Origin of the sequence: Klebsiella sp. CN_Kp113, from assembly GCF_040064585.1 — a bacterium.
Taxonomy (GTDB): Bacteria; Pseudomonadota; Gammaproteobacteria; order Enterobacterales; family Enterobacteriaceae; genus Klebsiella; species Klebsiella michiganensis.
This window is the reverse complement of record NZ_JBEAID010000027.1, coordinates 1-56,682: the sequence shown is the minus strand read 5'-3', so window position 1 is coordinate 56,682 and position 56,682 is coordinate 1. Positions and strand designations below refer to the sequence as shown.

Sequence of the window (56,682 nt, the reverse complement as noted above, 5' to 3'; positions counted from 1 at the left end):
AGTATGGTGCCCCATGTGGTATCACCGCTCCAGTACAGCCAGATAATTGACGGTACCAGAACCAGCAAAGGACCCAGCTGCACAAGGCAGGTAAAGATCATCACCACGGTGAGCAGCGCGGCGTAAGGCACGCCGCTGACCGCAAGGCCAATACCGCCAAGCACCGCCTGGGCCAGGGCGGTGACGACCACCCCCAGCGCCACGGCGCGAATCGCCTGGCCGGCGAGGATCACCGCCGCATCGCCGCGTTTGGCCGCCAGACGGGTGGCAAAGTGGCGGAACCCATACGCAACCTGTTCGCCTCGCCAGTACAGCAGGGCGCTAAACAGCAGCATGAGTCCGCAGTAGACCAGCAGCTTGCCGATGTGCGCCGCCTGGCCAACAAACCATGTGGTGGTGGTGCCGAGATAGGGGCGAATTTTGACCATAATCGCCGTTCCCCCCATCTCCAGTAAATTGTGCCAGCCGGTATACAGCTTATCGCCAATCAGCGGAACGCTATTTAGCCACGCCAGATCCGGCGGCGTAAAGTTACCGCTGGTAATCACTTTTATTAATGGCGTGCTGTTATCCACCAGGCTGTTGACCAGCAGCGCAATAGGGATAACGAACAGTAAAAAGAGCAGCAGCGTCATCACCAGCACCGCCAGCGCGCGCTTGCCGAACAGCAGGCGCTGCAGGCGCAAAAGCACCGGCCAGGTGGCGATAACCACGGTACCGGCCCAGGCAAATGACAGGATAAATGGCTGAACGACCCACAGGCAGGAAATAATAATCAGGGACAAAAACAGCACCGACAGCAGAACTTGCGGTATGTCCCGGGGCTGATTGGGGTTAATCATGATAAAGTTTTACCTTTGCAGTCGCGTCACAAGGCTGACGCAGCGTAATTCCATGTACTGATAATAATATCAATATCTTCGCGCGCCTGATTTTGCCCTTAATTCTGGCGGGCGCATATGAAAAAAATGTGATAAAAAGTTGTGTGCACTACGCAAACGTTTAATCACTTACAACACAACATAGTCAGGCAGGGTCGAGCGTCATGATCCCACAGATTTCTCAAGCGCCAGGTGTCGTTCAGCTGGTGCTGAATTTTTTGCAGGTACTGGAGCAACAAGGTTTTACCGGCGATACCGCCACCAGCTACGCCGACAGGCTAACGATGGCGACTGATAACAGTGTATATCAACTGTTGCCGGATGCGATTTTATTCCCCCGCTCCACGGCAGACGTCGCTCTGCTGGCAAGACTGGCGGCGGAAGAACGTTTTAAATCACTGATCTTTACCCCGCGCGGGGGCGGTACCGGCACCAACGGTCAGGCGCTCAACGCCGGGATCATCGTCGATATGTCCCGCTATATGAACCGCATTATTGAAATCAACCCCGAAGAAGGGTGGGTGCGGGTGGAAGCCGGGGTCATTAAAGATCAGCTCAATCAGTTCCTTAAACCGTACGGCTACTTTTTTGCGCCGGAACTGTCGACCAGCAACCGCGCCACGCTTGGCGGGATGATCAACACCGATGCTTCCGGGCAGGGCTCGCTGGTCTACGGGAAAACCTCCGATCACGTGCTCGGCGTGCGCTCGGTGCTGATCGGCGGCGACATTCTGGATACGCAGCCGATTCCGGCGGCGCTGGCGGAAACGCTGGGCGCAGAACAGTCGGCGATCGGGCGTATTTACCGCACGGTCTATCAGCGCTGCAAAGCGCAGCGGCAGCTGGTTATCGATAAATTCCCCAAACTTAACCGCTTCCTGACGGGCTACGATTTACGCCACGTCTTTAATGACGAGATGAGCGAATTCGATCTGACCCGCATACTGACCGGTTCAGAAGGGACGCTGGCGTTTATTACCGAAGCGCGGCTGGATATTACCCGCTTACCGAAAGTACGCCGCCTGGTTAACGTTAAGTACGATTCCTTTAACTCCGCGCTGCGCAACGCGCCGTTTATGGTCGAAGCGAAGGCGCTGTCGGTCGAGACCGTCGACTCAAAAGTGCTTAATCTGGCGCGGGAAGATATTGTCTGGCATTCGGTCAGCGAGCTCATTACCGACGTTGCGGATAAAGAGATGCTGGGGCTGAATATCGTTGAGTTCGCCGGTGATGACGCCGAACTGATCGACGGCCAGGTGACAACCCTGTGCCAGCGCCTGGATGAGCTGATGGCGCGCGGCGAAGCGGGCGTTATCGGCTGGCAGGTTTGCCACGATCTGGACGGCGTTGAGCGCATCTACGCGATGCGGAAAAAAGCCGTCGGCCTGCTGGGGAATGCCAAAGGGGCCGCTAAACCGATACCCTTTGCCGAAGATACCTGCGTGCCGCCGGAGCATCTGGCCGACTATATTGTGGAATTTCGCGCGCTGCTTGACGGTCATGGCCTGAGCTACGGCATGTTTGGCCATGTGGATGCCGGCGTGCTGCACGTGCGGCCGGCGCTGGATATGTGCGATCCGCAGCAAGAGATGCTGATGAAGCGCATCTCCGATGACGTCGTAGCCTTAACCGCCAAGTATGGCGGCCTTCTGTGGGGGGAACACGGGAAAGGCTTCCGCGCCGAATATAGCCCGGCGTTCTTTGGGGCAGAACTGTTTGGCGAGCTGCGCAAGATTAAAGCCGCGTTTGACCCGGATAACCGTCTGAACCCCGGTAAAATATGCCCGCCGGAAGGCGTGGATGCGCCGATGATGAAGGTGGATGCGGTTAAGCGCGGGACCTTCGATCGGCAGATCCCCATTGCCGTGCGCAGCTCGTGGCGCGGCGCGATGGAGTGTAATGGCAACGGTCTGTGCTTCAACTTTGATGCCAAAAGCCCGATGTGTCCGTCGATGAAGGTCAGCAACCACCGTATTCACTCGCCGAAGGGGCGGGCCACGCTGGTGCGAGAATGGCTGCGCCTGCTGGCGGATCGCGGCGTCGACCCCAATCAGCTGGAAAAAGATCTGCCGGAAAAACGCGCCAGCCTGCGTACCCTGGTGGAGCGCACCCGCAATAGCTGGCACGCGCGTAAGGGAGAGTACGATTTCTCGCATGAGGTCAAGGAGGCGATGTCCGGCTGTCTGGCCTGTAAAGCCTGCTCGACCCAGTGCCCGATTAAGATCGACGTTCCGGAGTTCCGGTCGCGTTTCCTCCAGCTTTACCACAGCCGCTACCTGCGGCCGGTCCGCGATCATCTAGTGGCGGCGGTCGAATCCTACGCGCCGCTGATGGCGCATGCGCCGAAGACGTTCAACTTCTTTATTAATCAGCCGTGGATGCGCAAGCTATCGGAAAAGCATATCGGTATGGTCGATCTCCCGCTGCTCTCCGTCCCGTCGCTGAAGCAGCAGATGGTCGGCCATCGTTCGGCAAATACCACGCTGGAGCAGCTGGAAGCGCTGAGCGCAGAGCAGAAAGCGAAAAGGGTGCTGGTGGTTCAGGATCCGTTTACCAGCTATTACGATGCGCAGGTGGTTGCCGATTTTGTTCAACTGGTCGAAAAGCTAGGCTACCAGCCGGTGCTGCTGCCGTTTTCGCCAAACGGTAAAGCCCAGCATATTAAGGGCTTCCTGACGCGATTCGCGCGCACCGCGCAGAAAACCGCCGATTTCCTGAACCGGGTGGCCCAGCTCGGCATGCCGATGGTGGGGGTCGATCCGGCGCTGGTGCTCTGCTATCGCGATGAATACAACCAGGTGCTCGGCGACAAGCGCGGCGATTTCCGCGTGATGCTGGTGCATGAGTGGCTGCCGCAGGCGCTGTCGGCAACCGCTGCGCAGGAGCAGGGCGGCGAGTCGTGGTATCTGTTTGGCCACTGTACCGAGGTCACGGCGCTTCCCGCTTCCACCAAACAGTGGGCGGATATCTTCGCGCGTTTTGGCGCGAAGCTGGAAAACGTTAACGTGGGCTGCTGCGGCATGGCCGGTACCTACGGTCATGAAGTGAAGAACCACGCCAACTCGCTGGCTATCTACGCGCTCTCCTGGCAGCAGGCGATGCAGCGCCTGCCGCGTAATCGTTGTCTGGTCACCGGCTACTCCTGTCGTAGCCAGGTGAAGCGTATTGAAGGCAGCGGCGTACGCCATCCGCTGCAGGCGCTACTGGAGATTATGGGATGATTTGGAAACGTCAGAGCACCCTGGAACAGCTGAACGCCATGGGCGACGGGAATATGGTCGGCCTGCTGGATATTCGCTTCGAGGCCCTTACCGATGACGCCATCGAGGCCACCATGCCGGTAGATAGCCGCACCCATCAGCCGTTTGGGCTGCTGCACGGCGGCGCGTCGGTGGTATTAGCGGAAACTTTAGGCTCGGTGGCCGGCTATCTGTGCAGCGAAGGCGAGCAGAAGGTGGTGGGGCTGGAGGTCAATGCTAACCATATCCGTTCGGTTCGCAGCGGAAGGGTTCGCGGCGTGTGCCGCGCGCTGCACGTCGGCTCCCGTCATCAGGTGTGGCAAATCGACATCTCTGATGAACAAGGGCGCCTTTGCTGTTCGTCGCGGCTGACAACCGCAGTCATCTAAGTTAGCAAGGGGGAAATGTCCCCCTTGCTGCTTTTGTATTCCGCTTCCAGTTTCACTTTTAATAAGAAAAATCCTGGCTTATTGCTGCCTCTCCCGAGGTTTTAATTATTCACGATGCGATACTTCCGCTTGCTGATTATTTGCCCGGTACGCGTTCAGGGCGTAGACCATTATCCCCGTGCTGACAAGTCTATGTATGCTAAATATAATTTTATGAAACATCATTAATATTTATGCTAATCTTTCTATACCAGATATTTACAAGGTAACAAGAGGACGGAGTTAGCTATGGGTATCATTTCATGGATCATTTTTGGGCTTATTGCCGGTATTTTAGCCAAGTGGATTATGCCGGGGAAAGACGGCGGCGGATTTATCGTTACCGTAATTCTGGGTGTCATCGGTGCAGTTGTCGGGGGTTGGATTAGTACTTTCTTCGGCTTTGGCCGTGTAGATGGTTTTAATTTCGGCAGCTTTGTCGTGGCGGTGATTGGTGCGCTGGTTGTCCTGTTTATCTACAGGAAGATCAGGAGCTAATTCGCTCTTCGTATCAGTAACGCCATAAAGTGAAGAGGCTGCCACCATCGTTGGCAGCCTTTTTAATATTTGCACCATGCCCGACAGGGCAATATCCCCTCTCTGAACGCTTATCCCGGAATACGCCGGCAGGTCAGGCCGCGCGGGGGAACGGTACGATTTCGATTTGGATCGGGTTCGTAGCGAATAGACTGGCCTGTCCGGCGACGGCGAGTCGTACTGATTTTACGGGGGGGAAGAGGTTAATCGAGCAACACGCTAATAATTAACAACACGACCATACACATCGACATGACATCTGTTTCTATATCCATAATTCAGTACTACACAGGTTCCCGAACGGTCGCCAGGGCGACATTGCGTAAAAGATGAAGGAAATTTAGCAGCGCATTCTACATGAGCCAGTCAGCAGTGAATAAATCTTTATTTCTGTGAAATGACAATACTTATAATGAAAACGAATAGAATTTGTTGCATGAATGCATTTCGGCGCGCAGGCCGGATCGCGAGAGGGCAGAAAGCCCAATCCGCATAATCAGTACTTAGCAGGAAGTTTGTTGATTTTTATGAGTTTCCCCTCTTCCATTTCGATAAAACCACCGGTTTTCAGCGCCGCCAGAATGCGCATTACGCCGCTGCGGGAAAGCCGGGTTTTCTCTCTGATATATCTTTCAGCCGTCACGCTGTAGCGATAACCCTCCTCTTCCTCCATGAGCTTGATCAGCTGCTGGCGAATCATCTCGTACGCCGTTGGCGTGCCCTGGGGCATAACGTTATGATAGAGGCGGTTATAGACAAACATCAGCTGTTTAGAGAGCAGTCCCCATAGCGCCTTCTCTCTAATGATTTCCTCGACGCGACGGGTTGTGAGTACGCCAATCTGGCACGGCGTGACGGTTTTAAAATAGTCATCAAAGTAAATGTCCGTCAGGTTAGCGAGGCCGAAAAGGGCGGGACTGAGCGCCGTGGAAAGCATCATATTGTCACTTCTTCGGTATATCGCTATCGTCCCCTCCAGAAGGAGATAACACATCCCCTGACCGTTAACCTGAAGATCAAACTGCTCGCCGCGGCCCGTTCGGTACGTCGTGCAGTAGGGCTGCAAATGAGAAATAAATTCCTGTGCGTAAGGGGAGCCGCGGAAGGGTTGATTTGCAGATGGCATAGTCAGAAAATCCTGAAGGAGATCGGACTTATTATAACCTCGCGCGTATCTCTTGCCACTCCGAAGATACATGAACAATCAATACTTTCGCGGCAGGTGGTGGATGTCAATCAGCACTCCGCGCTCCATGGTAATGTATTTACCCGTTCGTAGCTCTGCGAGGATGCGCATAACGCCGCTGCGGGAAAGATAGGTTCGACTTTTGATATAGGCCGCCGCGGTGATACTTTGCCGGATAGCTTCGGGCTCTTGCATTAATTCAACAAGTTGAAAACGAATGATGTCATAGGCTGACATTTGCGATATTTGCGCGCAGTGCTCATAAACCCGCGATGCGGTATAGATCAGCAGCTTTGAAAAATGCTCCCATAAGTTCTGTTGCGCCACTACGCGATTAAACGTTTCCAGCGAAACGGCCGCAATTTCCGATGTTTCCAGTACCCTGACGTAAAGTCGTTCAGAGGAAAACTGGCTACACACGCCGAGAAGAAATGGCGATGACTCAGAATTTAAAACAATCCCGTCTCCGCGACGATGCAGCGCGACGCTGCCCTGGATAAGTAAAAAACACTGACGAACGTTATTATCGTAATAATGGACGATCTCCCCTTTCGAGACTATTCGTCTCTCGGCGTACGGCAGGACATTATCAATTAATTTCTCAATGTGCTTAAAGGGTTTTATCTCAAGTACTTCCGCTGGTTCGTTGCCGAATTCAGGAATAATTCTCGTGTTCATAAGATACCTCACTAACTTATGCGATCGTTTTTTGATCGATGTTGGGAATTATCTTAAAAAACAGCATCTCAGGGAATATTGGCGCCGGGTCTAATAATAGACTTGGGTGGATTATGGTTATAATTAATTGATTTTATTGATTTTGTCTCGCCAGTCCAAAAGTAGACCGGGGTCAGTGTGATTAAGTAATTTCTTAATTTGAATGTTTTATTTTTGTTAATTTCGAGTCTACATTTAGACCGCGAAATAGATTGTGCGCTGAAAAAATGTTGTATAAATTTTGTCTCGTCGGCAGGGGTAATCCGGTTTTAATAAAATGAAATAGTGGTGTGATATATACCACTGTTTCCCGGCAATATATTAAAGCAATGGCAAAATGCGTTTATTAAATATTTTGCCTGAATGTAAATAAAGTAAAACAGGATGTGTCGTTATGAAAAAGAAAATTGTTATTGCGATACTTGCAGCAGGTTCTGCATTATCAATGACTCAGGCTTTCGCAGCAACGGGTACCGTTAATTTTAATGGCAATATTTTGGATGCCGCCTGCGACATCGATGTCGCGTCAAAGGACCAGGTGGTTGTTTTGGGCGATTATTATAAAACTGAATTTCCGGTAGCCGGTTCGAGAACCGCCGCGACGAAATTCGATATTATTTTGAAGAACTGTCCGGTGACGGTTAACAATGCCAAAGTCCGCTTTGATGGCACGCCTGATTTAAGTAACTCCAGCCTGCTGGCTATTGACTCGTCGGTCGCTGGCGCAGCCTCCGGTGTCGCGATTAATCTGATGACGGCGGATAAAGCCGATCTGCCTCTGCACGGCAGCAACGGTTACTCCTACCCGCTCACCAGCACCGCTGATAATACGCTGAATTTCTATGCTCAGTATGTGTCGACCACTGCGACGGTGGTTGCCGGCCCAGCTAACTCGGTCGCGAACTTCTCAGTGGTTTACAACTAAGTTTCTGCAGTAATCAGTAGGGGGCCGGCCCGGCCCCTTTGTTTTAAGAGGTATTAAATGCGTTTTATCAGAACAATTGGCCTGGCGATAACAATGTTAACGCTGGTGCAGGCAACCGCCACTGCCGGGGTAATTATTGGCGGCACGCGGATCATTTTCGATGGTGCAAAAAAAGAAGCGTCAATCAGCGTTAATAATCCTGATGCGACGCCTTATTTAATTCAGTCATGGATAGATGAGCAGGAAGGTGGTTCTGGTAAAGCGCCTTTTATTATTACACCGCCGATGTATCGCCTCGACAGCGGACAAAAAAATATTGAGCGAATTGTCGCGACAGGTTCACTGCCTCAGGCCAAAGAAAGTTTATTCTGGATAAATATTAAAGCGATTCCCTCGGCATCAAAGCAGATGAACTCCCTGCAAATTGCCGTAAAAACGCGTATCAAGCTGATTTATCGTCCCGTTACGCTTCGCGCCTCAACGCCGGAGGAACAGGCAAATAAACTCACCTGGCAAAGAAGCGGCAATGAACTTCAGGTTAATAACCCAACGCCTTACGTCATTAATTTCAATGAAATTACCGTGGGCGGAAAAATGCTTGCCCAGGTGACCTACGTCATGCCGGGTTCGACCACCCGGTTCCGCTTGCCGGACGGGGCCTCCGGCAATGCCCTGACATTTAAAGTTATTAATGACTACGGCAGCCCCGGTCCGTCACATCAAGCCAGTTTGTAATCCCTGAACAAATGGCAAGCCCAGCGTTAAATAGGTAATTGCGATGACAATAAAAAATAATAAGTTGCGACCTGCTCGTCTTGCTACGCTTATCGCCATAGTGTTGAGCGGTTTCTCTCCGGAACTGTATGCCAGTGATTCGTTTAATACGGCCCTGGTAGAGCTGGATAATCCCGGCGTGGGCAAAGCGGATTTATCGGCTTTTGAATCGGGCTCTCAGGCGCCGGGAACATACCATGTGGATATTATTCTTGATGACCAGTTAATGGACACCCGGGATATTCCTTTTTCGATGGCAAAGACCGGGGGCGGTAATGAGGTATTGCAGCCCTGTCTGAGCGTGGAACAATTAAAACAGTGGGGAGTGAAAACCGAACTTTTTCCCCAGCTGTCGGTAGAAAATAGTGATTGCGCCAATCTCCAGGCTATTCCGCAAGCCAGCGCTGATTTTCAGTTTGGCGCCCAGCGGCTGGTTATCAGCATTCCCCAGGCGGCGATCGACCTGCCGGCCAGGGGCTATGTACCGCCGGAAATGTGGGATGAGGGGATTACTGCGGCATTGCTCAATTACAGCCTGAGCGGAGCGAACACTCGGGCGAAAACGGGCCAGGGCGGCAGAAGCGACAGCCAGTATGCGAACCTGCGTCCGGGGATCAATATAGGGCCGTGGCGTTTTCGCAACTATACCACCTGGTCACGGGAGTCCTCCGGCCAGGATAAATGGGATACCGTTTATACCTACGCGCAGCGGGCCATTATTCCTCTGAAAGCCCAGCTTACCGTTGGTGACAGCTCCGCGCCTGCCGACGTGTTCGACAGTATGCCGTTTCGCGGCGGCCAGCTGGCATCCGATGACGACATGCTGCCGGATTCTCTTAAGGGCTATGCGCCCGTAGTACGCGGCATCGCCCGAACCAATGCGCAGGTCGTGGTGCGCCAGAACGGCTACCAGATCTACCAAAGCTACGTTGCGCCGGGCGCCTTTGAAATCACGGATATGTATCCTACCGGCGGGGCAGGCGATCTCGACGTGACGATTAAGGAAGCCGATGGCAGCGAACAGCACTTCACGCTGCCCTACGCCTCGCTGCCGGTACTGCAGCGGGAAGGCCGGTTCAAATACGCCATCACCAGCGGGCAGTATCGTTCATATAACAGCAGCGTGGATAAAACCCCTTTCGGGCAGGCAACGGCAATTTATGGCCTGCAGCATGGCTTTACCCTCTATGGCGGCCTGCAGGAGTCAAGCAAATATCAGTCGCTGGCATTCGGCGTGGGTAAAAATATGGGGGCGTTAGGCGCTATCTCCACGGATGTCACGCAGGCCTGGTCAACGCCGGATAAAACGGATAAATCGCGCGGCCAATCCTGGCGAGCGCGATACAGCAAAAACTTCATCGATACCGGGACCAACTTTTCCATTGCGGGATACCGCTATTCCACCAGCGGCTATTACGGGATGCAGGAAGTTCTGGATTCATATGGAGACAGCAGCGCGCTGCAGGACCGCAGGCGTAACCGCGCGGAGCTGACGATGAGCCAGACGCTGAGCCGCGAACTGGGCTCGCTAACCCTCAGCGCGGCGAGGGAAGATTACTGGAACTCCGCCAGGTCGATGGCTTCGTGGAGCGTCGGATACAACAACTACTGGCGCAATATCAGCTACGGCCTGACCTGGACATACAGCAAAAATGGCAGCGCGACGTCAAACGACAGCGCGAATAACAGCGCCCACGACCAGCTGCTGGCGTTTAACGTCAGCGTACCGTTGGATAAATTCCTCCCGCAAACGTGGGCCAGCTATGGCATGAACGCCAGCAAGAATGGTGGAACGACGCATAATATCGGCATGAACGGGGTCGCGCTGGAGAACAACTCGCTGAACTGGAACGTCCAGCAGGGTTACGGTACGGATGGCGTGGGTTACACCGGCAATATGAACGGTGACTATAAAGGGACGTACGGCGAAGTGACGGCGGGGTATAGCTACGACAAAAACAGCGAGCGGCTTAATTATGGTCTGCAGGGGGGCGTTATCGCCCACGCCGATGGCATCACGCTTTCCCAACCGCTCGGTGAAACCAATGCCCTGATAAAAGCCCCCGGCGCACACGGCGTGAATATTCGCAACCAACCCGGCGCGCGCACGGACTACCGGGGATATACGGTAGTCAGCAATATTTCCGTCTATCGAAAAAACGACCTGACGCTCGATCCGCAAAATATGCCTGAGGATGTAGAGCTGGAGATAAACACCGACACGGTTACCCCGACGCGAGGCGCGGTGGTGCGCGCCGATTATCTTTCCAAAGTGGGGCGCAGGGTCCTGATGACCTTAACCGACAATAACCGCTTCGTGCCGTTCGGGGCGGTGGTGACGCTTGCGGATGATAATAAGAGCAGCTTTATCGTTGGCGATCGCGGCCAGGTTTTTTTAAGCGGAATGCGCGAGCAGGGGGCGATCTTCGTCACGTGGGGCCGCCAGTCCAGCCAACAGTGCCGTGCTGATTTCAGCCTGCCGAAACAATCAACCTACGCTGGAATAACAGAAGTTAGCGCCAGTTGCCACCAGGAACGTTAAACATGAGATTGATTTACTCTGTTATTTTGCTCGGCTTGATAGCCGGATGGAATAGCGCGCGTGCCGGAACCTGCACCACCATTACCCCGCAGATCTCCACTCTGTCCGTGGGAACGATTACCGTACCGCGTGATGCGCCGGTCGGGACCGTTATTTTTTCGGGGGGCGGGACATATACGGGCTCTTACCTTTCCGGCTGTACTAACCCACTCATGCTGGGTTTCAGCATGCGATATAATAATGCGACGCTGAGCAGCTACGGTAATCACGTTTACAACACTAATATTAGCGGTATTGGTATTCGTTTTTCATCAAACGCTTATTTTGAAAATCCAAGTAATACATTCTCCTATAACGCACAGACCTCTTATGTCGACTGGTACGGCGGCAACATACAGCTGGTGGTGACCGGGCAGGTATCATCGGGCGCATTAACGCCGGGAACGATCGGGGTGGTGACGCTCCAGGGCAGCGACGGCGTCTACCGTGATGGCCTGACCGCAACGCTGACCGATGGGACAATCAACGCCCTGGCCTGCAGTATCACTACGCCTCAGTTGAACTTCATCATTGGCGATATTCCCGCTTCAACGTTCGGCTCGACGGTAGGCACCACGCCCGCTGGCGCGCAGAATACGCAAAATCTGGGGTTAAGCTGCAGCGCCGGCACCAATATCACCGTTTCGCTGAGCGGCGTACAAAATCCCGATAGCGCCAACCCCAGCGTAATGGCATTAACGGGGCAGGGCAGCGCCGGGACGGCAAAAGGCGTCGGCGTGCAGCTTTTATATAATGGCGCGCCGCTGTCCATCAATAGCCCGCTGTTATTAAAACGGTCATCGGGCGGGCAAGAAACGCTGCCGCTGACGGCCCGTTATTATCAGACCTTAACTTCCGTTGAGTCCGGCTCGGCAAATGCGACCGCCACGCTTAATTTGACGTACCAGTAACGGGTGAAAAAATGAAAATACGCCATAAAAAATTGCTTATTCTGACGCTGCTGTGCTGGAACGTTTTTTCTGCCGACAGCGTGACGATGGGGGTGACGGGAAATATTGTCGCCTCGCCCTGTATATTCAATGGGGGAAACAGCAACCTCGATGTCAATCTGGGCGATATTCAGGCAACCAACATGGCCACGCCCGGGTCATCCTCCGACCCTGTGGCCTTTAATTTACTGTTTACCAACTGTCCGACGGGAACGCGCAGCGTAACGGCCTCCTTCACCGGCACTCCCGATCCGCTTGCCGGTCCTGACTATTATCTGAATAGCGGTACGGCAACCAACGTGGCGGTAGCGATGAGTGAAGCGGGCAGCGGCGCGCTAAAGGGAACGGGTTCCAGCATCACCCACAATATCGCGGCTGACAGAACCGCAACCCTGGCTATGCAGGCCTCGGTAAAATCGGTGTCAGGCGGGGCGACGCCCGGAAGCGTCAGTGCCGTTGTGGTCATGACGCTGCAGTACAATTAAACGGGCATCCGTTTAGCGATACGCGGTAGCGCCTTGATCGCCGCCATGGCGCTGCCCTTTTAATTTCCGTGGTTATCGCGGTCTTTTTGCCTCATGACCGGGAAAGATAACGTCCGCCATTTCTCCTTTTTACCCGCAGGACGTGATTGTGACTCTTTTGCCCTTCACGGCGGGTTCTGTGCAACGCAAATTCGCTATCTCAAAAATAGGTATTTCCGATGCATATTTTAACTTTCCTGCAATTTCTACCTTTCTGTCACTGAAATGCATTATTAATCAATGCATTGAACAATTTATTCCATCTCCGATATCTCTTCTGTCAGGGTCTATGCTTATAAAAAGCACTGAATGGGGAAATACCCCTTCTCTGCATGGGTTGAAGTGATAATCATTATCACTAACATAGCGATATGGCCCGATGGCGTCAACCTATGAGGTAGAGCGATGAATTCACATGCAGGAACTTTCAATCCCGAAGATTTTAGCTGGCGTGGGCTGGCCATGACCCCAGCCGCCGCCGCCCATATTCGCGATCTGGTCCGCAAACAGCCGGATATGCAGGGGCTGCGGCTTGGCGTTAAAACCAGCGGCTGCGCCGGTTTTGGCTACGTTCTCGAGCTAATTGCTGAACCGGCGAAAGACGATCTGTTATTTGAGCGCGATGGCGCGAAGCTGTGGGCGCCGCTTCAGGCGATGCCGTTTATCGACGGCACCGAGCTCGATTACGTTCGCGAAGGCTTAAATCAAATCTTCAAATTTCATAACCCTAAAGCCCAGCACGAATGCGGCTGCGGCGAAAGTTTTGGCGTTCAGGCGGAGTAACTATGTCTCGTAATACTGAAGCAACTGACGATGTCAAAACCTGGAGCGGCGGGCCACTCAACTATAAAGAGGGCTTTTTCACTCAGCTACGGACCGATGAGCTGGCGAAAGGCATAAATGAAGAGGTGGTCAGGGCGATTTCTGCGCGCCGCAATGAGCCAGAATGGATGCTGGAGTTTCGTCTGAACGCGTTTAAGGCCTGGCAGGCGATGGAAGAGCCGCACTGGCTGAAGGCGCACTACGACAAGCTGAACTATCAGGATTACAGCTATTATTCAGCCCCCTCCTGCGGCAACTGCGATGACGCCTGCGCCTCTGAGCCCGGCGCGCTGCAGCAAACGGGGTCCAGCGCGTTTCTGACCAGCGAAGTCGAAGAGGCGTTTAACCTTCTCGGCGTGCCGGTGCGGGAAGGACGAGAAGTGGCCGTCGACGCCATTTTTGACTCGGTTTCGGTGGCGACCACCTATCGCGAAAAGCTGGCGGAACAGGGGATTATTTTCTGTTCCTTCGGCGAAGCGATCCACGATCACCCGGAACTGGTGAAGAAATACCTCGGCACCGTGGTGCCGGGCAACGACAACTTCTTTGCCGCCCTCAACGCGGCGGTGGCGTCCGACGGCACCTTTATCTATGTGCCCAAAGGCGTACGCTGCCCGATGGAGCTGTCGACCTATTTCCGCATCAACGCGGAAAAAACCGGCCAGTTCGAACGCACCATTCTGGTGGCCGACGAAGGCAGCTACGTGAGCTATATCGAAGGCTGTTCGGCGCCGGTACGCGATAGCTACCAGCTGCACGCGGCGGTGGTCGAGGTGATTATTCATAAAGACGCCGAGGTGAAGTACTCCACGGTGCAAAACTGGTTCCCCGGCGACAACAATACCGGCGGGATCCTCAACTTCGTCACCAAGCGCGCCCTGTGCGAAGGCGAGAACAGCAAAATGTCGTGGACCCAGTCGGAAACCGGCTCGGCGATCACCTGGAAGTATCCGAGCTGCATTCTGCGCGGGGATAACTCCATCGGCGAGTTCTTCTCGGTGGCGCTGACCAGCGGCCATCAGCAGGCGGACACCGGCACCAAGATGATCCATATCGGCAAAAACACCCGTTCGACGATTATCTCGAAGGGCATTTCCGCCGGCCACAGCCAGAACAGCTATCGCGGTCTGGTCAAAATCATGCCGACGGCGACCAACGCGCGCAACTTCACCCAGTGTGACTCCATGCTGATTGGCCCGGACAGCGGGGCGCATACCTTCCCGTACGTGGAATGCCGCAACAACAGCGCGCAGCTGGAGCACGAAGCGACCACCTCCCGTATCGGCGAAGATCAGCTGTTCTACTGCCTGCAGCGCGGAATCAGCGAAGACGATGCGATTTCGATGATCGTCAACGGTTTCTGTAAAGACGTCTTCTCAGAGCTGCCGCTGGAGTTTGCCGTAGAAGCGCAAAAATTACTGGCAATTAGCCTTGAACACAGCGTCGGCTGATAACAAAGGAAATAAGATGTTAAGTATAAAAAATTTGCAGGTCGCCGTTGAAGACAAAGCGATCCTGCGCGGGCTGGATCTGGAGGTTCGCCCCGGCGAAGTGCACGCCATTATGGGCCCGAACGGCTCCGGGAAAAGTACGCTCTCCGCTACGCTGGCCGGGCGTGAAGACTATGAAGTGACCGGCGGCAGCGTGGCGTTTAAAGGCAAAGATTTACTGGAACTCTCCCCTGAAGATCGCGCCGGTGAAGGCATCTTCATGGCCTTCCAGTATCCGGTGGAAATTCCCGGCGTCAGCAATCAGTTTTTCCTGCAAACCGCGCTCAACGCCGTGCGCAGCTATCGTGGCCAGGAGCAGCTTGACCGTTTTGACTTCCAGGACCTGATGGAAGACAAAATAAAGCTGCTGAAGATGCCGGAGGATCTGCTGACCCGCTCGGTTAACGTCGGCTTCTCCGGCGGCGAGAAAAAGCGCAACGATATCCTGCAGATGGCGGTGCTGGAACCGGAGCTGTGCATCCTGGACGAGTCCGATTCCGGGCTGGATATCGACGCGCTGAAGATTGTCTCTGACGGCGTCAACTCCCTGCGCGACGGCAAGCGCTCTTTTATTATCGTCACCCACTATCAGCGCATTCTCGATTATATCAAGCCGGATTACGTCCACGTGCTGTACCAGGGGCGAATCGTCAAATCCGGCGATTTTACTCTGGTCAAACAACTGGAGGAGCAGGGCTATGGCTGGCTTACCGAACAGCAGTAACGCGCTGCAGCAGTGGCACCATCTGTTTGAGTCCCAAAGCGGGCAGCGCAGCCCGCAGGCGCATCAGCACCTGCAACAGCTGCTGCGCCTGGGGTTGCCAACGCGTAAACACGAAAACTGGAAATATACCCCGCTGGACGCGCTACTGAATCAGACCTTTGTCGCCGCTCAGCCGCAGACGCTGACGGCGGCCCGGCGCGACGAACTGGCGCTAACGGTAGAGGCATGGCGGCTGGTGTTTGTCGACGGTCAGTTTAGCGCGAGCCTGAGCGACGATCTGGCCGCCAGCGGCTATGAAGTGCAGGTGGATAACGAGCGTCAGCAGCTGCCTGACGCCGTTCAGCCCGAAGTGTTTCTGCATTTGACCGAAAGCCTGGCGACCACCGTTACCCATATTCGGGTCAGGCGCAACCAGCGCCCGGATAAACCGCTGCTGATTATGCACCTGACGCGCGGGCTGGCGAGCGATGAAATGAACACCGCCCACTATCGCCACCATCTGGCGCTGGAGAGCGGCGCGCAGGCGACCATCATCGAACACTATCTGAGCCTTAACGATGAGCGCCACTTTACCGGCGCAAGGCTGACGATGACCGTGGCGGATAACGCCCACCTGCAGCATATCAAGCTGGCGTTTGAGAACGCGCAAAGCTACCACTTTGCCCATAACGACCTGGCGCTCGGGCGCGACGCCTCCGCTTTCAGCAGCAGTTTTCTGCTCGGTAGTTCGGTGCTGCGCCACCACACCAGCACGCAGTTGAAGGGGGAAAACAGCACCCTGCGGATTAACTCGCTGGCGATGCCGGTCAACGGCGAAGTCTGCGACAGTCGCACCTGGCTCGATCATCAGGTCGGGTACTGTAACAGCCGCCAGCTGCATAAAACCATCGTCAACGATAAAGGGCGGGCGGTGTTTAATGGCCTGATTAACGTCGCGCAGCATGCGATCAAAACCGACGGCCAGATGACTAACAACAACCTGCTGCTGGGCCGCTTATCCGAAGTGGATACCAAGCCGCAGCTGGAGATTTACGCTGACGACGTGAAGTGCAGCCACGGGGCGACCATCGGGCGTATTGATGACGAACAGCTGTTTTATCTGCGCTCGCGCGGCATTACGCAGCAGGCGGCGCAGCAGATGATTCTTTACGCCTTTGCCGCGGAGCTCACGGAAGCGATCGACGATGAGGCGCTCAGGCAGCAGATACTGGCGCGTATTGGCCAGCGTTTGCCGGGAGGTAAGGCATGACATTTTCTGTGGAACGCGTGCGCGCGGATTTCCCGCTTCTCAATCGCGAGGTTAATGGCCAGCCGCTGGCCTACCTCGACAGCGCCGCCAGCGCGCAGAAGCCGGAGGCGGTGATTAACGCCGAGGCGGAATTTTACCGCCACGGCTATGCGGCGGTGCATCGCGGCATTCATACCCTCAGCGCGGAAGCTACGGCGAGCATGGAGCAGGTGCGCCAGCGGGCGGCGACGTTCCTCAACGCCCGCTCGGCGGAGGAACTGGTGTTTGTTCGCGGCACCACGGAAGGCATTAACCTCGTGGCGAACAGCTGGGGAAACGCCAACGTCGGCGCGGGCGACAACATCATCGTCAGCGCGATGGAGCATCACGCCAATATCGTGCCGTGGCAGATGCTGTGCGCCAGAGTGGGGGCGCAGCTGCGGGTGATCCCGCTGAATCAGGACGGTACGCTGCAGCTGGATGCAATCCCCGGCCTGTTTGACGAGCGTACCCGCCTGCTGGCCATTACCCAGGTATCGAACGTGCTGGGAACCGAAAATCCCATCGCCGCTCTGACGGCGTTGGCCCATCAGCACGGCGCCAAAGTGCTGGTGGACGGCGCGCAGGCGGTGATGCATCATCCGGTGGACGTGCAGGCGCTGGAGTGCGACTTTTACGCCTTCTCCGCCCACAAGCTGTACGGTCCCACCGGCATCGGCGTGCTCTACGTCAAGCAGGACATTTTGCAGGAGATGGCGCCGTGGGAAGGGGGCGGGTCGATGATCGCCACGGTCAGCCTGACGGAAGGCACGACCTGGGCAAAAGCGCCGTGGCGCTTCGAGGCGGGAACGCCGAATACCGGCGGCATCATCGGGCTGGGCGCGGCGCTGGATTACGTCAGCGCGCTGGGGCTGACGCACATCGCGGAATATGAACAGACCCTGATGCGCTACGCGCTGCAGGCGCTGGAGAACGTGGCGGATTTAACCCTTTACGGCCCGCAAGATCGCCTGGGAGCGATCGCCTTTAATCTCGGCAAACATCATGCTTATGATGTCGGCAGCTTCCTCGATAACTACGGTATTGCGGTGCGGACCGGGCACCACTGCGCCATGCCGCTGATGGCGTTCTACGGCGTGCCGGCCATGTGTCGGGCATCGCTGGCGATGTACAATACGACGGAGGAGGTGGACCGACTGGTAGCGGGGCTACAGCGGATCCACAAATTATTAAGCTAAAGGAAGCAACTATGGCGGCGTTACCGGACAGAGACAAACTGCTGCGCAACTTTAGCCGTTGTGCAAACTGGGAAGAGAAGTATCTCTATATTATTGAACTGGGTCAGCGCCTGGCGCCGCTGAGCCCGGAGGAACACACCGCGCAGAACATCATTCAGGGCTGCCAGAGCCAGGTGTGGATCGTGATGACGCAGGAGCAGAGCGGCGCGATTGCGCTTCGCGGCGACAGCGATGCGGCCATCGTCAAAGGCCTTATCGCGGTGGTGTTTATCCTCTATGACCAGATGACGGCCAAAGATATCACCGCGTTTGACGTGCGTCCGTGGTTTGAAAAAATGGCCCTGACGCAGCACCTTACCCCCTCGCGGTCGCAAGGACTGGAAGCCATGATCCGCGCAATTCGCGCGAAAGCAGCAAATCTTAGCTAGAATAAAACAGTAGATTTCATTCTGTTATGCACGACGGGAGGCTCGCCTCCCGTCGTGCATAACAGGCCTGGCGTTTTATCAGCGAAAGAAGGAATCTCAGTATGAAACGCGCTTCTCTTATCACCATTGCCCTTCTGAGCGCCCTCAGCGCGTCCCACGCCGCCTGGGCCGTTGATTATCCCCTTCCTCCTGCCAACAGTCGTCTGATTGGTGAGAACCAGTTCTGGACGGTACAGGAGGGTGACCGCAACCTGCAGGCGATTGCCCGTCGTTTTGATACGGCGGCGATGCTGATCCTTGAAGCGAACGATACCATTGCGCCGGTGCAGCCTAAACCGGGTACTCAGGTGCTGATACCTTCGCAGATGCTGCTGCCGGACGTGCCGCGTGAGGGCATCGTCGTCAACCTGGCCGAGCTGCGTCTGTACTACTTCCCGCCGGGCGTCAATCAGGTGCAGGTCTATCCCCTGGGGATTGGTCAGCAGGGGCTGGAGACGCCGGAGATGACGACCCGCATAGGGCAGAAAATCCCGAACCCCACCTGGACGCCGACGGCGGGCATCCGCGCCCGTTCGCTGGAGAAGGGGATTAAACTGCCGCCGGTCGTGCCCGCAGGGCCGAATAACCCGCTAGGCCGCTATGCGCTCCGCCTGGCATACGGTAACGGTGAATATCTGATTCATGGCACCAGCGCGCCGGACAGCGTGGGTCTGCGCGTCAGCTCCGGCTGTATGCGCATGAACGCGGCGGATATCCAGTCTTTATTCAATCAGGTGAAAAGCGGGACGCCGGTACGGATTATCAACCAGCCGGTCAAGTTCGCCGTGGAGCCGGACGGTAAGCGCTATGTTGAAGTTCATCGCCCGTTGACGCCGGATGAGGCCAGCAATGCGCAGACCATGGCCTATACGCTTCCGGCGGAGTTTCATCAATTCTCGGGGGATAAAGCGGTTGATGAGGCGCAGCTTAAACGCGCGCTGACCCGGCGGGCAGGATATCCGGTGGTGGTATCGGCTAGCGGAAGCACCGCGTCGAGTCTGTCGGTACAGAATAATACGCCGGTAGATGAAGCGAAAAGGGTGCAGTAGGCGGGAAAAGGTAAGGCAAAAAAAATGGCGCACAATGTGCGCCATTTTTATTACACAGATACTATTACTTGCGGTATTTAGTAGCTGCGTTGTCCAGACGCTGGTTAGCGCGAGCTGCGTCATCTTTAGCAGCCTGAACGTCGGAACGCATTGCGTTCACGTCGTTGCTCAGCTGGTCAACTTTAGCGTTCAGAGTCTGAACGTCAGAAGACAGCTGATCGATTTTAGCATTGCTGGAGCAACCAGCCAGCAGAGTAGAACCCAGGATTACCGCGCCCAGTACCAGTTTAGTACGATTCATTATTAATACCCTCTAGATTGAGTTAATCTCCATGTAGCGTTACAAGTATTACACAAACTTTTTTGTGATGAGAATATTTTTTTACCTGAATGCACTTATTTTTGATCGTTCGCTCAAAGAAGCATCGAAATCATCACGTAACTTTAAAAAGGCGAGTGAAAACAGGGCGCTTCCATCGGATTCATCTTAGATAATCTCGCATTAAATAGTAAATTCCGATTTGCATTTTTATTAATAGCGGCTAGTGCCAGAATAAAAAAAAGCGCCCCGAAGAGGCGCTTTTAAAGGAAATACTAATTAACCTGTAAATTATTACAGCACGTGCACGGAAGCGGTATTGGTGGTTCCGCTCGGGACCAACGCGCCGGAGACCATAACAACCACGTCGCCTTTACGCGCCAGGCCGCTCTGCAGCGCCAGCTCTTTACCCTGGATATAGAAGGCATCGGTAGAAGAGATATCTTCAACCAGCTGCGCCACAACGCCTTTGCTCAGCACCAGCTGACGCGCGGTCGTTTCATTGGTGGTCAGCGCCAGGATGGTGGCATCCGGGAAGTATTTACGTACGGCGCGCGCGGATTTACCGCCCTGGGTTGCCACAACGATCAGCGGCGCTTCCAGTTTTTCAGCCGTTTCAACCGCACCGCGGCAAACCGCTTCGGTGATGCGCAGCTTACGGTTGTCGTTGTTGTATTCAAGACGGCTGGTCATCACGCGGTCGGTACGCTCGCAGATGGTCGCCATGATGGTGACCGCTTCCAGCGGGTATTTACCTTTTGCGGATTCGCCGGACAGCATAACTGCGTCGGTGCCGTCGAGGATGGCGTTAGCCACGTCGCCTGCTTCCGCACGGGTCGGACGCGGGTTTTTGATCATAGAATCCAGCATCTGGGTCGCGGTGATAACGACTTTACGTGCGCGGATACATTTTTCGATCATCATCTTCTGCGCGAAGATCACTTCTTCAACCGGGATTTCAACGCCCAGGTCGCCACGCGCAACCATGATGCCGTCAGAGGCTTCGAGGATCTCGTCGAAGTTGTTCAGGCCTTCCTGGTTTTCAATTTTGGAGATGATCTGGATCTTCTCGCCGCCGTGGGCTTTCAGGTGTTCACGGATTTCAACAACGTCAGAACGCTTACGGATAAAGGAGGCCGCAACAAAGTCAACGCCCTGTTCGCAACCAAAGATCAGGTCCTGCTTGTCTTTTTCGGCCAGCGCCGGCAGAGCGATAGACACGCCCGGCAGGTTAACGCCTTTGTTCTCGCCAAGGTCGCCGTTGTTCAGCACTTTACAAACAACTTTGTTGCCTTCGATAGCGGTGACTTCCATACCGATCAGACCATCGTCAACCAGTACGGTGTTGCCGACGCTCAGGTCGCTGGTGAAACCTTCATAGGTCACCGCAACGATTTCGTTATTACCGACAACGGATTTGTCGGTGGTGAAGGTAAAGGTCTGGCCCGCTTTCAGAGAAACGTCGTTGCCGCCTTCCAGCTTAATGGTACGGATTTCCGGACCTTTGGTATCCAGAAGGATTGCCGCTTTCTTACCGGTTTTACTCATCACATTGCGCAGGTTCTGGATGCGCTGACCGTGTTCCGCGTAGTCACCGTGAGAGAAGTTCAGACGCATAACGTTCATGCCAGCGTCCAGCATTTTGGTCAACATCTCTTCGGATTCGGTTTTCGGACCGATGGTGCAAACAATTTTGGTCTTTTTCATGACAGTTTAATCTTTAAGTTGTGAAGGATAGGGATGGGGAATCTGACTCCGTGGGCGCACTGCCGCAGAGTTAAACCTGTATTACGAAAGTTGCTATGCCACGCTCTAAGGATAGGTGACAACAAAAGAGCGTGCAGAAGAATGTGTGCTGGCGGTTCAGCCCATGAAAAGAGGCAACGTGTTATGCGTTTAGTCATGCAATCCAATGCGCTGAAACCATTCAATAAGAATTTGTTGGGCATTATACGTTGCCAAATCCAAAAAAGAAAATGAAAACCATGTTTCATTTCTATAGTTATATACTTAACAAAATGCAAACTAATCCTACGCTTATGCGCAACACATTTTTTCATCACCTGACAAGATAAAGAGGGCGGAAACGCGGGTTTATTCACAAGTTTGCCAGGGAAAAGCAGTCTCTGAGGCGCAAACGCGGAGCTGGTTTGATTTACTCAGGAAATATATCAATAATGATTTGATTGATAATGAAAAATTGAGAGTGAAATAGAATGGGAAACACAGCCAAAGATGAGGCGCTGTATCAGGAAATGTGCCGCGTAGTGGGCAAAGTCGTGCTGGAGATGCGCGACCTGGGTCAGGAACCAAAGCATATCGTTATCGCCGGCGTGGTGCGTACCGCCCTGGCGAACCCGAAAATCAAACGTTCCGCGCTGACGCAGGAAGCGATGGAGAAGGTGGTCCATGCGCTTTCCGGAAACTAGCCGCCGCCGGGCGCTTCCCGCGCGCTTCAGGAAATCACAAAGCGAATAACCGCCTTGACGGCAATATCGCAGTGGTGGGCGACCATCGCTTCATCATCAATAGCCGGCATCGGATCGTCCAGGTAGAGGCTGCTGAACGTATAAAAGTTTGATACCTGGTAGAAGCTAAAGCTGCTGATCAATCGATGCACATCGCGCGCTTCCAGCCCTGCCTGAAACACCCCTTGCTGCTGCCCGCGCTGAAGAATATCTTCCAGGATCGACAGGGCGGTGCGGTTCAGCGGTTTCAGTTGACCTGAACTTTTCAGCCATTTTCCGCGCTGCATGTTTTCCATACAGATCACCCGCATATAGTCAGCGTGCGTGGCGTGATAGCGCACGCTCCACTTCACCAGCTGCACCAGCGCCTCTACCGGCGGTACGTTTTCCAGCCCGAGCTGCTGCTCGGTTTCGCGGATCCTCGCGTAGACGTGCTGCAGCACGGCCTGATAAAGCAGCTCTTTGGTCTTGAAGTAGTAGACCACCATGCGTTTGGTAGTCTGCGCTTCGGTGGCGATTTGCTCCATCCGCGCGCCCGACAGTCCATGCTCGGCGAAAACGGTAATGGCGGCGGCGAAGATCCGCTCTTTCAGAGACTGCGCTTCATCATGAGCAACGACGGACATAACGGCTCCTTTTCTTGAGATGCAAAAAATACACATATTGATCACAATTTTGCAACCAATCATGGCGCATTTGAACCAAATGATACATATTCAGGTCACTAAGTCAGCTAATGACCCGAGGACTCTATGTTGCGTTCCATCGCCACCGTCTCGATCTCCGGTACCTTACCCGAAAAGCTCCATGCCATCGCAGCGGCGGGCTATCAGGGCGTCGAAATCTTCGAAAACGATCTGCTCTATTATACCGGTACGCCGGCCGATATCCGCCACCTGGCGGCAGATTTAGGGCTAAAAATCACGCTTTTTCAACCATTTCGTGATTTTGAAGGCGCCAGCCGCGCCCAGTTTGCCGCCAACATGGAACGCGCCAGGCGCAAATTTGCGCTTATGCACGAGCTGGGCTGCGACACCCTGCTGCTGTGCAGCAACGTTCAGCCGGACTGTTCCGCCGACGTCGAGCTGCAGGTCGCCGACTTACGCGCCCTTGCTGCGCTGGCGGAGCAGGAACGCATCACGATTGGCTACGAGGCGCTGGCCTGGGGCACCCACGTCAACCGCTGGCATCAGGCGTGGGCGCGGGTCAAAAGCGTCGATAGCCCGGCGCTGGGCATCGTGCTCGACAGTTTCCACGTGCTGGCGCGCGGCGATACGCTGGCGCAGCTGGCGGACGTGCCGCTGGAAAAAATCACCTTTGTACAGATGGCCGACGCGCCGCTGATGAAAATGGATATCCTCGAATGGAGCCGTCACTTCCGCTGTTTTCCCGGCCAGGGGCAACTGCCGCTGGTGGAGTTTGCCTGCGATCTTACCCGCCGCGGCTACTGCGGCCCCTGGTCGCTGGAGATCTTTAACGACAGCTTCCGCGCATCGCCCAACGGCGCGACGGCGAAAGATGGCTATCGCTCGCTGCTGTGGCTGGAAGAGCAGGTCCGTCAGCGGCTGCCGGAAAGCCGGGCGCCGCTGTTTTCCCCTGCGGAACTGCCCCTCTACGCCGGGCTGGAGTTTATCGAGTTTGCCGCCACGCCGGCGCAGGCGGGCGAACTCGGACACAGGCTGACGCAGCTCGGCTTTGCCGAAGAGGGGACGCATCGCTCAAAACGAGTCGCCCTCTGGCGCAACGGCGGGGCGAGGGTGGTGGTTAACGCCCAGCCGCATAGCTGGGCCGATCATTTTCACCAGCGTCACGGGGTTTCCCTCTGCGCCATGGCGCTGCGCGTCAGCCAGAGCGCGGCGATCGTGGAACGCGCCCGCGCCTTAGGCTACGCCACCTGGCAGGGCGATGCCGGGCCGAACGAAAGCCCCATCCCGGCGGTTTGCGCCCCGGACGGCAGCCTTATTTATCTGATTGAGATGGGGGACGATATCTACACCCGTGATTTTCATCTGCGCGCGGACGTCACGCCGCGCAACGATTATCGGGGTATCGATCACCTGGCACTCGGCATGGAAGCGGACAGCCGCGATAACTGGATTATCTTTTTCCGCACCGTATTCGGCTTTACGCTCGAACATGAGCAGACCCTGCCCGATCCTTACGGGCTGGTGCGCAGCCTGGCGGTGCGCAGTCCGCAGGGCGATATTCGTCTCGCGCTCAATATTTCGCAGAGCCGCGCCACGCAAATTGCCCGTTCGGTAGCCTGTTATCAGGGAGCAGGTTTACAGCACGCGGCGTTTGCCTGCCACGATTTACCCTCCACGCTCGCCAGCCTGGCTCCGGTTGCGGTCAACGCGCTGCCGATCCCGGGGAACTACTATGAGGATCTGTTGGCCCGTTTTGGCGAGGATGTTCAGGTCAACCTGCTGAAGAATCATCAAATTCTTTACGATCGTGACGGAAGCGGCGGTGAATTCCTGCACCTATATACCCGCCCGTTTTCTGCCGGACGCTTTTTCTTTGAACTGACCGAGCGGCGCAACGGTTACGCACTTTATGGTGCTGTAAATGCAGCTGTACGCTTGTCAGCAATGCAGTACACCTAGTAATGTAGCAAATGGTTCACAACCCAACGTCGCAAACACAATAACAACATCCGGCTGTACCCTATGACAGGAAACGACTATGAACTCTTATAGCCATAATCACACGACGGCCGCCGCCGCGTCCGGCGCGCGGCCTTCCCGGCGGCGTATCGGTATCCTTGCGCTGCTGGCGGTCGGCACCATGATCAACTATCTCGACCGCACGGTGCTGGGGATTGCCGCGCCGCAGCTGACCGCAGAGCTGGGTATTGATGCCGCGATGATGGGCATCGTATTCTCCGCCTTTGCCTGGACCTACGCGCTGGCGCAGATCCCCGGCGGCATCTTCCTTGACCGCTTCGGTAATAAAGTCACCTATTTTCTGGCGCTGACCCTGTGGTCGCTATTCACCCTGTTCCACGGCCTGGCGGTCGGCCTGAAAACCCTGCTGCTGTGCCGTTTTGCCCTCGGCGTCAGCGAAGCCCCCTGTTTCCCGGTGAACAGCCGGGTGGTGAGCGCCTGGTTCCCGCAGCAGGAGCGCGCCAAGGCGACGGCGGTCTATACCGTCGGCGAATATCTCGGGCTGGCCTGTTTTGCGCCGCTGCTGTTCTGGATAATGGGCAGCTTTGGCTGGCGCGCGCTATTTATTAGCGTCGGCGCCGCCGGCGTGATGTTCGCGCTGGTGTGGTGGCGCTGCTATCGCGAGCCGCATGAGGATAAACACCTCAATCAGCTGGAGCGCGAGCACATCGTCAACGGCGGCGGAATGTCCACCGGCGCAGAGCAGCATACCGCCTTTAGCTGGCCGCTGATCCGCCAGCTGCTGGCGAAACGGCAGATTCTCGGCGCCAGCATCGGGCAGTTTGCCGGTAATACGGTGCTGGTCTTCTTCCTGACCTGGTTTCCAACCTATCTGGCCACCGAGCGCCATATGCCGTGGATTAAGGTCGGCTTCTTCGCCATCATGCCGTTTCTGGCGGCGGCGGGCGGCGTGATGTTCGGCGGCTGGGTCTCCGATAAGCTGCTGAAGGCCACCGGCTCGGCAAACCTCGGGCGTAAGCTGCCGATCATTGCCGGTCTGCTGATGGCGAGCACCATTATCTCCGCCAACTGGCTGACCAGCGATCTGGCGGTAATTCTGGTGATGTCGTTCGCCTTTTTTGGTCAGGGGATGGTCGGGCTGGGCTGGACGTTGATCTCCGACATCGCGCCGAAAGGCCTTGGCGGTCTGACCGGCGGCCTGTTTAACTTCTGCGCTAACCTCGCCGGGATCCTGACGCCGCTGATTATCGGTTTCATTGTTGCCGCCTCCGGCAACTTCTTTTACGCGCTGATTTATATCGGCGGCGCAGCGCTGCTGGGCGTGGCGGCTTATGTCTTTATCCTGGGCGATGTCAAGCGTATCGAACTTTCGCAGTAACGTGATGCAGTCGTTGTTAGTTGTAAAAGGAGCAGGGAATGGTGATTAGTGGAAATACGCGGCTGATAGCGCATCTTGGCTATCCGACCGCGAAGTTTAAAGCGCCGATGATTTACAACCCGTGGTTGGTTCATCAGCAGGTTGACGCCAAAGTGGTGCCGATGGGCGTCAAGCCTGAGGATTACGCCGCCTTTGTGCCGATGCTGTTTAAGATGACCAATATTATTGGCGCGCTGGTCACCATGCCGCACAAAATCGCCACCTGCGGGCTGGTGCAGCATCTTAGCCCAACGGCGGCGATAGCGGGCGCCTGTAACGCGATCCGTCCCGAAGCCGACGGCACGCTGAGCGGCGATATGTTTGATGGCGAAGGCTTTGTCCTCGGTATCACGCGTAAAGGTTTCCAGACGCGAGGGGCGCGGGCGCTGGTGGTGGGCAGCGGCGGCGTCGGCTCGGCCATTGCCGCATCGCTGGCGGCGGCGGGCGTCAGCGCCCTGACGCTGTACGATATCTGTTCGCAGACGGCGGAAGCGCTGGCCGGGCGTCTGCTTGAGCACTATCCTCGGCTGGACATTACGCTGATGCAGCGCGATCCGCAGGGGCACGATCTGGTGGTTAACGCCACGCCGCTGGGGATGAAAGAGGGCGATCCGCTGCCGCTGGACCCGCAGCGCCTGACGCCGGGCACCTTTGTCGGTGAAGTGGTTATGGCCCAGGAGTTCACTCCGCTACTGCAGGCGGCGCAGGCGGCGGGCTGCCCCATTCAGCGCGGCACCGACATGCTGTTTGAAATGATCCCGGCCTATCTGCGGTTCTTTAACCTGCCGGTGGCAACGCCGGAACAGCTGCGCGAACTGGCGGAAATTCGCTACTGAAATGGCCTGAACCTGCGTTATTATAGCGCTGTATTTATGACTATATAGCGATGGTTCTTATGACTCCCTCCCTAACGCTGCTGGCGGCGGGAAGCCTGAAAAGCGCTTTCATTCCGCTGCTGGCGCGCTTTCAGCAACAGACCGGCATCCCGGTCGAGGTCCATTTTGGTCCGGCAGGGCTGCTGCGCGAGCGCATTGAGGGCGGAGAGCCGTGCTCGGTGTTCGCCTCGGCCAATAGCCAACATCCGCAGGCGCTGCGTCAGGCCGGGCTGGCCGGGGCGTGCTATCTGTTCGCCCGGAATCAGCTGATGCTGACCGCCCGCCGCGGCGCAACAACCGAGACGCGGGAGTGGCTGGCGCTGCTCAGCGACCCGGACTTACGCCTGGCAACCTCAACGCCGGGCTGCGACCCTTCAGGCGACTACACCTGGCAGCTTTTCTCCCACATTGAAGAGCGCTGTCCCGGCGTCGGTGCCGCCATGATGGCGCGCGCGCGGGCGCGGGTAGGCGCCCCCCCCCCCCCCGACTCGCTGCCGGTGCCGGCGGGAGAAATCGCCGGGGCGTGGCTGATCCGTGAAAACTTAACCGACCTGTTTATCGGCTATGCTCACTACGCCGCGCAGATGGCGGCGTGCAGCGATCTGCGCACGCAGCTTATTCCGCCGGCGTGGAATGTTCGCTGCGACTACCTGCTGGCGCAGATTGAACAGAGCGCCGGGGCGCAGCGGCTGTGCCGCTTTATCCTCGGCGCGGAGGGGCAGCGCTTACTGAAAGACGCCGGTTTTTTGCCTATCAACGACGAATCGTAAACTGCGGAGCCAGCAGCGGCAGCGCCGACCCGGGGGGATGGACTTTGCGTACCGCTAAACCATACGCGCGCTGAAGATTCGCTTCCGTCAGCACGGCGGCTGATTCTCCCGCCAGCCATTCACCGTCGGGCAGCAGCAGCAAGGTCTGGTTCGCCACCTGCAGGGCGTGGGTCGGATCGTGCGTGGTAAACAGCACCGTCCGCTTCTGGCGATGGGCCAGGTCGCTGATGAGCTGCAGCACCAGCTGCTGGTTGGCCAGATCCAGCGCCGAGCAGGGTTCATCCAGCAGGATATTCTGGCTGGCGCCCACCAGCGCCCTGGCGATAAGCACCAGCTGCTGCTGGCCGCCGGACAGCGCGCAAAACACCTTGTCGGCCAGCACCGCGATCCCCAGCTGCGCCAGCGCCTTCTGCACCTCACGTTCGTCTTCCGCTGTTGGCTGAGCGAACAGATTAACGTGGCGCGCCCGTCCCATCAGCACCACGTCGCGCACCTGCCAGCCAAAAGCCGGGCGAAAATGCTGCGGCACGATGGCGAGACCGCCCGCGCAGGTAAACTCACCGCCGATCGGCGTCAGTACCCCGGTCAGGGTATCGAGCAGAGTGCTTTTGCCGCGGCCGTTAGCGCCGAGCACCGCCCAGATATCGCCGGAACGGCACTGCAGGTTCAGCGGGGCGAACAGCGGTCGGCTATGGCCGTAGAGCAGGTTGCTTAACTGTAGGGAAAGGGCCATCAGCGCGCGCCTGTGCGTCGCGACTGCACCAGCAGCCAGGTAAACAGCGGCGCGCCAAGAAGCGCGGTGATGATTCCAATGGGGATTTCGGCCTGGATCAGCGTGCGGGCGAGGTCATCGACGACGATCATAAAACCGCCGCCGAGCCAGAAGGCGGTAGGGAGAAGACGCCGGTGGTCGGCGCCGGCCAGCAGCCGCGCCAGATGCGGGATCACCAGCCCGACCCACGCGATGCTGCCGCTGACCGCCACCTGAGCGGCGACCAGCACCGCGCAGCACACCAGCACCCCGCGACGCAGCCCGGTCACCGCAACCCCCAGACCGCGGGCATCTTTCTCCTCCAGCGCCAGCAGGTTAATCCGCCAGCGGAGCTTAAACAGCACCATCGCGGCGCAGGCTACCGGTAGCGCCATCAGCAGGACTTTGTGCCAGCTGGCGGTGGCGAAGCTGCCGAGCAGCCAGAAAACAATATTCGGCAGCGTCTCTTCGCTATCGGCCAGGTACTGCATCAGGCTCACCAGGGCGGCAAAAAAGCCGCTGAGGATAATGCCTGAGAGGATCAGCACCAGGGTGCTTTCGCGCCCCTGCAGCGCGGCTATCAGATAGACCAGCATCAGCGCGGCAAGGCCGAAGAGAAAGGTCGAGGCCATCATCAGCGCGGCGTTCAGCCCCAGCAGAATCGCCAGCGTCCCGCCGAAGGCGGAACCGGAGGTGACGCCGATGATATGCGGGTCCACCAGCGGATTCTGGAATACGCCCTGTAAGGTGGCCCCGCATAGCCCCAGCGCGCCGCCGGCCAGCAGCGCCATCACGATCCTCGGCAGCCGCACCGACCACACGACCTGGCCGGCGACGCCGTCGAGGGGAGAAAGATGCGCCAGCTGGCGAAAAACTTCCGCCAGGCTTAACGGATACTGCCCGAGGCAGAGTGAAGCGATTGCAATCACGATCGTCACCAGCGCGAGGGTACATTGCAGCAGGGCCGGATGACGATGACTACGCATCCGGCGTCCACTTCACGCGGTAGAAACGCTGATAGTACTCCCGCGCCTTCGCCTCGACATCGACGCTGTTATAGCGTGAGGGGTAGAGTTTTTTCGCCATCCACAGCTCGCCGATCGCCAGCGCCTCCGGCATCGGGTAGCCCCAGGCCTTGGCGTATTCCGGCATCAGCCACACGCGGTGATTTTTGACCGCGTCAATGCTCTGCCACTGCGGGTCGTTTTGTATCTGTTTGACCACCTCCGGGTAGCGGTCCTGTACGAAAATCACCTGCGGATCCCACTGCAGCACCTGCTCCAGCGAGACCTGTCGCGCGCCCTTTACGCTGGCGGCGGCAACGTTCAGCGCCCCGGCGTGCTTCATCATCAGGCCGGTATATTTGCCCGAGCCGTAGGTGTTGAGGTCCGGATTGGCCATATATACCCGCACCCGCTCGTTTTCCGGGATATCGGCAACCGGCGCGTTAGCCAGCCTGCGCGCGCTGAAGGTGTATTGAATCAGCGCTTCGGCCTGAGCCTGACGGCCGACCACTTCGCCAATCAGGCGGATCCCCTGTTTCAGCCCCTCGTTATAGGCCAGCTCTTCATCGGCCATCGTCGGGTTCATTTTGTTTTTCTCACCCGCGGCATCCTGGCGCAGAGAGACTGCCACCACCGGGATCCCGGCGTCCTGGATCTGCTGGATCATCGCCTGCGGCGCGTAGTTGGCAACGAACACCACCTGGGGATGCAGCGCCAGCAGGCTCTCGATATTAACCTGCGTCAGATCGCCCGGCATCGGTAGTGTCTCAATAGCCGGCATAAAGCGCGCAAACTGCGGGCCAAGCTGCTTTTTCCAGCTGCTCATGACGCCGACGACGTCGTCAGCGGCGTTAAGCTGCACCAGCAGGTTTAAGGTCTGATGCTGGAGCACCACGGCGCGGGTGACGTGGTCGGGGAGGGTGACTTCACGACCCAGCTGGTCGGTGAGGGTGCGGTCGGCAAAGGCCTGACCGGCAAACAGGCTGGCGCTTAACAGCGCCATAGCAAAGAAAACGCGCGGATGTCTGGACATGATGGGCTCAGCGGCAAAGGAAAAATCGTTGTATATTAAAATATATAACGAGTCCGGGCGCAATGGCTGACGGGCGATTTACCCCCTATGGACAAGGTTATTGATAAAACACCTCTTCATCGGACATCCGTTCTTCTATGCGGGCAGCGACCTTCTGCAGCGAGGTGAGGTACTTTTGCGCCGCCTGGTCAATGGTCATGGCTTTGGCCATATAGACCAGGTTCAGGCAGCCGATAACCCGCTGCTGGCGGCGAATGGGGACGGCAATGGAAGCGATTTTCTCCTCCTGCTGCCAGCCGCGAAAGTTTTCGCCGTAGCCGTTTTGCCGGGTGCGTTCGAGGATGGCGGCCAGTTTTTCCGGCTCGCGCGCCAGCTGATACTCCGCTTCCGGGCGGGCGGCCAGCATCTCAACAATCGGGCTTCGTTCATGTTCCGGCGCGAAGGCCAGCCAGGTTAATCCCGAAGCGGTCAGCAGCAGCGGCAGGCGGCGGCCGACCATCGCCCGGTGGAAGGAGAGGCGGCTGAAGCGGTGGGTGGTTTCGCGCACCACCATCGCATCGACGTCCAGGGTGGTGATGTCGGTCGGCCATAAAACCTCGCGCAGCAGCTCGCCAAGCAGCGGCGTGGCGAGGGCAGAAATCCAATGTTCGTCACGAAATCCCTCACTTAACTGACGCACTTTAATCGTCAGGCGAAAGCTGTCATCGGAGCGGCTGCGGCGCACGTAACCCTCGTCCTGCAGCGTTTCCAGCAGCCGCCTGACGGTCGTGCGATGCAGGCCGCTAAACTCGGCCAGGGTGCCGACCGTCGCGCCTCCGTCGAATTTATTTAACAAATTTAATAACAATAATCCGCGGCTCAATCCGCGCACCGTTTTGTAATCTTCCGAAGCGTTTTCGTTCATGCGTCCTCAATAAAAATCATTATAAACAATCATGTGCACCTGGTGCACATCCGGTAATGTTTTGATTGTAGCGCAAATTACCGACCCTATACTGACCTCACAATAAAAATAAATTCACATTTAATTAACAAATTGCCCTGCTGAAGGTTGTGCGGTGACGGCAATTTGTCCGAAGCGTGAGGTTTTGAAAATGACAACATCCAATCCTGATATCCAACCCGCGGTACAGCACAGCGCGCAGGTCGCTATTGCCGGCGCCGGTCCGGTTGGCCTGACCATCGCCAACTACCTCGGGCAGATGGGCGTCAGCGTCGTGCTGATTGAGAAGCTCGAGTCGCTGATCGATTATCCCCGCGCCATCGGTATCGACGATGAGGCGCTGCGGGCGATGCAGGCGGTGGGGCTGGTCGACAACGTGCTGCCGCATACTACGCCGTGGCACGCGATGCGCTTTCTCACCCCGAAAGGGCGCTGCTTTGCCGATATTCAGCCGATGACCGACGAGTTTGGCTGGTCGCGCCGCAATGCGTTTATTCAGCCGCAGGTGGACGCGGTGCTGTACGACGGCCTCAGCCGTTTCCCCCACGTGCGCTGCCTGTTTTCCCGCGAAGTAGAGGCCTTTAGCCAGAATAGTGACGGTGTCACCCTGAACGTCAAAGGCAGCGACGGCGAGCGGGAAACCGTGCGCGCCGACTGGCTGGTGGCCTGCGACGGCGGAGCCAGCTTCATTCGTCGCGCGCTGAATATTCCCTTCGAAGGCAAAACCGCGCCGAATCAATGGATTGTTATTGATATCGCCAACGATCCGCTGGCGACGCCGCACGTCTACCTGTGCTGCGACCCGGTGCGCCCGTACGTCTCCGCCGCGCTGCCGCACGGGGTACGGCGTTTCGAATTTATGGTCATGCCCGGAGAAACCGAAGCCCAGCTCAGCGAGCCGCGCAAGATGCGCCAGCTATTGAGCAAGGTGCTGCCGGACCCGGATAACGTCGAGCTGATTCGCCAGCGCGTCTACACCCACAACGCGCGCATCGCCGAACGCTTTCGCGTCGATCGCGTACTGCTGGCGGGCGACGCGGCGCACATCATGCCGGTGTGGCAGGGGCAGGGCTACAACAGCGGTATGCGCGACGCCTTTAACCTGGCCTGGAAGCTGGCGCTGGTGGTGAACGGCAAAGCCGGAGAGGCGCTGCTGGACAGCTACCAACAGGAGCGGCGCGATCACGCCAAAGCGATGATCGACCTGTCGGTCACCGCCGGCAACGTCCTGGCGCCGCCGAAACGCTGGCACGGCGCGGTGCGCGACGGCGTTTCGTGGCTGCTCAACTATCTGCCGCCGGTTAAACGCTACTTCCTTGAAATGCGTTTCAAGCCAATGCCGCAGTATCGCGACGGCGCGCTGCTGGCGGAAGGCGAAAGCAAAACGTCCCCGGTCGGCAAAATGTTTATCCAGCCGAAGGTGACGCTGGAAAACGGGCAGGTGACGCTGCTCGATGAGGTGATTGGCGCCAGATTCGCCATTATCGCCTGGGGCTGTAATCCGCAGTGGGGGCTCAACGATGAACAAATAGCCCGCTGGCGCGCGGTCGGGGTGCGCTTTATCCAGGTGGTGCCGGAGGTGCAGATTCATTGCGATCAGGACAACGTGCCCGGCGTTATCCGCATCGGCGATACGCAAAACCGCCTGAAAAGCTGGTTCGCGCAGCACGATACCGCCATTGCCGTGGTGCGTCCGGACCGCTTCGTCGCCACCGTGGCCATCCCGCAAACCCTGAGCAAAAAGCTCGACGCGCTGGCGAGCAAGATGCAGCTGGCTTCCGCGCAGGCGGCAACAACGATTGAACAGGTGGCCTGATATGAACGCATATCTTCATTGCCTCTCCCATACCCCGCTGGTGGGCTACGTTGACCCGGAACAGGCGGTGCTGGACGAAGTGAACGGCACTATCGCCGACGCGCGGGCGCGCATTGCCGCCTTCGACCCGGAGCTGGTAGTGCTGTTTGCTCCCGATCACTACAACGGCTTTTTCTACGATGTGATGCCGCCGTTCTGTTTAGGCATCGGGGCGACCGCTATCGGCGACTTCAGCAGCGCCAGCGGCGTTCTGCCGGTGCCGACGGCGCTGGCGGAGGCCTGCGCCTACGCGGTGATGAAAGAGGGCATCGATCTGGCGGTCTCCTACTGCATGCAGGTGGATCACGGCTTTGCACAACCGCTGGAGTTCCTGCTCGGCGGGCTGGATACCCTGCCGGTTCTGCCGGTGTTTATCAACGGCGTGGCGTCGCCGCTGCCGGGCTTTCAGCGCACCCGCATGCTGGGCGAAGCCATTGGCCGCTTCCTGACCACCCTCAATAAACGGGTATTAATCCTTGGCTCCGGCGGCCTGTCGCATCAGCCGCCGGTACCGGAGCTGGCGAAGGCCGATGCCCATATGCGCGACCGGCTGCTGGGCAGCGGCAGGCAGCTGCCGCCGGACGAGCGTGAACTGCGCCAGCAGCGGGTCATTAGCGCGGCGAAGCAGTTTATCGAGGACCAGAACTCGCTCTATCCGCTCAACCCCGTCTGGGATACCCGCTTTATGAGCCTTCTGGAGCAGGGGCGGCTGGCGGAGCTGGATGCCGTCAGTAACGAAGAGCTGTCGGCAATGGCCGGGAAATCGACGCACGAAATTAAAACCTGGGTGGCCGCCTTTGCCGCGCTATCCGCATTTGGCCGCTGGCGCTGCGAAGGCCGCTATTACCGACCAATCCCCGAGTGGATTGCCGGATTTGGCTCGCTGAGCGCCGCCGCGCAGAACTGAATTAACGGGAGAATATGATGAGCTACCAACCGCAAACCGAAGCCGCCACCAGCCGTTTCCTCAACGTGGAAGAGGGCGGAGAAACATTACGCATCCATTTTAATGACTGCGGCGAGGGCGACGAAACCGTGGTCCTGCTGCACGGCTCCGGCCCCGGGGCTACCGGCTGGGCCAACTTTAGCCGCAATATCGACCCGCTGGTCGAGGCGGGCTACCGGGTCATTCTGCTGGACTGCCCCGGCTGGGGAAAAAGCGATTCTATCGTCAACCGCGGCTCCCGTTCCGACCTGAACGCCAGGGTGCTGAAAAGCGTGATTGACCAGCTGGATATCAGCAAAGTGCATCTGCTGGGCAATTCGATGGGCGGACACAGCGCGGTGGCCTTTACCCTCAGCTGGCCGGAGCGCGTCGGCAAACTGGTGCTGATGGGCGGCGGAACCGGCGGCATGAGCCTGTTTACGCCGATGCCGACGGAAGGCATCAAGCTGCTGAACGGCCTGTACCGTGAGCCGACCATCGAAAACCTGAAAAAGATGATGAACATCTTTGTCTTCGATACCCGCGATTTGACCGACGCGCTGTTTGAAGCGCGCCTCAATAATATGCTGTCGCGCCGGGAGCATCTGGATAATTTCGTCCAAAGCCTGGAAGCCAACCCGAAGCAGTTCCCGGATTTTAGCCCGCGTCTCGGCGAAATCCGCGCGCAGACCCTGATCGTCTGGGGGCGTAACGATCGCTTTGTACCGATGGACGCCGGGCTGCGCCTGCTGGCGGGCATTAACGGTTCCGAACTGCATATCTATCGCGACTGCGGTCACTGGGCGCAGTGGGAGCACGCGGAGAGCTTTAACCAGCTGGTGCTCGATTTTCTGGCGCGTACCTGAGGAGTGCTGATGACAACCTTATCTCTTGAACAACTGGCGCAGCGTCTGCGTGAGGCGGAAAGCCGCGGCCAGGCGATTGAACCGCTGCGCGATGCGCTCGGCGTTGACAACGCGGAAGCGGCCTACGCCATCCAGCGGATGAACGTGCAGCACCACGTGGCGAACGGCCGCCGGGTGGCGGGACGCAAGGTGGGGCTGACCCATCCTAAAGTGCAGCAGCAACTGGGCGTTGACCAGCCGGACTTCGGCACCCTGTTTGCCGACATGTGCTACGGCGATAACGCCGACGTGCCGTTCTCCCGGGTGCTGCAGCCGAAAGTGGAGGCCGAAATCGCCCTGGTGCTGAAACGCGATCTGCCGCATGCCGATACCACCTTTGATGAACTGTACGCCGCCATCGACTGGGTGCTTCCCGCGCTGGAGGTGGTCGGCAGCCGTATTCGCGACTGGTCGATTGGCTTTGTCGATACGGTCGCCGATAACGCCTCCTGCGGCGTTTACGTGCTGGGTAGCCCGGCGCGGCGCCCGGATGGGCTGGATCTGAAAAACTGCGCGATGCGCATGACCCGTAACGAGGAAGAGGTCTCCAGCGGGCGCGGCAGCGAATGTCTTGGCCATCCGCTGAACGCGGCGGTGTGGCTGGCGCGCAAAATGGCCAGCCTCGGCGAGCCGCTGCGGGCGGGGGATATCGTGCTGACCGGGGCGTTAGGCCCGATGGTGGCGATTACCGCCGGCGATCGTTTTGCCGCCCATATCGACGGTTTAGGTTCAGTGGCGGCGACCTTTGTCGCCAAAGAGGAAGAGAGTGATGAGTAAACGTAAAGTCGCCATTATCGGCTCCGGCAATATCGGCACCGATTTAATGATCAAAATTCTGCGCCACGGGCAGCACCTGGAGATGGCGGTAATGGTCGGCATCGACCCCGAGTCCGACGGCCTGGCCCGCGCCCGGCGCATGGGCGTCGCCACCACGCACGAGGGCGTTGGCGGCCTGATGCAGATGGCGGAATTCGCCGATATCGATGTGGTTTTTGACGCCACCAGCGCCGGAGCGCACGTGAAAAACGACGCCGCGCTGCGGGAAGCCAGGCCGGGGATCCGGGTGATCGACCTGACCCCGGCGGCCATCGGCCCGTACTGCGTGCCGGTGGTCAATCTCGAGGCCAATCTGGCCGAAGGCAACGTCAATATGGTGACCTGCGGCGGCCAGGCCACCATCCCGATGGTGGCGGCAGTCTCTCGGGTGGCAAAAGTGCACTATGCGGAGATCGTCGCCTCAATTGCCAGCAAATCCGCCGGGCCGGGGACGCGCGCCAACATTGATGAATTTACCGAAACCACCTCGCAGGCCATTGAGAAAGTGGGCGGCGCGGCGAAAGGCAAAGCGATTATCGTGCTGAATCCGGCGGAGCCGCCGCTGATGATGCGCGACACCGTTTATGTCCTGAGCGAAGCGGCATCGCAGCAGGCGATTGCCGCGTCGATCGCCGAGATGGCGGCGGCGGTGCAGGCCTACGTGCCGGGATATCGCCTGAAGCAGCAGGTGCAGTTTGAGGTCATCCCGGAAGATAAACCGGTAAACCTGCCGGGCGTCGGCCGCTTCTCCGGCCTGAAAACGGCGGTTTATCTCGAGGTCGAAGGGGCGGCGCACTATCTGCCAGCCTACGCGGGTAACCTCGATATTATGACGTCGGCGGCGCTGGCGACGGCGGAAAAAATGGCCCAGGCGATGAACGACGCGGCGGGAGAAGCAGCATGAACGGCAAAAAACTCTATATCTCAGACGTGACCCTGCGCGACGGGATGCACGCGATTCGTCATCAATACTCGCTCGACAATGTGCGCCAGATTGCCCGGGCGCTGGATTGCGCGGGCGTCGATTCGATAGAGGTGGCCCACGGCGACGGTCTGCAGGGTTCCAGCTTTAACTACGGCTTCGGCGCGTACAGCGACCTGCAGTGGATTGAGGCGGCGGCGGAGTCGGTCAGCCAGGCGAAGATCGCCACTTTATTGCTACCCGGCATTGGCACTCTGCACGACCTGAAAAACGCGTATCAGGCCGGGGCGCGGGTGGTGCGCGTGGCGACCCACTGCACCGAGGCGGATGTTTCCGCGCAGCATATCGCCTTCGCCCGCGAGCTGGGCATGGACACCGTCGGCTTCCTGATGATGAGCCATATGACCTCCCCGGAACAGCTGGCGCAGCAGGCGCTGAAGATGGAATCCTACGGCGCCACCTGTATTTACGTGGTGGATTCCGGCGGGGCGATGAACATGAACGATATTCGCGATCGCTTCCGCGCCCTCAAGGCGGTGCTGAAGCCGGAAACCGCCACCGGGATGCACGCGCACCATAACCTCAGTCTCGGCGTGGCCAACTCCATCGCCGCGGTGGAAGAGGGCTGCGACCGTATCGATGCCAGCCTGGCGGGGATGGGGGCCGGGGCGGGCAACGCGCCGCTGGAGGTGTTTATCGCCGCCGCCGATAAGCTCGGCTGGAATCACGGTACCGATCTGTATGCTCTGATGAACGCCGCCGATGAGCTGGTGCGCCCGCTGCAGGATCGCCCGGTGCGGGTTGACCGCGAAACGCTGGCGCTGGGCTATGCCGGGGTTTACTCCAGCTTTCTGCGCCACAGCGAAGCGGCCGCCGGGCGCTACGGCCTGAGCGCGGTGGATATCCTCGTCGAGCTCGGCAAGCGGCGGATGGTGGGCGGTCAGGAGGATATGATCGTCGACGTCGCGCTGGATCTGCTTAACCGCAGCAAATAAAAGCAACGCGCGGCTGGCAACGTATCAGCCGCCATTCACCTACTCCGCTTGTCCGGATATCGCAAAGGTACCCTATGACCCAAACAACGACTGCAAGCAATTCGCGCCTGATGTTAACCGTCGGGCTCTGTTTTATGGTGGCCCTGATGGAAGGGCTGGATCTGCAGGCGGCAGGCATCGCCGCCGTAGGCATGGCGCAGGCGTTCGCGCTGGATAAAATGCAGATGGGCTGGATTTTCAGCGCCGGGATCCTCGGCCTGCTGCCCGGCGCGCTGGTGGGCGGCATGCTGGCGGATCGCTATGGCCGCAAGCGAATTCTGCTGGGCTCGGTGCTGCTCTTTGGCCTGTTCTCAATCGCTACCGCGCTGGCGTGGAATTATCCCACGCTGCTGCTGGCCCGGCTGCTGACCGGCGTCGGCCTGGGCGCGGCGCTGCCGAATCTGATTGCCTTAACCTCCGAGGCCGCCGGCCCCCGCTTTCGCGGCAGGGCGGTCAGCCTGATGTACTGCGGCGTCCCCATCGGCGCGGCGCTGGCGGCGGCGCTGGGCTTTTTCGGCCTTGCCGCGGCCTGGCAAACGGTGTTCTGGATCGGCGGTATCGTTCCGCTGCTGCTGGTGCCGCTGCTGCTGCGCTGGCTGCCGGAATCGCCGGTGTTTCAGCGCAGCGCGCGGGGCGTGCCGCTGCGCACGCTCCTCGCGCCGGGCAACGCTACCGCCACGCTGCTGCTGTGGCTGTGCTATTTTTTCACGCTGCTGGTGGTCTATATGCTGATCAACTGGCTGCCGATGCTGCTAGTCGGCCAGGGGTTCAGCCCCAGCGAGGCGGCGGGGGTGATGTTTGTCCTGCAGTTCGGCGCCGCCTGCGGCACGCTGCTGCTGGGGGCGCTGATGGATAAGCTCAGCCCGCTGTGGATGTCGCTGCTGATCTATACCGGCATGCTGGCGTCGCTGCTGGCGCTGGGGACCGCGTCCTCGCTGACCGCAATGCTCTTCTCCGGCTTTGTCGCCGGACTGTTTGCCACCGGCGGCCAGAGCGTGCTTTACGCGCTGGCTCCGCTGTTCTATCGCACCGAAATCCGCGCCACCGGCGTGGGGACGGCGGTGGCGATTGGCCGTCTCGGCGCGATGAGCGGTCCGCTGCTGGCGGGCAAAATGCTGGCGCTGGGCACCGGCACCGTCGGGGTGATGGCCGCGTCCGCTCCCGGCATTCTGCTGGCGGGCGCGGCGGTGTTCTGGCTGATGAGCCGACAAAAGCGCACGGCGCTGGCCTGAGCATTTTCGCTGATTCCCGGGGGCGGCGCGGTAAAGCCGCGCCTTGCCCGGGCTACCGGACTGGTAGCCCGGGAATCCGCCTTGCGCATCTCTCTACTTTGGCATAGGTTAAATCATCATCCATTGATTCTTCCGAGCATCATGTCTTTTACATCCCGCTTACTGAGCGATATCCCCGGTATCCGCTACGCCTTTCTCGACGTTCATGAAACCGCCGCCTTTCCCTATAGCGAAATGGCGCCGGTTAAACTGGTTCACAGCAATATCGTACATGAGTATCGGGCGCCGCAGGCGGAGCGCCCCCACGCCGATGCGATGTTTACCGCCGTCAGCGGGCAAAAGATGGGCGTGGTGACCGCCGACTGTCTGCCGCTGCTGATGGCGTCGCGTGATGGGCGCTATGTCTGCAGCGTGCACGCAGGCTGGCGCGGCGCGGCCAGCGGGATTATCGAAAATAGCCTTGCGCTGTTTCAGCGTTATCACGTCGACCCGCAAGATCTGGTGGTGGTGAGCGGGCCGCATATTCACCCCTGCTGCTATGAAGTCACCGGCGACTTCTACCAGGCGCTGCTGGCGATGCCCGCCGGCGAGCTGGCAAAACGCCATCGGGAGCAGCTCTTCCAGTCCCATCAGGCGGCGTCGGAGGGGGAGCAGGCGAAAGCGACCGCGGGCGACAATGCGTGGTTCGATCTGCGGGCTTTTGCCCACCTCCTGCTGCGCAGCGCGGGCGTGCCGGAGGAAAACATGGAGTGGCTGGGGAGCTGCACCTACTGCACGCCGCAGCGGCTGGGGTCGTTTCGTCGGCGCACGCATTTCCCGGCGCCGAAGTCATTTCAGTATTCATGGATCATGCGCGAGCCTGATGGGGCGGGCCGATGAGACGAAATGATGTTTGATGATGTGTAACATCGGCGGGCGTTTGCTATCTCTGCACTCCTTCAAACAAGGAGGATTGCAAAATGAAATTGAACGCGTTCACTTTAACTCTCGCGCCGCTGCTGGTTGCCGGCGCGTTTTCCGCTCATGCCGGCCCGCAGGCCCACGTGGTCTGCGCTTATCACCATACGTTGGGCGATGACGCCATCATGATGTTCGGCAAACCGAATCAGGCCATGTGGCATGATTTTTTTGGTAATACCCATACCGATGCGGTTTCCACCTATCAGACGCTGCGCGACCAGCCGGAAACCACCTGCGATAACAAGGCCGACGGTTCCGCCTACTGGGTGCCGTCGATGAAGCTGCCGGATGGTCAGGTGGTAACGCCGGCGTATCAAAAAACCTACTATCAGACCACCAAGGTGGAACAGTATCCGCTGCACCCGTTCCCGGCGGGTCTCGAACTGCTGGCGGGCGATCACCACGGTTCGGCGCCCAGCTCGCGCATCACCTTTTTGTGCGCTAACGGCAAAGGCTACAGCAACCAGGCCGGCGAAGTCTGTGGGCTGCGTAAAGGTGGTGATGCGGTACAGTTTAATATCGGTATTCAGTTCCCCAACTGCTGGGATGGGGTCAACCTCAAACCGGCTCACGGACACAGTAACGCGGCATACGACGTCAACGGCGCCTGTCCGAGCGACTATCCGGTGAAAATCCCGACGGTGAATATGAATGTGGCCTACGTTCTGCCGCAGATTACATCCCTGGATACCGCGAAGATTCAGCTCTCCCTGGATCCGATCATGGACGGTGAGAAGCGCGAAGAGCGCTGGGGCAGTATCTATACGGCGCACGCGGATTTTATGAACGGCTGGACGGTGGAAGGGGCGCACTATATGACCGAGCGCTGCATGAACAAGGGAATCGACTGCGGCAGCGCGGTGCCGTATCGCTTCACGACGGTGAAGGAGAATGCGCTGGTGGACAGCACCGCGCCGACGGTCACCCATCCCGCGCCGGAAAACCTGGTGGTCAGCGATAACTGGCAAAACGGCGGGCGCACGCACAATCCGGAAACCATGACGCTGGTGAAATTCCCTATCCCGCCGCTGCCGCAGGATCAGGACGCCTCGCTGTTTAAATATCAGCTGCGGATCTACGGCGGAAAAGTGGAAACCAACGGCGCGGATCAGATCTTTTTCTATCCGGCGAGCAACGACTGGAGCGCGAACAGCGTGACCTGGAATCATCGCCCGCCCTGCAACTACAGCTCGGAGGCGTCGCTGTACCTCAATTCCAAACGCGAATACCGGATGGTGGATGTCGATAAAGCGGTGCGCAAGGCGCTGGCGGAAGGCAAAACCGAGATCTCGTGGTATATCGGCGGCGACCGTCAGGGCAATCGCTATCATTTCGACCCGGCGGGCTCACAGCAGGAGCCGATGCTGATGCTGATGGGCTTTAAAAATACCCCGGAGATCTGATTGCGGCCCTTCCCCGGGCGACGGGTTCGCAGACGGCGGTGGACCTGTAGCCCGGGCAGGAGCTTTGCGCCGCCCCCGGGAGCAAAGCGCAGTGCGGCATAATTTCCCGGAGGCGATGCTGCGCATCTGTCCGGGCTACCGGACCGCAGACGGCTGTGAGCCCGTAGCCCCGCTAAGCGCAGCGCGAGCGGGGGACATCACAATACTTTAAACCCGTGCGTGCCATCGCGCTTCAGCTGTTCAACCAGGCCGAACTCCCAGTCGAGGTAGGCCTGCATTGCCGCGGGTGAGTTATCGGTACCTTCATACGGGCGCTGATAGCGATCGCTGCGCGGCGTCGCCAGATGCGTCTCGCCATGCTCCAGCGCCAGCCCGGCGTCAATCCACGCCAGCGTGCCGCCGCTCAGCAGCTGCACCGGTTTACCGGTTAACGCTGCAACCTCAGGCACCGCGTAGCGGGCCAGCAGGCTGCTGCCGCAGGTGACAACGTAACGCTTGGCGGAAGGCAGCACCTCCAGCGCCTGGCGCAGCTGTGAACGTACCAGCCAGTAAGCGCCGGGAATATGCCGGGCGACGTAGTTGGCGCTGGTGGTAAAGTCCAGCACCACGGTTCCCGGCTCCCTCAGCTGTGCCGCCAGCTGCTGCGGGGCAATCTCCTCCGCCTGCGGACCCGGCGGTACGCGGCCTGTGGGGGTACCGTGCTCGCTAAAATCTTCCGCGCGCGCATCGCGTAATACCGCCACTTCCCACCCCATCTGCGCCAGCCAGGACGCCGTTATCGGCGCGCGTATCTCGTCATCGGCAATCAGCACAATGCGCGCCCCGCGCACGCTGGCGAAATGGTCGGTTTCCTGCACCAGCTGCCCGCCGGGCGCGCTAACGCTCAGCGGCAGATGACCTGCGGCGTACTCCTCCGGGCTGCGGACGTCGAACAGGTAAGTGGTGCGGGCGGGCTGCCGTAGCCAGCGCTGAAGGGTTGGGCTGTCTATAAAGGCGACGCCGGCGCGCTCCGCCAGCTGCCTCACCGCCGCCGCGCGTTCGGCTGGGGCGCGAAAATCGGCGTCATAACGCCGCTGCTGGCCGCGCTCAAGGTCAAACCCAGCTAAGGTCCAGCCGATGGTACCGTTGCGCAGCGCGTAGACCGGATTGGGCAAACCGGCATTGCGCAGCGACTGCGTGCCGATAATACTGCGCGTGCGCCCCGCGCAGTTGACGATCACCGTCGCCTGCGATGACGGAATCAGGCCCTCAATGCGCAGCGCCAGCTCCCCGCCGGGCACGCTGATGCTGCCGGGAATATTCATGGTGTGATACTCATCGAAACGGCGCGCGTCGACGACAACCACCTCCTGTTGACCATCGAGCAGCGCCTGCACTTCCCCGGCGCTCAGCGAGGGGGTATGCCGCTCGCTCTCCACCAGCTCGCCGAACGCTTTGCTCGGCGAATTCACATCCTGGAACAGCTCTCCGCCGCTGCGCTGCCACCCCGGCAGGCCGCCTTCCAGCAGGGCGACATCTTCGTAGCCCCAGCTCTGCAGGCGCTCGACGGCCCGCTCCGCCAGACCTTCGCCGCCGTCATAGACGGTAATCGGCGTCGTCAGGCGCGGCACGCGCCGAAAAATATCCAGCTCCAGCTTGCTGAGCGGCAGATTAGCGGCAAACAGCGGATGGCTGCGGGCAAAGTCGGCCTCTTCGCGAACGTCGATCAGCGCCAGCTCGGCGCCGTCAAGCAGCGCCAGCTCGGCGCCGTCAAGCAGCGCCTGGCGCAGCTGGGCGGCCGGGCGATAAGAACAGGTGGGCATATTAATTATCCTTTGAGAGATCCCAGATATTGGGTAAGTGGCGGTTGGAGTAGCCGGAGACAAAAGGTTTGACGAGGCCTTCCGGGGTATAAACCGCTCGCCTGACGCCGCCGATATTGCCGCCGTAAACGTGAATACTGATCGAGACGCTATCCGCGAGGGCGTTGCTCACCCGGTGAATATCGCCGTCGCGGGAAGAGACTTTTTCCACTTCGCCTGGGGAAAGGCGTTCAGCAACGCCGATGACCACCGGCTGGCCGCGCTCGTCCAGGCGGTAGCGCTGATTCTCCTCCGCGCCCCGCAGCATGCCGATGGCGCCCCACACCCGATGATCGTGAATCGGCGTCGATTGCCCCGGCCCCCAGACGAAGCTGACAATGGAAAAACGCTGTCCGGAATCGGCATGCAGCAGATACTGCTGATAGTGGTGGGGATGCGGCAGGGTGTACTCCTCCGGCAGCCAGTCATCCTTTTTCACCAGCGCGGCCAGGCGCAGGGCCACGGCGTCGAGCAGGGGCTGTTCATCGGCAAATTCGCGATGCAGGGCATCAAGGTCTTGAATAAACTGGCGTAATTTTTCCACTCGCGGTGCGGTCATGGTCGCTTCCTGTTGTCGGGACTGGTCTTTACGCTAGCAAAGGCGTTAATATAATTAAAATGCAATTTCCGCATATATTAATATGCAAAAATCACATTAAGGACGCTATGCGCATCGACGACATTGACGCACTGCTGGCCACCGTGCAGTTCTCCTCGCTTAACCAGGCCGCGGAATATCTCGGTATTACCCAATCGGCGATTACCCGTCGTCTGCAGCGTCTTGAGCAAACCCTCAACGTAACGCTGCTGGAGCGTCAGACCCGGCCGCTCACCCTGACCGCCGCCGGGCACCGGGTTTACGAGCAGTGCCTGAGCATCAAGCGGGAGACCAAAAAGCTGTACGGCCTGCTCGACCCCGAGGCCGAGCCGCACGGTATCCTGCGTCTCGGGGTCCCGCAGAGCGTGGCGGAAATTGCCCTGCAGCCGGCGCTGAGCGCGCTGCGCCAGCAGTTTCCCGCCCTGCGACCGCAGGTGACCTGCGGCTGGAGCGGGCTGCTGCAAAAGCGCCTTGAAAGCGTCGAGCTGGACGGCGTGCTGGCGATGGGGCCGGAACAGCAACGCTTTGCTGAGGGCTACGGCGGGCGCCTGCTGTGCCCGCTGGATATTGTGGTGATTGCGGCTAAAAGCGGGCGTCTTCACGCCGGGGCGCTGCGCGACTGCGCGGAAAAAGGCTGGGTGCTCAATCCCGACGGCTGCGGCCTGCGGGCCGGGCTGATCCGCGAGCTGCAGTCCCAGGGGCTGCGTCTGGCGCTGAATGTCGAGACCGCGGGCGCCCAGCTGCAAATCAGCCTCGTGGCGCAGGGGCTGGGGCTTGGCCTGGTACCGCGCGCCGCGCTGGCCGCCAGCCCGTGGCGCGACGAGGTGACGGTATTGACGCTGGCGGATTTCCAGCCCGAGGTGCATCTGTGGCTGGTTCACGCGCAGAATCTGGCTAATCTGAGCCAGCCGCTGACTTTTTTCGCCGGCAAAGTCGTTCAGCAGCTAAACGTATCTGGCTGAAACGTATATATAATTTTTATAAATGCTTATCTCGCATATTAAGATATGATAAAAATGCATTTTGTTCATTAAGAGCCCGTGTATAGGGTAATGAAAACGCGCCGCCGCGGCGGCCCACTCATTATCCTGCTACAAGGAGTTCTGCATGAGCATTCAATTTCTCGGCATGATCGGCCACCGCCTGTCGTCGGAAACCATCGCCCCGGTCGGCCCGATTTTTGACCGCGATTACATCGTGCGTTTCGCGCAAACCCACGAGGCCGCCGGGTTTGACCGCCTGCTGGTGGGCCACTGGTCCGATCAACCCGACGGATTCCTGGTGACCGCGCTGGCGGGCCTGTCGACGCAAAAGATCGGCTTCCTGTTGGCTCATCGTCCCGGTTTTGTCTCGCCGACCCTCGCCGCGCGTAAGTTCGCTACCCTTGAACACCTGCTGGGCGGCCGTCTGGCGGTACATATCATCAGCGGCGGCAATGACGCCGAGCAGCGCCGCGACGGTGATTACCTCGATCACGACCAGCGCTATGCGCGTACCGATGCCTTCCTTGAGACCGTCCGCAAGGTGTGGACCGCCGAACAGCCGGTGGATATCGCCAATGACTTTTATCAGGCGGAACAGGCGTGGTCGGCCATTCGCCCGCTGCAAAAACCGCATATCCCTCTCTATTTCGGCGGTTCGTCGGAAGCGGCCATCGCCGTGGCCGGCAAGCACGCCAACGTCTTCGCCCTGTGGGGAGAGTCGCTGGCGCAAACCGCGGAAACCATCCAGCGCGTGCGGGCCGAGGCGGCGAAACATCAGCGCGAAATCGACTTCAGCGTCTCGTTCCGGCCGATTATCGCCGCGACCGAAGCCGAGGCCTGGGAGAAAGCCGAGCATATCCTGCACGTCGCCACCGAGCGGGCGGCGCAGAGCGGAGGCGGTTTCAAAGCCAAGCCCGACAGCGTCGGGGCGCAGCGTCTGCGGGCGACGGCGGCGCAGGGCAAGGTGGTGGATAAACGCCTGTGGACCGGGATCGCGCAGCTGGTAGGCGGCGGCCACAACTCCACCGCGCTGGTGGGCACCCCGGAACAGGTCGCCGACGCGCTGCTCGATTACTACGACCTCGGCGTGCGCAACTTCCTGATCCGCGGGTTCGATCCGCTCAACGATGCTCAGGAGTACGGTAAAGCGCTGCTGCCGATCGCCCGCGAAAAAGCCGCCCTTCGCGCCGTGGCGGAGCGCGCCTCGTGATCGGTCAGACAAGCGATGACTGGGCGCGGCGGTTGACGGAGGTACGCCAGCTGATGGCGGAGCAGGCGGCCAGTCTCGACGCCAGCGGCGACTTTCCCCGCGACAATATCGACCGTCTGCGCCAGCGCGGTTTTTTAAGCCTCGCCGTGCCGCAGCAGTACGGCGGGGCAGGTGCCGGCTTAGCCGAGCTTCAGCAGGCCATTGCGGCCATCGCCTGGGGCGAACCGGCGACGGCGCTGATCGTCTGCATGCAGTACCTGCACCATCTGCGGCTGGCGGAGAACGAGAACTGGTCCGAGCCGCTGCGCCAGCGGGTTTTTCACGATGCCGTCGAGCGGGGAGGCTTGATCAACAGCCTGCGCGTGGAGCCGGAACTGGGCTCCCCGGCGCGCGGCGGCCTGCCGCAAACCGTGGCGACCCGCCGCGCGGAAGGGTGGCAGATTAACGGCCATAAAATCTATACCACCGGTATTGAGGGGCTGAGCTGGCTGGCCATCTGGGGCCGCAGCGACGACGCTCCGCCGCTGGTCGGCACTTGGCTGGTGCCCCGCGACAGTGAGGGCATTACCGTGGTGAACAGCTGGGATCACGCCGGAATGCGGGCAACCGGCAGCCACGAAGTGGTGCTGAACAACGTCCGGGTGGCCGCAGAGCACGCGGTGGACGTGTGGCCCGCCGATGCGCCTCCCGCGCCTGATGCGGAACAGTTTCGTCTGTTTGCCAACCGCCATACGGCGCTGCTGGCGGCGATTTACGACAGCATCGCGCGGGCGGCCCGCGACTGGCTGGTAACGTGGCTGGGTTCGCGTATTCCGGGCAGCCTTGGGCAACCCCTTTCCAGCCTGCCGCGGGTGCAGGAAAAAGTCGGCCAGATTGACGGCTGGCTACTGGTCAATCGCACTCTGCTGGAAAAGGCCGCACAGCTGGGCTTTTCCGCCATTGAGGCGAATCTCGCGAAAGTCACGATTACCGACAACGCCATTCAGGCGGTGAACCTGGCGCTGGAGCTGACCGGCAACCATGGCCTGAGTCGGCAAAATCCTCTGGAGCGCCACTATCGCAACGTGCTGTGCGGGCGGGTACATACCCCGCAGAGCGACAGCGCGTGGCTGGCGGCCGGCAAACACGCTTTTCAAAAATAAGGATAATTCATATGCGCAGACTTAATGTTACCGGTTTAGCCGGGGTGGTTATGCTGCTGGCCCTGAGCGGCTATGCGGCGGCTCAGGAGCGAATCACCTTGCGAATCGCCGATCAAAAAGGCTGCATGCGTTCGCAGCTGGAGGCAGCCAACGCCCTGCAGGATCTCCCTTACGAGATTAAATGGGCCGAGTTTCCGGCCGCCGCGCCGCTGGCGGAAGCGCTTAACGCCGGGGCGGTGGATGCGGGAATTATCGGCGATGCGCCGCTGCTGTTCGCGCTGGCTAACGGCGCGCCGGTTAAAGCCATCGCCGTCGATAAAAGCAACCCGGCCGGCACCGCGGTGCTGGTCTCGCCCGGCAGCGCGTTGAAAAGCGCCGCGGATTTAAAAGGCAAACGCATCGCTACCGGTAAAGGGTCGATTGGCCACTTTGTGGCGCTGAAAGCGCTGGAGCAGGCGGGAATTTCGCCGAAAGAGGTGCAGTGGGTGTTTCTCGGTCCGGTGGACGCCAAAGTGGCGCTGCTCAACGGTTCGGTGGACGCCTGGGCGACCTGGGAGCCCTATACCACGCAGCTGGTGAAGACCGCCGAGGGACAGATTCTGGTCAGCGGCAAAGGGCTGCTGCCGGGTAACACTTTCCTGGCGGCAACCGATGATGCCCTTAAGGATCCGCAGAAGCGCGCGGCGCTGCAGGATTACCTAAATCGCCTGGCCGGCGCCGAGCGCTGGGCCTACGCCAATCTCGATAGCTACGGTAAAACGCTGGGGGAAATTATTCGTTTCCCGGCGGATATCGCCCGCGCGCAGTTTGCCAATCGCCAGTCGCAGTGGCTGCGTCTGGACGCGAAGACGGTCGCTCAGCAGCAGTCGACGGCGGACTTTTACCTCGCCAACGGGCTGATCCGCGCAAAGCTGGACGTGATGCCGACGTTTGATAACGGCTTTAGCGTGCCTGCCGCGCAGGCCCATGCGGAGGTGTCGCCATGATGACATCTCGCCGTCGTTTCTTACGCTTGACCGGCAGCCTTGCGCTGGCCGGGGCCTCTCTGCCCCTTTGGGCTCACGATATGGCGGCCATGGCGAGCGGTGAGGAACACCCGGCCCTGCGCCTGGCGCAGCCGTACAAAATCAAGCTGGCGATTAACAAAAGCGCGGTGTGCCTGGCGCCGGTTGCCGTCGCGGAGCAGCAGAAGATCTTCAGTAAATACAATCTCGACGTGGAGTTCGTTAACTTCGGCAACTCGACGGACGTGCTGCTGGAGGCGATTGCCACCGGCAAGGCCGACGCCGGCGTCGGGATGGCGCTGCGCTGGCTGAAGGCGCTGGAGCAGGGCTTCGACGTGAAGCTCACCGCCGGAACCCACGGCGGCTGCCTGAACCTGCTGACGGCGAAAAACTCGCCGTTCGGCGGCCTGGAGAGCCTGAAGGGGCAAACCATCGGCGTCACCGATATGGCCGGGCCGGATAAAAACTTCTTCGCCATCTTGCTTAAGCGCCACGGCATCGATCCGATAAGCGATGTGCAGTGGAAAGTCTATCCGGCAGATTTACTCAGCGTGGCGCTGGATAAACGCGAAATTGCCGCCATCAGCGGCAGCGAACCCTTCAGCTATCGTCTGCTGGACACCGGTAAATATCAGCTTATCGCCAGCAATATGACCGGCGATTACGCTAACCTGAGCTGCTGCGTACTGGGGGTCAGCGGTAGCCTGGCGCGCGATCATAAACCGGCCGCCGCCGCGCTCACCCAGGCGATTCTTGAGGCGCACAGCTATGCCGCCGCGCATCCGGAGAGCGTGGCGCAATCCTTCCTCGCCCATGCGCTGAATACCAATGAGGCGGAGGTCAGCGGAATTCTCCACGGCCAGGGGCACGGCCATCATGCGGTGGGCGAGGCGTTTGTCAAAGAGCTGACCCAGTACGCCGTGGATCTTCAGCGGGTGCAGGTCATTAAACCGGGAACCGATCCCCATCAGTTTGCGGAGAGCATTTATGTCAACGTTTTCGCCTGAACGGGTGCTGACGCGCCCGGTAAGCGGCAGGCCGCTGTGGAAGGAAGGCTGGCTTGCCGCCGCGCTATGGCTGCTGGGCGGCCTGTTTACCCTGGCCTGGCCCGATGCCGGGCGGCGCTGGCCGTTTAGCGAAGGGTGGGCGCTGGCGCAGTTCACCCTTGGCGGCGGACTGTTGCTGCTGGCGCTGAGCTACCGCTACTGGCGGCAGCGGGGGACTCGCCTGCAGCATGCCGGAAAGTGGCTGGCGCTGCTGCCGCTGCTTTTTGCGCTGTGGGAGGGACTGACGGCCAAGACGGCGTTTTTGCCGGTGCCGTTTTTCGCGCCGCCGCAGGCGCTGATTGAGGTGCTGCACGATGACTGGCCGCGCCTGCTTGATAGCCTTCTGCATTCGCTGGGGCTGCTCGGGCTCGGGGTGCTGCTGGGCACCAGCTGCGGTTTTATCAGCGGGCTGGCGATCGGCTGGTCCCAGCGGATCGGCTACTGGGTGCATCCGGTGTTGCGTCTGCTGGGGCCGGTGCCGTCCACCGCGCTGCTGCCGCTGTGCCTGTTTATCTTCCCCTCCAGCTTCGGCGCCAGCGTGTTTCTGATCGCGCTCAGCACCTGGTTCCCGGTGACCGTGCTGACCTGGTCCGGGGTTATCGGCATCGATAAGGCGTGGTATGACGTGGCGCGAACCCTGGGCGCCAGCCAGCGTTTCCTGATCCTGCGCGTGGCGATCCCCGCCGCGTTGCCGAACGTTTTTGTCGGCCTGTTTATGGGGCTTGGCGCATCGTTTTCGGTGCTGATCGTCGCCGAAATGGTCGGCGTGAAATCCGGTATCGGTTTTTATCTCCAGTGGGCGCAGGGCTGGGCGGCCTATCCCAATATGTACGCGGCGCTGCTGGTGATGGCGCTGCTCTGCTCCGGCCTGATTAGCGGGCTGTTTATGGTGCGAGACCGGCTGCTGAGCTGGCAGCGGGGAGGGATGCAATGGTAACCGCGAACGCCACTTCTCAGGCGGCATCGACCGGCGCGGCGGTGTCGATAAGCCATCTGCATCACGCTTTTAGCCTTGGCAAACAGACGGTGCCGGTGCTGGAGAATATCAGCCTGCAGCTGCGGCCCGGAGAGAGCGTCGCGCTGCTCGGTCCTTCGGGCTGCGGTAAATCCACTCTGCTGCGGCTGCTGGCGGGACTGGAGCCGCAGCAGGCCGGGCAAATTCAGATTGATGAGGCGGCGATGGGCGGACCGGGGCCCGAAAGGATACTGGTGTTTCAGGATCCGACCCTTTATCCGTGGCTGACGGTGCGGCAAAACGTGCTGCTGGGACCGCAGGCGCAGGGGAAAAAGGGGCTTGAGCCAAAGGCCGATGCGCTGATTTCGCGAATGGGGCTGCAGGCGTTTAGCGAAGCGTGGCCGCGCCAGCTTTCCGGCGGGATGGCGCAGCGTGCGGCGCTGGCCCGGGCGCTGCTGAATGAGCCGCGTCTGCTGCTGCTCGACGAGCCGCTGGGCAAGCTGGATTCCCTTACCCGCATCAGCATGCAGCGGGAGCTGATCGCCCTGTGGCAGCAGCAGGGCTATACCAGCCTGCTGGTTACCCACGATATCGAAGAGGCGCTGCTGCTGTGCGATCGGGTGTTAATCATGTCGCCGCGACCGGGGCGGATTATCGCCGAGTTTGCGCTTCCGCTGACGTATCCCCGCCATCGCGACAATCCGCTGCTGCTGCAGCATCGGCAGGATATTTTGCGCATTCTTGGCCAGGGGGAGGACTGGTAAGGCAAGGCGTTATCCGGGGCGTGCTGATTCTGACCGTTCGGCGGGGATTCCCGGGGGCGGGGCGGTAGGGCCGCTCCTTACCCGGGCTACAGTGTGCTAGCCCGGATAAGGCGCCGCGCGCCGCGATCCGGGACAGGGATGAGGCTTAAAAATCCATCTTCACCGTAAACTGTACTTCCCGCGGATCGCCGATCTGGTTGCCGAGGTTATTGGTGCCGATGGAGGAGGTGTAATAGGTCTTATCGAACAGGTTCTTCACGTTAACCTGCAGGGTCACCGGATATTGCAGCTTCATCTTATAGGCCGCAAACACATCCGCCACCGCATAGCCCTGCAGATAATAATCCGCGCCGTTGGTGCCGGAACGTTTGCTCACCGCGCGACCGCCGCCGCCCACCGTCAGCGTATTGCTGTCGTAGACATTGTGAATGTCGTAGCTCAGGAACAGCGAACCGGTGTGTTTCGGCACGTTCGGCAGCGGTTTGCCTTTGTAATCCGGATCGTCGGTGACCTTCGCATCGGTATAGCCGTAGCTGGCGATAACGCTCAGGTTATCGGTCAGCGACCCGGCCACGTCCACTTCGACGCCGCGGGAGCGCACTTTACCGGCGGTTTTTGCCACCGTCTCATCGCCCACGGATTCCGTGTAGAGGACGTTGCGCTTATCAATATCAAACAGCGCGATATTGGCGGTGACGCCGTTGAACAGATCGAACTTCGCGCCCAGCTCGTAAGACGTCGACTCTTCCGGCGGCAGATTGCCAATATAGCTGGCGATAGAGGACTGCGGCATAAACGACTGCGCCACGTTACCGAACAGCGAGACGGACGGCGTCAGCTTATACACCAGGCCCGCTTTAGGCGTCCATTTCTGGTCGCTGCTGTCGGTATTGACGTTAAACGGGCGGCCCTTACCGGCGTACTGGGTGTAATACTGATAGCGCACCCCGGCGACGGCAATCCACTTATCGGTAAGATAGAGCGCGTCCTGGAGGTAGCCCGCGTAGCTCTCCTGCTGAATACGCTGGTCGCTGTCGGATGCCGAAACGCTGGAGCATTTGCCAACAGTGCCGTAGACCGGATTATAGATATTGAAACCCTTGACGTTCTTACAGCGGATCATATCGGTGCGCAGCAGATCGTAATTCTCGTAGGCCAGGCCGGTGAGGATCTCGTTGTAGAAACCGCCAATGACCACGTTGCCCTGTAAATCCGCCCGCGTAGTGTGCATTTTCTGGGTGGAACCGTGGGTGGCATCGACGCGGCGGGTCAGGTTGCCGGTCGCCGAGTCGTAGGCCATTACCCTGGCCTGATCGTCGTTGTAATGATCCTGGCTGTAGCTGTAGTCGAAGCGGGCGGTCCAGGCGTCGCTGAGACGGTATTCGGCATTCAGCTGCGCGAGATCGGAATAACCGTCGGTAATATTAAACGGTTCATCAAAACGCGTTTTGCGATCGACGTTCACCGCATGGCCGGTATTCAGATCGAAGATGGTGCCGCGATCGAATGGGGCACTGTAGTCACGGTGCGAATATGAGACGTTCACCGTCGCCCGCTCGCCGAACCAGGTCAGGGAGGGGTTAATAAAGCTGCTCTTCTCTTTGCCGAAATTACGCCAGTAATCTTCATGCTGATACTCGCCAATTACCCGATACGCCAGCTGAGTCCCGTCGATGGGGCCGGTGACGTCAAACTGGCCGGTACCGCCGCCAAAGCTGGTGGAGGTGGCGGAGACGGAGCCGCCGAAGCTGCGCTCCGGGCGTTTGGTCACCACGTTGATTAATCCGCCGGGGTCGAGAATACCGTACAGCGTTGAGGCCGGGCCTTTGAGCACTTCGACGCGTTCGGTGGCGGCGGTGAAGCTGCGCGGCAGCACGGTACGCAGGCCGTTGGTCATGATTGAACCATCGCGGTTAGCGCCGAAGCCGCGGCGGGTGAAGGCATCCTGGGTCCCGCCGAGGGTATTGGTTTGTACCACGTTGGCGACGTTATACAGCGCTTCATCGAGGTTCGTCGCATGCTGATCCTCGAGCACCTGCTCGCTGACGGTATTGACCACCTGCGGAATATCCAGCATCGGCATAGTAGTCAGCGTGGCGGTCGAGGTATTGACCGGCTGATATCCCTGGGTGGCGCGTTGCCGAGTGCCGTCGGCCACGACCGTTATGGTCTCGTCAGCGGTTTTCTTTGTTTTATCGGCGCTATTAACCGCTGCCAATAATCCCGGTGAGGTGAAAAAAATCAGTGAAAAAAGCGCACGCCCTTTTAATGCCGAATAAGGGACATTGAGTGGAATCATTTTTGTGTCTCGTGAACGAACCTCGCCTTTGCGGAGAGGTAAAGCCAATAAAATCATTGCCCTGAAAAATAAACCTGGCTGTTTTTTACGCCGCAACGCGCGCCAGATATGTAATTGAGAATCATTCAATCATGAAGGCATGTAGTAGTAAACGTTATGTAAGATAAAAAACTGACGAAACAAATAATCAATCAATTAGCGAGGAATGGGCTGGGTGAAAATTTCATATATTATTGTTTTAATTGATTATTAAAGTCATTTTATGTTGTGCAGATTTTGGTAGTAAACCCGCGCGGCCGGCGCCGTCATAGGGTATTGACTACTACATTCATCCACCGCATGATCAAAAGAGAATGAGATTTATTTTTGTTTGAGTGCGGAACGAGCGGGCCTGGCGCCACGCCGTTGCGGCGCGGGAGCGAGTTATGCCACAGCGGGTGTTGCCTGCAGAGCAGGGGATCGTCCTTGATTCCCTGTCGGCCGGATATGGCCAGACGCTAATTGTCGACAATATTCATCTGACCATCCCCCACGGGAAAATGACGGTACTGGCCGGCGCCAACGGCTCGGGGAAATCGACGCTGCTGTCGACTATCGCCCGGATGCTCAAGCCGCTGGGGGGCTGCGTACGTCTGGACGGCGAGGTGATTCATCAGATGCCGACCCGGGAGGTTTCCCGTCGGCTGGGCATTCTGCCGCAATCGCCGCTGACCCCGGAAGGGCTGACGGTTTTTGAACTGGTTTCGCGCGGGCGCTACCCCTGGCAGGGGCTGATGCGACAATGGTCCGAGGCCGATGAACGGGCGGTAGAAGAGGCGCTGCGGCTCACCGGTACCGCAGAGTTTGCCCACCTGGCGGTTGATAGCCTCTCCGGCGGCCAGCGCCAGCGCTGCTGGATCGCGATGGCTCTCGCCCAGCAAACGGCGACGATTCTGCTGGATGAGCCCACCACCTGGCTCGATCTGCGCTATCAGGTCGACATCCTTGAACTGCTGCAAACCTTAACCCGCGATCACGGCCGCACGGTGGTCACCGTCCTGCACGACCTGAACTTCGCGGTGAACTACGCCGACCTGCTGGTGTTTCTCAAAAAAGGCGCGATCGCCGGGGTGATTAATGAACAGGAAATCTGTACGCCGGAGCTGATCAAAACCGTCTTTGACGTGGACGTGCAGATGTCGCTCAACCCGCAGACCGGTAAGCCCTTTTTTATGCCGTTCCGCGCCCGTGAGGAGAAGGCGTTATGAGCGCCTCCGCGCTGCTGCTGCCGCGCCGACAATCCCGCCCCCGGCTGGCGCTGGTACTGCTGAGCCTGCTGCTGCTGGGCGGCTCGCTGGTGCATCTCGGACTTGGCGCGCGCTGGATTGCGCCGCAAACGGTGCTGCAGGCGCTGCTCCATTACGATCCGCGCAATTTTGACCACCGAATTATTGTCGATTTACGCCTGGTACGTCTCGCGGCGGCGCTGCTCACCGGCGCGGCGCTCGGCGTGGCGGGGCTGCTGCTGCAAACCGTGATCCGCAACCCGCTGGGCGAGCCGCATATTCTCGGCCTTAACGCCGGCGCTTCGCTGGCGGTAGTGGCGACATCGGCGCTGGGAATCAGCCTCGGCGGCGTGGCGTTAGCCAGACCGCTCACCGCCGCCTGCGGCGCGGCGCTGCTGTTTGGCGGCGTGATGCTGCTGTCGTCGTCCGGGCGGGGCGGCGTTACGCCGCTGCGCATTACCCTGTGCGGGGTGGCGCTGTCGGCCTTTGCCTCGGCTGTCACCGCGGCGATTCTGATCCTCGATGAACAAACGTTGCTGGCGATGCGCACCTGGCTGGCGGGCGATCTTGCCGGGCTGAACTGGCAAACGCTGCGCGCTGCGCTGCTCCCGGCGCTGGCGGGAGTGACGATCGCGCTGGTCATCGCGCCGCGTCTTAACGTGCTGGCGCTGGGCGATAAGGTCGCGCTGGGGCTGGGGGTAAAGATTGTTCAGACCCGCCTGCTGGGGCTGACCGCCATTGCGCTATTGTGCGGCTCGGCGGTGGCGGTGGCCGGGCCGATCGGCTTTGTCGGGCTGGTGGTCCCCCACGCGGTGCGCCGGCTGATTAGCGAAGATATTCGCCTGGCGCTGCCGCTGGCCGCTCCGGTTGGCGCTCTGGTGCTACTGCTGGCGGATATCGCCGCTCGTACCCTGGTTGCGCCCCAGGAGCTGGCAACCGGCGCGATGACCGCGCTGGTGGGGGCGCCGGTATTTATTTTTATCGCCGCGAGGTTTTTTAAATGAAAAGCGCCGTCCGTCGCGCTGGCTTTCGGCCGCTGACCTGCGGCCGCTGGCACATTCTGCTGCGCCCTGCGGCGGTAAAAATCGCCGCTGTCGCGCTGCTCGTCATCCTGCTGCTGGCGCTGTTTGGCCTGACCCGCGGCAGCTTCCCGATGCCCTCCGGTACCCTGTTCCGTGCGCTGCTGGGGGCGGACATCGTGGGCGAACAGCAGCGATTTATCCTCTTTGATATCCGCCTGCCGCGGCTGTTTATGGCGCTGCTGTGCGGGGCGATGCTCGGTCTGGCCGGCGCGGCGATGCAGAGCATTACCCGCAACGGTCTGGCGGATCCCGGGCTTATCGGGGTGAAGGAGGGGGCCAGTATTGTCGTTCTGGCGCTGGTGCTGTTCTTCCCGGCGGCGGGCCTGGTCTGGCGGCCGCTGGCGGGAATGCTCGGCGGCGTGCTGGTGGCGCTGCTGGTTCTGGCGCTGGCCCGCGACTGTTCGCGCCCGCGCTTTATTCTCATCGGCATCGGCGTGTCGTGGACGCTGGCGGCGGGGGGGGGGGGTTTTTTTT

51 protein-coding genes and 1 pseudogene (1 of these 52 only partly in view) are annotated in these 56,682 nt (G+C 59.1%); 39 read left to right on the top strand and 13 right to left on the bottom strand.

Annotation, left to right across the window (positions count from 1 at the left end; genetic code table 11):
- Nucleotides 1-842 carry the 5' portion of an AI-2E family transporter YdiK gene (gene ydiK, locus ABLV30_RS18695; protein WP_025108221.1) on the bottom strand. 280 nt of this gene lie to the left of the window's left edge, so only the first 842 of its 1,122 coding nucleotides appear in the window; the start codon lies at nt 840-842; its stop codon lies off the left edge, out of view.
- Nucleotides 843-1,045: 203 nt separating this feature from the next.
- On the opposite strand from ydiK, the gene ABLV30_RS18690 reads away from it, so the two are divergent.
- From ABLV30_RS18690 to ABLV30_RS18680, 3 genes are all read left to right on the top strand, one after another.
- Nucleotides 1,046-4,102 (top strand): FAD-binding and (Fe-S)-binding domain-containing protein, encoded by a 3,057-nt coding sequence (locus ABLV30_RS18690; RefSeq protein ID WP_025108220.1) that lies wholly within the window; start codon nt 1,046-1,048, stop codon nt 4,100-4,102.
- On the top strand, nt 4,099-4,509 hold the full coding sequence (gene menI, locus ABLV30_RS18685) for a 1,4-dihydroxy-2-naphthoyl-CoA hydrolase (RefSeq protein WP_032749885.1): 411 nt from the start codon (nt 4,099-4,101) through the stop codon (nt 4,507-4,509). Before ABLV30_RS18690 ends, menI begins: the two co-directional genes overlap by 4 nt.
- A 288-nt stretch (nt 4,510-4,797) precedes the next feature.
- Nucleotides 4,798-5,046, top strand: coding sequence for a GlsB/YeaQ/YmgE family stress response membrane protein (locus tag ABLV30_RS18680; protein ID WP_004102935.1), 249 nt, complete (start codon nt 4,798-4,800; stop codon nt 5,044-5,046).
- 535 nt (nt 5,047-5,581) lie between these two features.
- On the opposite strand, the gene ABLV30_RS18675 is transcribed toward ABLV30_RS18680, so the two are convergent.
- Nucleotides 5,582-6,211 carry a helix-turn-helix domain-containing protein gene (locus ABLV30_RS18675; RefSeq protein WP_025108218.1) on the bottom strand — a complete coding sequence of 210 codons (630 nt, stop codon included), beginning with the start codon at nt 6,209-6,211 and terminating at the stop codon, nt 5,582-5,584.
- A 78-nt stretch (nt 6,212-6,289) separates the two neighbouring features.
- Nucleotides 6,290-6,949, bottom strand: coding sequence for a winged helix-turn-helix transcriptional regulator (locus ABLV30_RS18670; RefSeq protein ID WP_025108217.1), 660 nt, complete (start codon nt 6,947-6,949; stop codon nt 6,290-6,292).
- A 433-nt stretch (nt 6,950-7,382) separates the two neighbouring features.
- Between ABLV30_RS18670 and ABLV30_RS18665 the strand changes: the two genes are divergently transcribed.
- The 12 genes from ABLV30_RS18665 (at nt 7,383) to ABLV30_RS18610 (ending at nt 19,760) form a co-directional block, all read left to right on the top strand.
- Nucleotides 7,383-7,913 (top strand): fimbrial protein, encoded by a 531-nt coding sequence (locus tag ABLV30_RS18665; protein ID WP_348865641.1) that lies wholly within the window; start codon nt 7,383-7,385, stop codon nt 7,911-7,913.
- Nucleotides 7,914-7,970: 57 nt separating this feature from the next.
- Complete coding sequence (locus tag ABLV30_RS18660) at nt 7,971-8,648, top strand: molecular chaperone (RefSeq protein WP_025108215.1); 678 nt, start codon at nt 7,971-7,973, stop codon at nt 8,646-8,648.
- Nucleotides 8,649-8,691: 43 nt separating this feature from the next.
- A complete protein-coding gene (locus tag ABLV30_RS18655; protein WP_064358128.1) occupies nt 8,692-11,229 on the top strand; it encodes a fimbria/pilus outer membrane usher protein in 2,538 nt (845 codons plus the stop codon).
- Between the two features lie 2 nt (nt 11,230-11,231).
- Nucleotides 11,232-12,179, top strand: coding sequence for a fimbrial protein (locus ABLV30_RS18650; RefSeq protein WP_025108213.1), 948 nt, complete (start codon nt 11,232-11,234; stop codon nt 12,177-12,179).
- An 11-nt stretch (nt 12,180-12,190) separates the two neighbouring features.
- Complete coding sequence (locus ABLV30_RS18645) at nt 12,191-12,703, top strand: fimbrial protein (protein WP_154950526.1); 513 nt, start codon at nt 12,191-12,193, stop codon at nt 12,701-12,703.
- Between the two features lie 444 nt (nt 12,704-13,147).
- Nucleotides 13,148-13,525: a Fe-S cluster assembly scaffold SufA gene (sufA, locus tag ABLV30_RS18640; protein WP_046877605.1), complete on the top strand. Its 378-nt coding sequence runs from the start codon at nt 13,148-13,150 to the stop codon at nt 13,523-13,525.
- 2 nt (nt 13,526-13,527) lie between these two features.
- Nucleotides 13,528-15,015: a Fe-S cluster assembly protein SufB gene (sufB, locus tag ABLV30_RS18635; RefSeq protein WP_014229711.1), complete on the top strand. Its 1,488-nt coding sequence runs from the start codon at nt 13,528-13,530 to the stop codon at nt 15,013-15,015.
- 16 nt (nt 15,016-15,031) lie between these two features.
- Entirely contained in the window at nt 15,032-15,778 is a 747-nt protein-coding gene (gene sufC / locus ABLV30_RS18630) for a Fe-S cluster assembly ATPase SufC (RefSeq protein ID WP_004851743.1), read from the top strand.
- Nucleotides 15,753-17,027, top strand: coding sequence for a Fe-S cluster assembly protein SufD (gene sufD, locus ABLV30_RS18625; protein WP_025108211.1), 1,275 nt, complete (start codon nt 15,753-15,755; stop codon nt 17,025-17,027). Before sufC ends, sufD begins: the two co-directional genes overlap by 26 nt.
- On the top strand, nt 17,024-18,244 hold the full coding sequence (sufS, locus tag ABLV30_RS18620; protein ID WP_032694061.1) for a cysteine desulfurase SufS: 1,221 nt from the start codon (nt 17,024-17,026) through the stop codon (nt 18,242-18,244). The genes sufD and sufS overlap by 4 nt, the downstream gene beginning before the upstream one ends.
- An 11-nt stretch (nt 18,245-18,255) precedes the next feature.
- Nucleotides 18,256-18,672, top strand: a complete 417-nt coding sequence (gene sufE, locus ABLV30_RS18615; RefSeq protein WP_004851737.1) for a cysteine desulfuration protein SufE — start codon at nt 18,256-18,258, stop codon at nt 18,670-18,672.
- Between the two features lie 101 nt (nt 18,673-18,773).
- Nucleotides 18,774-19,760 (top strand): L,D-transpeptidase family protein, encoded by a 987-nt coding sequence (locus tag ABLV30_RS18610; RefSeq protein ID WP_004851735.1) that lies wholly within the window; start codon nt 18,774-18,776, stop codon nt 19,758-19,760.
- 64 nt (nt 19,761-19,824) lie between these two features.
- On the opposite strand, the gene lpp is transcribed toward ABLV30_RS18610, so the two are convergent.
- Entirely contained in the window at nt 19,825-20,061 is a 237-nt protein-coding gene (lpp, locus tag ABLV30_RS18605) for a murein lipoprotein Lpp (RefSeq protein ID WP_003029373.1), read from the bottom strand.
- A gap of 312 nt (nt 20,062-20,373) precedes the next feature.
- Nucleotides 20,374-21,786, bottom strand: a complete 1,413-nt coding sequence (gene pykF / locus ABLV30_RS18600; protein ID WP_004119183.1) for a pyruvate kinase PykF — start codon at nt 21,784-21,786, stop codon at nt 20,374-20,376.
- Between the two features lie 509 nt (nt 21,787-22,295).
- Here pykF and fumD point away from each other — a divergent pair.
- Nucleotides 22,296-22,508, top strand: coding sequence for a fumarate hydratase FumD (gene fumD, locus ABLV30_RS18595; RefSeq protein ID WP_004851729.1), 213 nt, complete (start codon nt 22,296-22,298; stop codon nt 22,506-22,508).
- A gap of 26 nt (nt 22,509-22,534) precedes the next feature.
- Here fumD and ABLV30_RS18590 read toward each other — a convergent pair whose 3' ends face one another.
- A complete protein-coding gene (locus ABLV30_RS18590; RefSeq protein ID WP_014229708.1) occupies nt 22,535-23,173 on the bottom strand; it encodes a TetR/AcrR family transcriptional regulator in 639 nt (212 codons plus the stop codon).
- 126 nt (nt 23,174-23,299) lie between these two features.
- Here ABLV30_RS18590 and ABLV30_RS18585 point away from each other — a divergent pair, with 126 nt between their 5' ends.
- From ABLV30_RS18585 to ABLV30_RS18570, 4 genes are all read left to right on the top strand, one after another.
- Nucleotides 23,300-25,153 carry a sugar phosphate isomerase/epimerase and 4-hydroxyphenylpyruvate domain-containing protein gene (locus tag ABLV30_RS18585; RefSeq protein ID WP_154950530.1) on the top strand — a complete coding sequence of 618 codons (1,854 nt, stop codon included), beginning with the start codon at nt 23,300-23,302 and terminating at the stop codon, nt 25,151-25,153.
- A gap of 79 nt (nt 25,154-25,232) precedes the next feature.
- Nucleotides 25,233-26,552 (top strand): MFS transporter, encoded by a 1,320-nt coding sequence (locus ABLV30_RS18580; RefSeq protein WP_265800102.1) that lies wholly within the window; start codon nt 25,233-25,235, stop codon nt 26,550-26,552.
- A gap of 38 nt (nt 26,553-26,590) precedes the next feature.
- On the top strand, nt 26,591-27,427 hold the full coding sequence (locus ABLV30_RS18575) for a shikimate dehydrogenase (RefSeq protein WP_077254493.1): 837 nt from the start codon (nt 26,591-26,593) through the stop codon (nt 27,425-27,427).
- A gap of 59 nt (nt 27,428-27,486) precedes the next feature.
- Nucleotides 27,487-28,236 (top strand): substrate-binding domain-containing protein, encoded by a 750-nt coding sequence (locus ABLV30_RS18570; RefSeq protein ID WP_348865640.1) that lies wholly within the window; start codon nt 27,487-27,489, stop codon nt 28,234-28,236.
- On the opposite strand, the gene ABLV30_RS18565 is transcribed toward ABLV30_RS18570, so the two are convergent.
- The 4 genes from ABLV30_RS18565 to ABLV30_RS18550 form a co-directional block, all read right to left on the bottom strand.
- Complete coding sequence (locus ABLV30_RS18565; protein WP_154950532.1) at nt 28,220-28,969, bottom strand: ABC transporter ATP-binding protein; 750 nt, start codon at nt 28,967-28,969, stop codon at nt 28,220-28,222. The two genes, ABLV30_RS18570 and ABLV30_RS18565, sit on opposite strands and share 17 nt — an antisense overlap.
- Complete coding sequence (locus ABLV30_RS18560) at nt 28,969-29,973, bottom strand: iron ABC transporter permease (RefSeq protein ID WP_014229702.1); 1,005 nt, start codon at nt 29,971-29,973, stop codon at nt 28,969-28,971. The genes ABLV30_RS18565 and ABLV30_RS18560 overlap by 1 nt, the downstream gene beginning before the upstream one ends.
- Nucleotides 29,966-31,024 carry an ABC transporter substrate-binding protein gene (locus ABLV30_RS18555; protein WP_032720596.1) on the bottom strand — a complete coding sequence of 353 codons (1,059 nt, stop codon included), beginning with the start codon at nt 31,022-31,024 and terminating at the stop codon, nt 29,966-29,968. The genes ABLV30_RS18560 and ABLV30_RS18555 overlap by 8 nt, the downstream gene beginning before the upstream one ends.
- A 97-nt stretch (nt 31,025-31,121) precedes the next feature.
- Nucleotides 31,122-31,928 carry a DNA-binding transcriptional regulator gene (locus ABLV30_RS18550; protein ID WP_154950534.1) on the bottom strand — a complete coding sequence of 269 codons (807 nt, stop codon included), beginning with the start codon at nt 31,926-31,928 and terminating at the stop codon, nt 31,122-31,124.
- A gap of 190 nt (nt 31,929-32,118) precedes the next feature.
- Here ABLV30_RS18550 and ABLV30_RS18545 point away from each other — a divergent pair, with 190 nt between their 5' ends.
- The 9 genes from ABLV30_RS18545 to ABLV30_RS18505 all read left to right on the top strand — a co-directional run bounded on the left by ABLV30_RS18545 (nt 32,119) and on the right by ABLV30_RS18505 (nt 42,019).
- On the top strand, nt 32,119-33,783 hold the full coding sequence (locus tag ABLV30_RS18545) for a bifunctional 3-(3-hydroxy-phenyl)propionate/3-hydroxycinnamic acid hydroxylase (protein WP_025108201.1): 1,665 nt from the start codon (nt 32,119-32,121) through the stop codon (nt 33,781-33,783).
- A 1-nt stretch (nt 33,784) separates the two neighbouring features.
- Nucleotides 33,785-34,729, top strand: a complete 945-nt coding sequence (gene mhpB / locus ABLV30_RS18540; RefSeq protein ID WP_064358120.1) for a 2,3-dihydroxyphenylpropionate/2,3-dihydroxicinnamic acid 1,2-dioxygenase — start codon at nt 33,785-33,787, stop codon at nt 34,727-34,729.
- A gap of 17 nt (nt 34,730-34,746) precedes the next feature.
- Complete coding sequence (gene mhpC / locus ABLV30_RS18535) at nt 34,747-35,613, top strand: 2-hydroxy-6-oxonona-2,4-dienedioate hydrolase (protein WP_025108200.1); 867 nt, start codon at nt 34,747-34,749, stop codon at nt 35,611-35,613.
- A 9-nt stretch (nt 35,614-35,622) separates the two neighbouring features.
- Nucleotides 35,623-36,429: a 2-keto-4-pentenoate hydratase gene (gene mhpD, locus ABLV30_RS18530; RefSeq protein ID WP_004851704.1), complete on the top strand. Its 807-nt coding sequence runs from the start codon at nt 35,623-35,625 to the stop codon at nt 36,427-36,429.
- On the top strand, nt 36,422-37,372 hold the full coding sequence (mhpF, locus tag ABLV30_RS18525) for an acetaldehyde dehydrogenase (protein WP_025108198.1): 951 nt from the start codon (nt 36,422-36,424) through the stop codon (nt 37,370-37,372). The genes mhpD and mhpF overlap by 8 nt, the downstream gene beginning before the upstream one ends.
- The gene (gene mhpE / locus ABLV30_RS18520; protein ID WP_004851699.1) at nt 37,369-38,385 is read left to right on the top strand and encodes a 4-hydroxy-2-oxovalerate aldolase; all 1,017 of its coding nucleotides are present in this window, start codon (nt 37,369-37,371) and stop codon (nt 38,383-38,385) included. Before mhpF ends, mhpE begins: the two co-directional genes overlap by 4 nt.
- 74 nt (nt 38,386-38,459) lie before the next feature.
- The gene (gene mhpT / locus ABLV30_RS18515; protein WP_025108197.1) at nt 38,460-39,656 is read left to right on the top strand and encodes a 3-(3-hydroxy-phenyl)propionate transporter MhpT; all 1,197 of its coding nucleotides are present in this window, start codon (nt 38,460-38,462) and stop codon (nt 39,654-39,656) included.
- A gap of 141 nt (nt 39,657-39,797) precedes the next feature.
- Nucleotides 39,798-40,535: a polyphenol oxidase family protein gene (locus tag ABLV30_RS18510; RefSeq protein ID WP_048262453.1), complete on the top strand. Its 738-nt coding sequence runs from the start codon at nt 39,798-39,800 to the stop codon at nt 40,533-40,535.
- Between the two features lie 80 nt (nt 40,536-40,615).
- A complete protein-coding gene (locus ABLV30_RS18505; protein ID WP_154950536.1) occupies nt 40,616-42,019 on the top strand; it encodes a DUF1996 domain-containing protein in 1,404 nt (467 codons plus the stop codon).
- Nucleotides 42,020-42,216: 197 nt separating this feature from the next.
- Here ABLV30_RS18505 and ABLV30_RS18500 read toward each other — a convergent pair whose 3' ends face one another.
- Both ABLV30_RS18500 and ABLV30_RS18495 read right to left on the bottom strand, forming a co-directional pair.
- Nucleotides 42,217-43,821, bottom strand: a complete 1,605-nt coding sequence (locus ABLV30_RS18500) for a rhodanese homology domain-containing protein (protein WP_265800097.1) — start codon at nt 43,819-43,821, stop codon at nt 42,217-42,219.
- Nucleotide 43,822: 1 nt separating this feature from the next.
- Nucleotides 43,823-44,419, bottom strand: coding sequence for a cysteine dioxygenase (locus ABLV30_RS18495; RefSeq protein ID WP_049084296.1), 597 nt, complete (start codon nt 44,417-44,419; stop codon nt 43,823-43,825).
- 107 nt (nt 44,420-44,526) lie between these two features.
- Here ABLV30_RS18495 and ABLV30_RS18490 point away from each other — a divergent pair, with 107 nt between their 5' ends.
- The 7 genes and pseudogenes from ABLV30_RS18490 to ABLV30_RS18460 all read left to right on the top strand — a co-directional run bounded on the left by ABLV30_RS18490 (nt 44,527) and on the right by ABLV30_RS18460 (nt 51,562).
- Nucleotides 44,527-45,420: a LysR family transcriptional regulator gene (locus ABLV30_RS18490; protein WP_134897257.1), complete on the top strand. Its 894-nt coding sequence runs from the start codon at nt 44,527-44,529 to the stop codon at nt 45,418-45,420.
- Nucleotides 45,421-45,565: 145 nt separating this feature from the next.
- Nucleotides 45,566-46,670 (top strand): annotated as a pseudogene (locus ABLV30_RS18485) (LLM class flavin-dependent oxidoreductase).
- Nucleotides 46,671-46,704: 34 nt separating this feature from the next.
- A complete protein-coding gene (locus ABLV30_RS18480; RefSeq protein WP_049071118.1) occupies nt 46,705-47,793 on the top strand; it encodes an acyl-CoA dehydrogenase family protein in 1,089 nt (362 codons plus the stop codon).
- Between the two features lie 11 nt (nt 47,794-47,804).
- Nucleotides 47,805-48,779, top strand: a complete 975-nt coding sequence (locus tag ABLV30_RS18475) for an ABC transporter substrate-binding protein (RefSeq protein ID WP_348865639.1) — start codon at nt 47,805-47,807, stop codon at nt 48,777-48,779.
- Nucleotides 48,779-49,804 (top strand): ABC transporter substrate-binding protein, encoded by a 1,026-nt coding sequence (locus ABLV30_RS18470; RefSeq protein ID WP_025108189.1) that lies wholly within the window; start codon nt 48,779-48,781, stop codon nt 49,802-49,804. The genes ABLV30_RS18475 and ABLV30_RS18470 overlap by 1 nt, the downstream gene beginning before the upstream one ends.
- Nucleotides 49,785-50,780: an ABC transporter permease subunit gene (locus ABLV30_RS18465; protein ID WP_049084301.1), complete on the top strand. Its 996-nt coding sequence runs from the start codon at nt 49,785-49,787 to the stop codon at nt 50,778-50,780. The genes ABLV30_RS18470 and ABLV30_RS18465 overlap by 20 nt, the downstream gene beginning before the upstream one ends.
- Nucleotides 50,774-51,562 carry an ATP-binding cassette domain-containing protein gene (locus ABLV30_RS18460; protein WP_014838728.1) on the top strand — a complete coding sequence of 263 codons (789 nt, stop codon included), beginning with the start codon at nt 50,774-50,776 and terminating at the stop codon, nt 51,560-51,562. The genes ABLV30_RS18465 and ABLV30_RS18460 overlap by 7 nt, the downstream gene beginning before the upstream one ends.
- A 145-nt stretch (nt 51,563-51,707) precedes the next feature.
- Here the strand turns inward: ABLV30_RS18460 and ABLV30_RS18455 are convergent, their stop codons facing one another.
- The gene (locus ABLV30_RS18455) at nt 51,708-53,861 is read right to left on the bottom strand and encodes a TonB-dependent siderophore receptor (protein ID WP_033837168.1); all 2,154 of its coding nucleotides are present in this window, start codon (nt 53,859-53,861) and stop codon (nt 51,708-51,710) included.
- A 425-nt stretch (nt 53,862-54,286) separates the two neighbouring features.
- Here ABLV30_RS18455 and ABLV30_RS18450 point away from each other — a divergent pair, with 425 nt between their 5' ends.
- From ABLV30_RS18450 to ABLV30_RS18440, 3 genes are all read left to right on the top strand, one after another.
- Nucleotides 54,287-55,108 carry an ABC transporter ATP-binding protein gene (locus ABLV30_RS18450; RefSeq protein WP_014229681.1) on the top strand — a complete coding sequence of 274 codons (822 nt, stop codon included), beginning with the start codon at nt 54,287-54,289 and terminating at the stop codon, nt 55,106-55,108.
- Nucleotides 55,105-56,130, top strand: coding sequence for an iron ABC transporter permease (locus tag ABLV30_RS18445; protein WP_025108187.1), 1,026 nt, complete (start codon nt 55,105-55,107; stop codon nt 56,128-56,130). Before ABLV30_RS18450 ends, ABLV30_RS18445 begins: the two co-directional genes overlap by 4 nt.
- The coding region (locus tag ABLV30_RS18440) for an iron chelate uptake ABC transporter family permease subunit (RefSeq protein WP_316504115.1) at nt 56,127-56,682 on the top strand (556 nt) is incomplete at its 3' end. The genes ABLV30_RS18445 and ABLV30_RS18440, both read left to right, overlap by 4 nt.

Excerpts from the sequence above, each read along its gene's own strand:
- ABLV30_RS18690 (WP_025108220.1), top strand. The coding sequence starts at position 1,046 with ATGATCCCACAGATTTCTCAAGCGCCAGGTGTCGTTCAGCTGGTGCTG.
- menI (WP_032749885.1), top strand. The coding sequence starts at position 4,099 with ATGATTTGGAAACGTCAGAGCACCCTGGAACAGCTGAACGCCATGGGC.
- ABLV30_RS18680 (WP_004102935.1), top strand. The coding sequence starts at position 4,798 with ATGGGTATCATTTCATGGATCATTTTTGGGCTTATTGCCGGTATTTTA.
- ABLV30_RS18675 (WP_025108218.1), bottom strand. The coding sequence starts at position 6,211 with ATGCCATCTGCAAATCAACCCTTCCGCGGCTCCCCTTACGCACAGGAA.
- ABLV30_RS18670 (WP_025108217.1), bottom strand. The coding sequence starts at position 6,949 with ATGAACACGAGAATTATTCCTGAATTCGGCAACGAACCAGCGGAAGTA.
- ABLV30_RS18665 (WP_348865641.1), top strand. The coding sequence starts at position 7,383 with ATGAAAAAGAAAATTGTTATTGCGATACTTGCAGCAGGTTCTGCATTA.
- ABLV30_RS18660 (WP_025108215.1), top strand. The coding sequence starts at position 7,971 with ATGCGTTTTATCAGAACAATTGGCCTGGCGATAACAATGTTAACGCTG.
- ABLV30_RS18655 (WP_064358128.1), top strand. The coding sequence starts at position 8,692 with ATGACAATAAAAAATAATAAGTTGCGACCTGCTCGTCTTGCTACGCTT.
- ABLV30_RS18650 (WP_025108213.1), top strand. The coding sequence starts at position 11,232 with ATGAGATTGATTTACTCTGTTATTTTGCTCGGCTTGATAGCCGGATGG.
- ABLV30_RS18645 (WP_154950526.1), top strand. The coding sequence starts at position 12,191 with ATGAAAATACGCCATAAAAAATTGCTTATTCTGACGCTGCTGTGCTGG.
- sufA (WP_046877605.1), top strand. The coding sequence starts at position 13,148 with ATGAATTCACATGCAGGAACTTTCAATCCCGAAGATTTTAGCTGGCGT.
- sufB (WP_014229711.1), top strand. The coding sequence starts at position 13,528 with ATGTCTCGTAATACTGAAGCAACTGACGATGTCAAAACCTGGAGCGGC.
- sufC (WP_004851743.1), top strand. The coding sequence starts at position 15,032 with ATGTTAAGTATAAAAAATTTGCAGGTCGCCGTTGAAGACAAAGCGATC.
- sufD (WP_025108211.1), top strand. The coding sequence starts at position 15,753 with ATGGCTGGCTTACCGAACAGCAGTAACGCGCTGCAGCAGTGGCACCAT.
- sufS (WP_032694061.1), top strand. The coding sequence starts at position 17,024 with ATGACATTTTCTGTGGAACGCGTGCGCGCGGATTTCCCGCTTCTCAAT.
- sufE (WP_004851737.1), top strand. The coding sequence starts at position 18,256 with ATGGCGGCGTTACCGGACAGAGACAAACTGCTGCGCAACTTTAGCCGT.
- ABLV30_RS18610 (WP_004851735.1), top strand. The coding sequence starts at position 18,774 with ATGAAACGCGCTTCTCTTATCACCATTGCCCTTCTGAGCGCCCTCAGC.
- lpp (WP_003029373.1), bottom strand. The coding sequence starts at position 20,061 with ATGAATCGTACTAAACTGGTACTGGGCGCGGTAATCCTGGGTTCTACT.
- pykF (WP_004119183.1), bottom strand. The coding sequence starts at position 21,786 with ATGAAAAAGACCAAAATTGTTTGCACCATCGGTCCGAAAACCGAATCC.
- fumD (WP_004851729.1), top strand. The coding sequence starts at position 22,296 with ATGGGAAACACAGCCAAAGATGAGGCGCTGTATCAGGAAATGTGCCGC.
- ABLV30_RS18590 (WP_014229708.1), bottom strand. The coding sequence starts at position 23,173 with ATGTCCGTCGTTGCTCATGATGAAGCGCAGTCTCTGAAAGAGCGGATC.
- ABLV30_RS18585 (WP_154950530.1), top strand. The coding sequence starts at position 23,300 with ATGTTGCGTTCCATCGCCACCGTCTCGATCTCCGGTACCTTACCCGAA.
- ABLV30_RS18580 (WP_265800102.1), top strand. The coding sequence starts at position 25,233 with ATGAACTCTTATAGCCATAATCACACGACGGCCGCCGCCGCGTCCGGC.
- ABLV30_RS18575 (WP_077254493.1), top strand. The coding sequence starts at position 26,591 with ATGGTGATTAGTGGAAATACGCGGCTGATAGCGCATCTTGGCTATCCG.
- ABLV30_RS18570 (WP_348865640.1), top strand. The coding sequence starts at position 27,487 with ATGACTCCCTCCCTAACGCTGCTGGCGGCGGGAAGCCTGAAAAGCGCT.
- ABLV30_RS18565 (WP_154950532.1), bottom strand. The coding sequence starts at position 28,969 with ATGGCCCTTTCCCTACAGTTAAGCAACCTGCTCTACGGCCATAGCCGA.
- ABLV30_RS18560 (WP_014229702.1), bottom strand. The coding sequence starts at position 29,973 with ATGCGTAGTCATCGTCATCCGGCCCTGCTGCAATGTACCCTCGCGCTG.
- ABLV30_RS18555 (WP_032720596.1), bottom strand. The coding sequence starts at position 31,024 with ATGTCCAGACATCCGCGCGTTTTCTTTGCTATGGCGCTGTTAAGCGCC.
- ABLV30_RS18550 (WP_154950534.1), bottom strand. The coding sequence starts at position 31,928 with ATGAACGAAAACGCTTCGGAAGATTACAAAACGGTGCGCGGATTGAGC.
- ABLV30_RS18545 (WP_025108201.1), top strand. The coding sequence starts at position 32,119 with ATGACAACATCCAATCCTGATATCCAACCCGCGGTACAGCACAGCGCG.
- mhpB (WP_064358120.1), top strand. The coding sequence starts at position 33,785 with ATGAACGCATATCTTCATTGCCTCTCCCATACCCCGCTGGTGGGCTAC.
- mhpC (WP_025108200.1), top strand. The coding sequence starts at position 34,747 with ATGAGCTACCAACCGCAAACCGAAGCCGCCACCAGCCGTTTCCTCAAC.
- mhpD (WP_004851704.1), top strand. The coding sequence starts at position 35,623 with ATGACAACCTTATCTCTTGAACAACTGGCGCAGCGTCTGCGTGAGGCG.
- mhpF (WP_025108198.1), top strand. The coding sequence starts at position 36,422 with ATGAGTAAACGTAAAGTCGCCATTATCGGCTCCGGCAATATCGGCACC.
- mhpE (WP_004851699.1), top strand. The coding sequence starts at position 37,369 with ATGAACGGCAAAAAACTCTATATCTCAGACGTGACCCTGCGCGACGGG.
- mhpT (WP_025108197.1), top strand. The coding sequence starts at position 38,460 with ATGACCCAAACAACGACTGCAAGCAATTCGCGCCTGATGTTAACCGTC.
- ABLV30_RS18510 (WP_048262453.1), top strand. The coding sequence starts at position 39,798 with ATGTCTTTTACATCCCGCTTACTGAGCGATATCCCCGGTATCCGCTAC.
- ABLV30_RS18505 (WP_154950536.1), top strand. The coding sequence starts at position 40,616 with ATGAAATTGAACGCGTTCACTTTAACTCTCGCGCCGCTGCTGGTTGCC.
- ABLV30_RS18500 (WP_265800097.1), bottom strand. The coding sequence starts at position 43,821 with ATGCCCACCTGTTCTTATCGCCCGGCCGCCCAGCTGCGCCAGGCGCTG.
- ABLV30_RS18495 (WP_049084296.1), bottom strand. The coding sequence starts at position 44,419 with ATGACCGCACCGCGAGTGGAAAAATTACGCCAGTTTATTCAAGACCTT.
- ABLV30_RS18490 (WP_134897257.1), top strand. The coding sequence starts at position 44,527 with ATGCGCATCGACGACATTGACGCACTGCTGGCCACCGTGCAGTTCTCC.
- ABLV30_RS18480 (WP_049071118.1), top strand. The coding sequence starts at position 46,705 with ATGGCGGAGCAGGCGGCCAGTCTCGACGCCAGCGGCGACTTTCCCCGC.
- ABLV30_RS18475 (WP_348865639.1), top strand. The coding sequence starts at position 47,805 with ATGCGCAGACTTAATGTTACCGGTTTAGCCGGGGTGGTTATGCTGCTG.
- ABLV30_RS18470 (WP_025108189.1), top strand. The coding sequence starts at position 48,779 with ATGACATCTCGCCGTCGTTTCTTACGCTTGACCGGCAGCCTTGCGCTG.
- ABLV30_RS18465 (WP_049084301.1), top strand. The coding sequence starts at position 49,785 with ATGTCAACGTTTTCGCCTGAACGGGTGCTGACGCGCCCGGTAAGCGGC.
- ABLV30_RS18460 (WP_014838728.1), top strand. The coding sequence starts at position 50,774 with ATGGTAACCGCGAACGCCACTTCTCAGGCGGCATCGACCGGCGCGGCG.
- ABLV30_RS18455 (WP_033837168.1), bottom strand. The coding sequence starts at position 53,861 with ATGATTCCACTCAATGTCCCTTATTCGGCATTAAAAGGGCGTGCGCTT.
- ABLV30_RS18450 (WP_014229681.1), top strand. The coding sequence starts at position 54,287 with ATGCCACAGCGGGTGTTGCCTGCAGAGCAGGGGATCGTCCTTGATTCC.
- ABLV30_RS18445 (WP_025108187.1), top strand. The coding sequence starts at position 55,105 with ATGAGCGCCTCCGCGCTGCTGCTGCCGCGCCGACAATCCCGCCCCCGG.